Origin of the sequence: uncultured Anaerobiospirillum sp. (genome assembly GCF_902485895.1) — a bacterium.
GTDB classification, from domain to species: Bacteria; Pseudomonadota; Gammaproteobacteria; order Enterobacterales; family Succinivibrionaceae; genus Anaerobiospirillum; species Anaerobiospirillum succiniciproducens.
The window spans coordinates 1-57,671 of record NZ_CABTML010000028.1 but is presented as its reverse complement, the minus strand read 5'-3'; the positions used below and the strand labels follow the sequence as shown (position 1 = coordinate 57,671).

General features: G+C 43.7%; 37 protein-coding genes and 1 pseudogene. 21 read left to right on the top strand and 17 right to left on the bottom strand.

The features are described 5' to 3' along the window. Positions 1 to 981: 981 nt before the first annotated feature. The 7 genes from RDO37_RS02720 to RDO37_RS02690 all read left to right on the top strand — a co-directional run bounded on the left by RDO37_RS02720 (position 982) and on the right by RDO37_RS02690 (position 7,562). Positions 982 to 2,334 (top strand): Na(+)-translocating NADH-quinone reductase subunit A, encoded by a 1,353-nt coding sequence (locus RDO37_RS02720; protein ID WP_308498014.1) that lies wholly within the window; start codon positions 982 to 984, stop codon positions 2,332 to 2,334. 3 nt (positions 2,335 to 2,337) lie between these two features. After that, a complete protein-coding gene (locus RDO37_RS02715) occupies positions 2,338 to 3,582 on the top strand; it encodes an NADH:ubiquinone reductase (Na(+)-transporting) subunit B (RefSeq protein WP_273326068.1) in 1,245 nt (414 codons plus the stop codon). Continuing rightward, the gene (locus RDO37_RS02710; protein ID WP_027938883.1) at positions 3,575 to 4,357 is read left to right on the top strand and encodes a Na(+)-translocating NADH-quinone reductase subunit C; all 783 of its coding nucleotides are present in this window, start codon (positions 3,575 to 3,577) and stop codon (positions 4,355 to 4,357) included. Before RDO37_RS02715 ends, RDO37_RS02710 begins: the two co-directional genes overlap by 8 nt. A gap of 2 nt (positions 4,358 to 4,359) precedes the next feature. Then, positions 4,360 to 5,025: an NADH:ubiquinone reductase (Na(+)-transporting) subunit D gene (locus RDO37_RS02705; RefSeq protein ID WP_027938882.1), complete on the top strand. Its 666-nt coding sequence runs from the start codon at positions 4,360 to 4,362 to the stop codon at positions 5,023 to 5,025. Positions 5,026 to 5,027: 2 nt separating this feature from the next. Further along, positions 5,028 to 5,627, top strand: a complete 600-nt coding sequence (gene nqrE / locus RDO37_RS02700; protein ID WP_027938881.1) for an NADH:ubiquinone reductase (Na(+)-transporting) subunit E — start codon at positions 5,028 to 5,030, stop codon at positions 5,625 to 5,627. Between the two features lie 9 nt (positions 5,628 to 5,636). Then, positions 5,637 to 6,866 carry an NADH:ubiquinone reductase (Na(+)-transporting) subunit F gene (gene nqrF / locus RDO37_RS02695; RefSeq protein WP_027938880.1) on the top strand — a complete coding sequence of 410 codons (1,230 nt, stop codon included), beginning with the start codon at positions 5,637 to 5,639 and terminating at the stop codon, positions 6,864 to 6,866. Between the two features lie 240 nt (positions 6,867 to 7,106). Continuing rightward, on the top strand, positions 7,107 to 7,562 hold the full coding sequence (locus tag RDO37_RS02690) for a YhcH/YjgK/YiaL family protein (protein WP_027938879.1): 456 nt from the start codon (positions 7,107 to 7,109) through the stop codon (positions 7,560 to 7,562). A 244-nt stretch (positions 7,563 to 7,806) separates the two neighbouring features. Here the strand turns inward: RDO37_RS02690 and RDO37_RS02685 are convergent, their stop codons facing one another. From RDO37_RS02685 to RDO37_RS02660, 6 genes are all read right to left on the bottom strand, one after another. Continuing rightward, the gene (locus tag RDO37_RS02685) at positions 7,807 to 8,772 is read right to left on the bottom strand and encodes an ROK family protein (RefSeq protein ID WP_027938878.1); all 966 of its coding nucleotides are present in this window, start codon (positions 8,770 to 8,772) and stop codon (positions 7,807 to 7,809) included. A 143-nt stretch (positions 8,773 to 8,915) separates the two neighbouring features. Next, on the bottom strand, positions 8,916 to 10,445 hold the full coding sequence (locus RDO37_RS02680; protein ID WP_044121175.1) for a sodium:solute symporter: 1,530 nt from the start codon (positions 10,443 to 10,445) through the stop codon (positions 8,916 to 8,918). A 534-nt stretch (positions 10,446 to 10,979) separates the two neighbouring features. Continuing rightward, entirely contained in the window at positions 10,980 to 11,861 is an 882-nt protein-coding gene (locus RDO37_RS02675) for an N-acetylneuraminate lyase (RefSeq protein ID WP_027938876.1), read from the bottom strand. 150 nt (positions 11,862 to 12,011) lie between these two features. Then, a complete protein-coding gene (locus RDO37_RS02670) occupies positions 12,012 to 12,686 on the bottom strand; it encodes an N-acetylmannosamine-6-phosphate 2-epimerase (RefSeq protein WP_044121173.1) in 675 nt (224 codons plus the stop codon). 358 nt (positions 12,687 to 13,044) lie between these two features. After that, complete coding sequence (locus RDO37_RS02665) at positions 13,045 to 13,785, bottom strand: oligogalacturonate-specific porin KdgM family protein (protein ID WP_308498013.1); 741 nt, start codon at positions 13,783 to 13,785, stop codon at positions 13,045 to 13,047. Positions 13,786 to 13,879: 94 nt separating this feature from the next. Next, entirely contained in the window at positions 13,880 to 15,025 is a 1,146-nt protein-coding gene (locus RDO37_RS02660) for an N-acetylneuraminate epimerase (RefSeq protein ID WP_281710788.1), read from the bottom strand. 1,723 nt (positions 15,026 to 16,748) lie between these two features. Here RDO37_RS02660 and RDO37_RS02655 point away from each other — a divergent pair. The 4 genes and pseudogenes from RDO37_RS02655 (at position 16,749) to RDO37_RS02640 (ending at position 25,345) form a co-directional block, all read left to right on the top strand. After that, the gene (locus tag RDO37_RS02655) at positions 16,749 to 17,663 is read left to right on the top strand and encodes a MurR/RpiR family transcriptional regulator (protein WP_308498012.1); all 915 of its coding nucleotides are present in this window, start codon (positions 16,749 to 16,751) and stop codon (positions 17,661 to 17,663) included. Positions 17,664 to 18,185: 522 nt separating this feature from the next. Then, positions 18,186 to 20,540, top strand: coding sequence for a hypothetical protein (locus tag RDO37_RS02650; protein ID WP_308498011.1), 2,355 nt, complete (start codon positions 18,186 to 18,188; stop codon positions 20,538 to 20,540). Positions 20,541 to 21,950: 1,410 nt separating this feature from the next. Next, positions 21,951 to 23,798 (top strand): annotated as a pseudogene (locus RDO37_RS02645) (DEAD/DEAH box helicase); the annotation flags it as partial. Positions 23,799 to 24,562: 764 nt separating this feature from the next. Next, positions 24,563 to 25,345 (top strand): DUF4253 domain-containing protein, encoded by a 783-nt coding sequence (locus tag RDO37_RS02640; RefSeq protein ID WP_303073600.1) that lies wholly within the window; start codon positions 24,563 to 24,565, stop codon positions 25,343 to 25,345. A 181-nt stretch (positions 25,346 to 25,526) separates the two neighbouring features. On the opposite strand, the gene RDO37_RS02635 is transcribed toward RDO37_RS02640, so the two are convergent. Next, positions 25,527 to 26,705 (bottom strand): MFS transporter, encoded by a 1,179-nt coding sequence (locus tag RDO37_RS02635; protein WP_303073601.1) that lies wholly within the window; start codon positions 26,703 to 26,705, stop codon positions 25,527 to 25,529. A 934-nt stretch (positions 26,706 to 27,639) separates the two neighbouring features. Here RDO37_RS02635 and RDO37_RS02630 point away from each other — a divergent pair. After that, positions 27,640 to 28,527: an aldo/keto reductase gene (locus RDO37_RS02630; RefSeq protein WP_308498010.1), complete on the top strand. Its 888-nt coding sequence runs from the start codon at positions 27,640 to 27,642 to the stop codon at positions 28,525 to 28,527. A 106-nt stretch (positions 28,528 to 28,633) separates the two neighbouring features. On the opposite strand, the gene RDO37_RS02625 is transcribed toward RDO37_RS02630, so the two are convergent. Next, on the bottom strand, positions 28,634 to 30,538 hold the full coding sequence (locus tag RDO37_RS02625) for an RsmB/NOP family class I SAM-dependent RNA methyltransferase (protein ID WP_308498009.1): 1,905 nt from the start codon (positions 30,536 to 30,538) through the stop codon (positions 28,634 to 28,636). 1,455 nt (positions 30,539 to 31,993) lie between these two features. Here RDO37_RS02625 and RDO37_RS02620 point away from each other — a divergent pair. Beyond that, a complete protein-coding gene (locus RDO37_RS02620; protein ID WP_027939680.1) occupies positions 31,994 to 32,698 on the top strand; it encodes a FadR/GntR family transcriptional regulator in 705 nt (234 codons plus the stop codon). Positions 32,699 to 33,075: 377 nt separating this feature from the next. On the opposite strand, the gene RDO37_RS02615 is transcribed toward RDO37_RS02620, so the two are convergent. From RDO37_RS02615 to RDO37_RS02600, 4 genes are all read right to left on the bottom strand, one after another. Next, the gene (locus RDO37_RS02615) at positions 33,076 to 33,342 is read right to left on the bottom strand and encodes a hypothetical protein (protein ID WP_308498008.1); all 267 of its coding nucleotides are present in this window, start codon (positions 33,340 to 33,342) and stop codon (positions 33,076 to 33,078) included. Positions 33,343 to 33,516: 174 nt separating this feature from the next. Continuing rightward, a complete protein-coding gene (gene yfbR / locus RDO37_RS02610; RefSeq protein ID WP_281709954.1) occupies positions 33,517 to 34,164 on the bottom strand; it encodes a 5'-deoxynucleotidase in 648 nt (215 codons plus the stop codon). A 465-nt stretch (positions 34,165 to 34,629) separates the two neighbouring features. Next, positions 34,630 to 35,814, bottom strand: a complete 1,185-nt coding sequence (gene pheA / locus RDO37_RS02605) for a prephenate dehydratase (protein WP_308498007.1) — start codon at positions 35,812 to 35,814, stop codon at positions 34,630 to 34,632. Positions 35,815 to 36,350: 536 nt separating this feature from the next. Further along, complete coding sequence (locus tag RDO37_RS02600; RefSeq protein WP_308498006.1) at positions 36,351 to 37,097, bottom strand: Bax inhibitor-1/YccA family protein; 747 nt, start codon at positions 37,095 to 37,097, stop codon at positions 36,351 to 36,353. A 620-nt stretch (positions 37,098 to 37,717) separates the two neighbouring features. Here RDO37_RS02600 and RDO37_RS02595 point away from each other — a divergent pair. The 3 genes from RDO37_RS02595 (at position 37,718) to ung (ending at position 40,941) form a co-directional block, all read left to right on the top strand. Continuing rightward, a complete protein-coding gene (locus RDO37_RS02595; protein WP_027939677.1) occupies positions 37,718 to 38,674 on the top strand; it encodes a sugar kinase in 957 nt (318 codons plus the stop codon). A gap of 285 nt (positions 38,675 to 38,959) precedes the next feature. Then, positions 38,960 to 39,934 (top strand): bifunctional 4-hydroxy-2-oxoglutarate aldolase/2-dehydro-3-deoxy-phosphogluconate aldolase, encoded by a 975-nt coding sequence (eda, locus tag RDO37_RS02590; RefSeq protein WP_308498005.1) that lies wholly within the window; start codon positions 38,960 to 38,962, stop codon positions 39,932 to 39,934. A 320-nt stretch (positions 39,935 to 40,254) separates the two neighbouring features. Further along, positions 40,255 to 40,941 (top strand): uracil-DNA glycosylase, encoded by a 687-nt coding sequence (ung, locus tag RDO37_RS02585; protein WP_308498004.1) that lies wholly within the window; start codon positions 40,255 to 40,257, stop codon positions 40,939 to 40,941. Between the two features lie 234 nt (positions 40,942 to 41,175). On the opposite strand, the gene RDO37_RS02580 is transcribed toward ung, so the two are convergent. The 5 genes from RDO37_RS02580 to RDO37_RS02560 form a co-directional block, all read right to left on the bottom strand. Further along, complete coding sequence (locus tag RDO37_RS02580) at positions 41,176 to 42,393, bottom strand: hypothetical protein (RefSeq protein ID WP_308498003.1); 1,218 nt, start codon at positions 42,391 to 42,393, stop codon at positions 41,176 to 41,178. Between the two features lie 150 nt (positions 42,394 to 42,543). Beyond that, positions 42,544 to 43,281 (bottom strand): pseudaminic acid cytidylyltransferase, encoded by a 738-nt coding sequence (pseF, locus tag RDO37_RS02575; protein WP_281709950.1) that lies wholly within the window; start codon positions 43,279 to 43,281, stop codon positions 42,544 to 42,546. 197 nt (positions 43,282 to 43,478) lie between these two features. Next, entirely contained in the window at positions 43,479 to 44,633 is a 1,155-nt protein-coding gene (gene pseC / locus RDO37_RS02570) for a UDP-4-amino-4,6-dideoxy-N-acetyl-beta-L-altrosamine transaminase (protein WP_281709949.1), read from the bottom strand. 363 nt (positions 44,634 to 44,996) lie between these two features. Further along, positions 44,997 to 46,025, bottom strand: coding sequence for a UDP-N-acetylglucosamine 4,6-dehydratase (inverting) (gene pseB / locus RDO37_RS02565; protein ID WP_281709948.1), 1,029 nt, complete (start codon positions 46,023 to 46,025; stop codon positions 44,997 to 44,999). A gap of 211 nt (positions 46,026 to 46,236) precedes the next feature. Then, positions 46,237 to 47,787: a sigma-54 dependent transcriptional regulator gene (locus tag RDO37_RS02560; RefSeq protein WP_027939671.1), complete on the bottom strand. Its 1,551-nt coding sequence runs from the start codon at positions 47,785 to 47,787 to the stop codon at positions 46,237 to 46,239. Positions 47,788 to 49,685: 1,898 nt separating this feature from the next. Here RDO37_RS02560 and RDO37_RS02555 point away from each other — a divergent pair. From RDO37_RS02555 to fliS, 5 genes are all read left to right on the top strand, one after another. Continuing rightward, complete coding sequence (locus RDO37_RS02555) at positions 49,686 to 50,759, top strand: glucosaminidase domain-containing protein (protein ID WP_308498002.1); 1,074 nt, start codon at positions 49,686 to 49,688, stop codon at positions 50,757 to 50,759. A 66-nt stretch (positions 50,760 to 50,825) separates the two neighbouring features. Further along, positions 50,826 to 52,898, top strand: a complete 2,073-nt coding sequence (flgK, locus tag RDO37_RS02550) for a flagellar hook-associated protein FlgK (RefSeq protein ID WP_308498001.1) — start codon at positions 50,826 to 50,828, stop codon at positions 52,896 to 52,898. 11 nt (positions 52,899 to 52,909) lie between these two features. Beyond that, complete coding sequence (gene flgL / locus RDO37_RS02545) at positions 52,910 to 54,187, top strand: flagellar hook-associated protein FlgL (RefSeq protein WP_308498000.1); 1,278 nt, start codon at positions 52,910 to 52,912, stop codon at positions 54,185 to 54,187. Positions 54,188 to 55,756: 1,569 nt separating this feature from the next. Beyond that, positions 55,757 to 56,377 carry a flagellar protein FlaG gene (locus RDO37_RS02540; RefSeq protein ID WP_027939669.1) on the top strand — a complete coding sequence of 207 codons (621 nt, stop codon included), beginning with the start codon at positions 55,757 to 55,759 and terminating at the stop codon, positions 56,375 to 56,377. A 582-nt stretch (positions 56,378 to 56,959) separates the two neighbouring features. Further along, on the top strand, positions 56,960 to 57,433 hold the full coding sequence (gene fliS / locus RDO37_RS02535; RefSeq protein ID WP_044121673.1) for a flagellar export chaperone FliS: 474 nt from the start codon (positions 56,960 to 56,962) through the stop codon (positions 57,431 to 57,433). The last annotated feature ends 238 nt before the right edge of the window (positions 57,434 to 57,671 follow it).

The following is a 57,671-nucleotide window of genomic DNA, read 5'->3' as shown; positions in this document are numbered from 1 at the left end:
ATGGTGCGCATAAGAGTCAAGTTTGTAAAGGTCATCAAACATTATGTTGTTAATGTGATATCGATCGGTTTAGACCTTACAAAAGCGCATGAATTTCACGTTCTTAAACAAAGTGTAGCTTGCTTGTCATAAGACATTGGTATACAAGTAAGCTAAGGCGTACCCTCCTCTTCATGTTTAACTTTGCTTTAATCACGCCGTTTGGGAGTTGTTTAGTATCACAAGCTACGAGTAATTTGCCATATGCATGCGTGTCATAGTTTTTTCTAACTTTGTCACAATAGCCGCATAACGTGGCAGTTACGGGGGATAACGAGTACTTTTTGTGTTAAAATTTGGGACTTGATGCCTGCCTCTGATTTAGGGTTGCGGGTACCTTTGACACTCATATTTTCGAACGCTAGCTGAGGCGTAAACGCAAAATTAGCGCTCATTCAATGCTTTGAAATTCTCTTTGCAAGTGTATCTAGGCTTTGCAAGTAATAGTTTTATCAGCCCATTTGCGGTTGTCTAACTTATCAAATGCAGTGTAGATACTCTTTAGGGTCATATTTTCCCCAATCAGACTGTCGTATTGATAGTCTGAGTGCTGTCAACTGAAGTTGAACACCATCTGTGTGTTGCACTTAGCTAAAAGCGTGTAGCACAACAGCGTGCCGATGAGGATAGTAGGCTAAACCCACGATCCTGCATCATGGCACTAAGCAGATAGTGATCTCTCTTGGGACGGTAATCGGATGAAGAGAGAACTTCAGCTTGTGACAGCGAACCGTTTTCTTTGGGTGTAATGGTACTCAAGCTCAATTAAAGGTTTTGTGTCCTTGCTTGTGTCATTAGACTCGAGCAAGTCACGATGGCTTTGATATCAAAGTCGAGGATTCGAGCTTAAAAACAGTCTGTTTTAAGTAGGTCTGAGACGTTAGAGGTCAGTCTGAAGTACGTGGAGCATAGCTCCGAGTAAGTTTTGTATTGGAACCGCCTATGATTAACATCAAAAAAGGATTGGATCTGCCTTTAAGCGGCCAGCCTGAGCAGTCAATAGGTGCATGTCCTGAGGTTAAGCATACAGCTTTACTAGGCTGTGATTACCCTGGTCTGCGTCCTTCAATGTCTGTTGAAGTTGGTTCAGCTGTTAAAAAGGGTCAGGTACTGTTCGAGGACAAGAAAAATCCAGGAACACGTTTTACCGCACCTGCTTCCGGTACTGTTGTAGCAGTTAACCGTGGCGAGCGCAGAGCCTTCCAGTCAGTCGTTATCGAGATCGATGAGTCTGTTAAGGGTGTGGAGTTTAAGAAGACTCCTGCTGACAAGCTTTCTGACCTTACCGTTGAAGACGTTAAGAGCCAGTTAATCGAATCAGGTGCATGGACTGCATTCCGTACCCGTCCTTTTGACAAGGTACCTCGCGTAGACTCAATTCCTCACTCAATTTTCGTAACTGCAATGGATACCAATCCATTAGCTCCTTGCGCAAATGTAGTGATCGCTGAGCAAGCAGAAGCATTCAAGAATGGTTTAACTGTGTTAAGCCGCATTGGTGTTACTGTTTTCGTCTGCCATGGCGACAAGTCCATCCCAATGGTGAGTGCTCCTAACATCAAGGAAGAGATCTTCGTAGGTCCTCATCCTGCTGGTTTACCAGGCACCCACATCCACTTCCTCGATCCAGTTTCCGAGAGCAAGACTGTTTGGCACATTGGCTACCAGGACGTTATCGCAATTGGTCACCTCTTTGTAGATGGTGAGGTTTACAACAAGCGCGTTATCTCCATCGCTGGTCCAAATGCCAAGGAGCCACGTCTTGTTCGTACCATCGTTGGTGCTTCAGTTGCTGAACTGACCGCTAACGAGGTTATCCCATCTGAGATGGGCGTTCGTGTAATCTCTGGCTCAGTTCTGTGGGGCTACACCTCAGTAGGTGCTTTTGCTTACTTAGGCCGTTACCACCAGCAGATCTCTATTTTAGAGGAAGGCAGAGCAAACGACTTCATCATGAAGAGCTGGCTCGGTGCAGGCTTTAAGCGTCACACTGTAACTAACGCTTACATCTCTTCATTCATCAAGCCATCTGAGTACATCATCAATACCGCCGTTAATGGTGGTTCACGTACCATGGTTCCTATCGGCACCTATGAGAAGGTATTCCCATTAGATATGGAGCCTACCATGCTCATGCGTGCTATTGAGATTAACGACGTTGACCAGGCTAAGATGTTAGGCTGCTTAGAGCTTGCTGAAGAAGACGTAGCTTTATGTACCTATGTATGCCCTGGCAAGAATGACTATGGTCAGTACTTACGTCGTAGCCTCACCAAGATCGAGCTGGAGGGTTAAAACGTGTTGTTAGGACTCTTTAAGAAACTGGAGCCTATGTTCGAGAAGGGCGGCGTCTTTGAGAAGCTGTACCCTCTGTTCGAAGGCGCTTATACCTTCCTTTACACCAATGGTAAGGTAACCACTGGCAATACTCACGTGCGCGATTACATCGATTTAAAGCGCATCATGATTATTGTTTTCGTTGCAGCACTTCCTGCAATGTTCTGGGGCTGGTTCAACGTTGGTAGCCAGACCGTGATGGCTTTAGCCACAATGCCTAATGGCGCTGAAATCGCTGCTACTTCTTATGCACTTTTCAGCAACGACTACCACTTTGCTTTAGTGCAGATGTTAGGCGGTTCATTAGGTGCTGACGCTGGCGTATGCAGCAAGCTCTTAATCGGTGCTGTTTACTTCCTCCCAATCTACCTCGTTACTTTCGCTGTAGGTGCTTTCTGGGAAGTTTTATTCTGCATCGTTCGTCGCCACGAGATTAACGAAGGCTTCTTCGTTACCTCCATGCTCTACGCCCTCATCGTTCCTCCAACACTCCCACTGTGGCAGGCTGCCTTAGGTATTTCCTTCGGTGTTGTTATTGCCAAGGAAGTATTCGGTGGTACCGGTCGTAACTTCATGAACCCAGCTTTAGCTGGTCGTGCTTTCTTATTCTTCGCATACCCTGCATCAATGTCCGGCACCAACTGCTGGGTACCAGTTGATGGCTTCTCAGGCGCTACCCCACTTGCTCAGTGGGCAGAAGGCGGTGAGGCAGCTCTTGTCAACTTCGCAGGCGAGAAGATCACCTGGATGGACGCTTTCTTAGGTAACATCCCAGGCTCTATCGGCGAAGGCTCTACCTTAATGATCTTATTAGGTGCTGTAGTAATCATTGCTTTAGGTATCGCTTCATGGCGTATCATGGCCGGTATTGTTGTAGGCGCATTCATCTGCTCCTCATTATTCAATGCTATCGGCTCTGAGACCAACATGATGTTCTCCATGACCTTCATTTGGCACTTAGTATTAGGTGGTTTTGCATTCGGTGCTGTCTTTATGGCTACCGATCCAGTGTCTTCTTCCTTCACTACTGGTGGTAAGTGGGCATTCGGTATCTTAATCGGTGTTATGGTCGTTATGATTCGTACCGTAAACCCTGCTTACCCAGAAGGTATGATGCTTGCCATTCTGTTTGCTAACTGCTGGGCACCACTGTTCGACTACTTAGCAACCAACCGCAACATCAAGAGGAGACTTGCCCGTGCTTAAGCTCAATAAAGACTCCGTATTCGGCACTTTCGTTGTTATCATCGCATTCTGCTTAGTATGCTCTGTGGTGGTATCAAGTGCTGTGGTTGCCTTAGGACCATTCCAGCAGGCAGCTATTGCTAACGATCGTCAGATCAACATTCTGCGTGTTTCTGGCTTTGAGGTTGAAGGCTCTGTTGCTAAGACCTATGCAAAGCACATTGAGGCTCGTTTAGTTGATCTCGAGACTGGTAAGTATGTTGAGGACAGCGCTATCGCTCCTTCTGACTTCAACTTCCAGTCATTAGCAAAGAACCCAGACTTCAATGTTGCAATTCCTGCAGAAGAGGACGTTGCTAACATTCGTACTCGTACTAAGTTAATGCCAATCTACCTTTCTAAGGATGAGAACGGCAATACCGTACGTTACATTCTTCCTTTCTATGGCATGGCTCTGTGGTCAACTGTTTACGGTTACGTAGCACTTGATCCGGATGGCAACACCATTAAGGCTGTTACTTTCTACAGCCACGGTGAAACCCCAGGCTTAGGTGGTGAAATCGATAACCCACGTTGGCAGGCTTTATGGCTTGACAAGAAGCTCACCCGTGAGGATGGCTCCCGTGGTTTCAACATCACCAAGACCCCTGACCACAATGGTGAAGGCAAGGATTATGACGTTGACAGCCTCTCTGGTGCTACCTTAACCGCTCGCGGTGTAGATAACGCAGCCAACTACTGGTTCGAAAACGCATACAAGGCTTTCCTTGAGAACTTACGCAAGGGAGAAATGTAAAAATGTCTGATGCAGCAAAGGCTCCATCTTGGAAAGAGGTACTGCTCGATCCGCTCATCGCCAATAACCCGGTGATGATTCAGATTCTGGGTATCTGCTCTTCCTTAGCTGTTACTTCTTCCATGAAGACAGCATTCGTTATGGGTGTGTCCGTAGTTTGCGTTTGTGCTATTGCAAACACCTGCGTGTCTGTTACTCGTAACTATATTCCTAGCTCTGTGCGTATTATCGCTCAGATGACCATTATTGCCTCTCTGGTAATCCTGGTTGACCAGATCCTCAAGGCTTTTGCCTATGACCTGTCCAAGCAGTTATCAGTTTACGTAGGTCTGATCATTACCAACTGTATCGTTATGGGTCGTACTGAGGGCTTTGCTCTGAAGTATCCTCCATTACCTTCTTTATTAGACGGTATTGGTAACGGCTTAGGCTATATGCTCGTTTTATGCATTATCGCCACTGTTCGTGAGATCTTCGGTTCAGGTTCTTGGTTCGGTATTACCTTATTCGAAACCGTTAACAACGGTGGTTGGTATGTACCATGTGGCTTGCTCGTAATGCCACCTTGCGGCTTCTTCTTAGTTGGCCTCTTAATTTGGCTGACCAAGACCTTCCGTAAGGATCTGGTTGAGCAACCTGAGTATGACACCCATAAGCAGGATTACTAATCATGGTTGAACATTACCTTTCTCTTTTAGTAAAGAGTATCTTCATCGAGAACATGGCTCTGGCCTTCTTCTTAGGTATGTGTACTTTCTTGGCTGTGTCCAAGAAGGTTACCACCTCTGCAGGCTTAGGTGCTGCTGTTATCATGGTGCAGATGCTGGCTGTTCCAGTAAACAACCTGGTTAATGCTTACATCTTAAAGCCTGATGCTTTAGTTGTTGGTCTTGACCTTTCCTTCTTAAGCTTCATCACCTACATTGGTGTTATCGCAGCTTTAGTACAAGTACTCGAGATGTTCCTCGACAAGTTTGTACCTTCTCTTTACAGCGCCTTAGGTATTTTCTTACCTCTGATCACTGTAAACTGCGTTATCTTTGCAGGTGTTTCCTTCATGGTTCAGCGTGAGTACAACTTCACTGAGTCTGTAGTATATGCATTCGGTTCCGGTACCTCTTGGGCCATGGCACTGGTGCTCTTATCTGCAATTCGTGAGCGCTTAAAGTACTCTAACGCTCCTGATGGTATGCGTGGCTTGGGTCTGGTATTCATCACCTCTGGTCTGATGGCTATCGGCTTCATGTCATTCTCAGGCATTTCGCTCTAAGGGGGATACATGTTTACAATCGTATCGGGCGTTTTTATGTTCGTGGTTGTAGTTGCTATTCTCGTAGCACTCATCCTCGTAGCAAAGCGCTTCTTAGTGAACTCCGGTGACATCACCATTGGTGTTAACGGTGATCCATCTTTAGGCTTCAAGTGTCCTGCTGGTACCAAGCTGTTAAACGACTTATCCGACAAGGGTATCTTCGTTTCTTCAGCTTGCGGTGGCCGTGGTGCTTGCGGTCAGTGTAAGGTCAAGGTCGTTAAAGGCGGCGGTGACGTATTACCTATCGAGTATTCTCACTTCACCAAGCGTGAGATCCGTGAAGGCTGGCGTTTAGCTTGTCAGGTTACTGTTAAGGGTGACTGCGAGTTAGAGCTGCCTGCTGAGATCTTCGGCGTTAAGAAGTGGGAGTGTGAAGTTATCTCTAACGATAACGTAGCAACCTTTATTAAGGAGTTCCGTCTGAAGGTTCCTGAGGGCGAGGAAGTTCCATTCCGCGCTGGTGGTTACATTCAGATTGAAGCCCCTGCACACACTGTTTACTACAAGGATTTTGATATCCCAGAGCAGTACCGTGCAGATTGGGAGCACTTTGGTTTATTTGACCTGGTTTCAAAGGTTGATGAGCCTTCTATCCGTGCTTACTCCATGGCTAACTATCCTGACGAGAAGGGTCTCATTATGCTTAACGTGCGTATTGCTACCCCACCTCTCCGTCAGCTTAAGGAACTGCCACCTGGCATCATGTCTTCATACATTTGGAGCTTAAAGCCTGGTGATAAGGTTACTATCTCTGGTCCATTCGGTGAGTTCTTCGCTCGTGAGACCGACAATGAGATGGTATTCATCGGTGGTGGTGCCGGTATGGCCCCAATGCGTTCACACATCTTTGACCAGCTCAAGCGTCTTAACTCTAAGCGTCGCATTTCTTTCTGGTACGGTGCTCGTTCCATGAAGGAAGCTTTCTACGTAGACGAGTTCGATCAGCTGGCAAAGGAACATCCAAACTTCACCTGGCACTTAGCTTTATCTGAGCCTCTGCCAGAGGATAACTGGACTGGCTTAACTGGCTTTATTCACAATGTTCTCTATGAGAACTACTTAAAGAACCACAAGAGCCCTGAGGACTGTGAGTTCTACATGTGCGGCCCTCCAATGATGACCAAGTCTTGCGTAGACATGCTTCACTCATTAGGCGTTGAAGACGAGAACATCCTGTTCGATAACTTCGGCGGTTAATAACGCACTGTTAGCTTGATAGCTAACGATTAAAAAAGGCCCAGATGCTTTTGCACTGGGCCTTTTTTTTTATCCACACAATTAGATGTAAATTGCCTCACAAATCTAGATTTGATAAGGGATTTAAGCAAAAAAAAAGCTTGCCTCAAATGGGCCTAACGACAGCAATTAGTAGTACAATAACTAGTATGTCAGAGGGTGATTTTTCCCTCGTTACACACGCTGTCACAGGAGCATTTTATGTTAGCTACTTCCCTTGAGCTTGCTACTAAGTACAACTACCTTGAAGAGAAATTTGCCAAGAGCATCGAGTGGCTCAAGAACAACGACGCTACCAAGCTCGAGAACGGCCGTTACGACATTTGCGAGGGTGCTTTTGCTCTCGTTCAGCGTTACACCACCGTTCCTTTTGAGGCAATCCGCTTCGAGGCCCACAACGACTACTTCGACATTCAGTACTTAGCTCAGGGTGTTGAGTCTTTCAACGTATGCATGCGCAGCGACCTTCAGGTTACTGAAGAAGATCCAGCAAACGACATGGTCTACCTCTCAACTCCAGAGAAGTACACTTCTGTTACCTTACAGAAAGGCCAGTTCGCTATTGTTCCTCCTGAGGAGGCTCACCAGCCACGTATCGCTTACCAGGGCCAGCCTGTTGACGTGGTTAAGGTAGTGGTTAAGGTTGCTGTTAAGTAATTTTTGACTAATACATCCAACAATTAGCTAAAAGAAAATAACTTATCTAACATAAGTTTACTGCCTAACAAGGCCTTAATAATTAGTTAGATTGTGGATGTTTCGGTGTGTGGAATTAAAAAGGCGCTATCCAATGGGATGCGCCTTTTTTCTTGGCCACAGCATAGTTACAAAAAACAACAAAAAAGGCGCATCCCATTGGATAGCGCCTTTTGCTTGGGTATAAATTAAATGCTGTAGATGATTACATCAGGCCACGGCGTTGCTTGAAGTGGTAGAAGCCACCGAGCATACCAGCATCATTACGCAGCTTGGCAAACTCGATACGAGTAGCGCGGAATACGATCTCACGGAGCTTCTCTTTAAGTGCAGCCTCAATGCGTGGACGTAAGTAGTCTTCACGAGCCATGATGCCACCGCCTAAGATTACGGCCTGTGGGTTTTGTACGGAAACTACATTGGTAATACCATCAGTTAGGTGCTCGATAAGTTCATCGATAGCCTTGATGGCAACTTCATCACCAGATTCAGCCTCGTTGAAGATACGAATACCATTAACCTGATCGACACTCTCACCACGAAGCTGAGCGTAGTACTTAACTAAATAAGTAGTAGAGGCTAGGGAGTGTAACATGCCGCCTGGAACGCGCATGTAAGCAATTTCTCCAGCACTATTTGAAGCACCAGAAATTAGCTTACCATTGCAGATCATTGCGCCACCGATAGAGGTGCCAATGGTCATGCAAAATACGCTATGGCAGCCGCGACCAGCACCTAACCACATCTCGCCTAAAGCAGCGCAGTTAACATCATTTTCAACCTCGCAAGGCAGTGAGAACTCACCAGTTACGATTTCTTTGAAGTTAACGCCAGTGTAATCAGGGATAGCATCAGGCAGAGCATAAACAAGCTTACCTTGATCAGGGTCGACCATACCAGCTGTTGAGATACTTACACCCTTAATCTGAGCGCCATACTTTTCTAAAGCAGCAGCGGTAATCTTCTTTACTTTGCTGACAATGCCAGGACCACCAAACTTGCTTAAATCAATCTCGGTGCCACTTTGTTTAGCTGCCTCGAGCTGAGCCTCAGTTGGCTTTGCCTCAGTAGGCATTTCATTACGCTCAAGTAAAGTACCATCGAGGGTGGCAACGCCGCTCTTAATTGCTGTGCCGCCAATATCAATGAGCACATAGAGATCCTGTTGCATGAGTATTTCCTGTCTGAGTTTTAACTTATGTACCAACAAAAAAAGCAGGGCGAGGCCCTGCTTTTTAGGTTTTTTAACGGAGCCTGTGAGATTTGAGGCTTATTTAATGAGCCTCAAATCATGCTCAGTTTTGATCTTAAAGATTAGTTCTTAGCAGTTAAGTAGGTTGAACCTTCTGGAGCAACGAACTCTTTGCCAGTAGCCTTGGCCTGAATTACAGATACGATGATACCAACGATTAAGGTAACAGCCATGGCGATGAAAGCGTACATCCAGAATGAGATTGAAGGTACGTTGTACTTGCAGTAGAACACGATAGCGGTTGCTGCAACGAAGCCGATGAAAGCACCTAAAGCAGTGGTCTTGCGGGTGAAAGCGCCTAATACGAATACACCAGCTAATGCACCTAAGGCCTGACCTAAGAATGAGTTGAAGAGCTCATAAGCGGACTTCACATCAAGACGTGCTAAGTACATAGCAACTAAGATTGCGAAGATACCGATTGCCAGAGAGATGTACTGAGCAATCTTGGTCTGACGCTCGTAGGACATGTTAGGGGTAATCTTAGTCTGGATGTCCATAACCCAAGAGGTAGCAACAGAGTTAATACCAGTTGAAAGGGTTGACTGTGAAGCGGCATACAGAGCAGCTAAGATGATACCAGTGATACCTACTGGGAGCTCATAGGTTAAGAAGTAAGCGAATACCTTATCCTGTGAGTGACGGAACAGATCGGTGATCTCTTCTGGGTTCTGGTTGTAGTAGAGGTACAGAGCGGTACCAACCATGTAGAATACAGATGCGCAGAAGATAGAGAGAATACCGTTACCGATAGTCATCTTGTTGAGCTGCTTAACATCAGTAGTAGTGGTGAAACGCTGTACAACGTCCTGTGAAGAAACGTATGAACAGAATGTTGATAAACCACCACCAACTAAGGTTACGAGTACTGAGGTACCTAAGAGGTTTGACCAGTCAACCCACTTCTCACCGTCAGCTAAGAAACGACCACCAGTGGTTAAGGAAGCAGTTACGTCTGCAATGCCGTTGTCTAACTTGTAGATGATGTAGAAGAGAGTGAGGGTAATACCACCGATTAAGATAACGCCCTGGATGAAGTCAGTCCATAAAACTGCCTTAAGACCACCAGTGTATGAGTACACAATAGCGATAGCACCCATAGCGATAATCAGAACATCAACGTTGATGTCAGTTAAGCTTGCTAATGCAACGCATGGTAAGTACATAACGATGGACATACGGCCTAACTGGAAGAGAACGAACATCACAGCACCTAATACGCGCAGAGCTGGTGACTGGAAGCGGATCTCTAAATAGTGGTAAGCAGTATCGATGTCTAACTTAGCGTAAACAGGGAGGAAGAAGCGGATGGTCAGAGGGATAGCGATGATCATACCCAGCTGAGCGAACCACAGCATCCAAGTACCGCCGTAGGAGTTACCTGCTAAGGCTAAGAAGGAAATTGGGGAAAGTAAGGTTGCGAAGATGGATACGCAGGTTACCCACCAAGGTACTGAGCCGTCACCCTTAAAGAATTCCTTGCCTTTCATCTCTTTCTTAGAGAAGTAGATACCAGCGAGTAACACGCCAATCATATAGACGACGAGCACGGTGGTATCAATCCAGGTAAAACCGTGAAGCTCTTCTAACATAAACAAAACCTCAAATAATCTTCCAAGAAGACACTGATTATTCTAGAGCATGGAGGGAACTAGAGAGGCTTTGTGCTTCCCAATGTCCCTTTTAACATGAATTGAAAATAAAAAATCACAGACACAAAGGTGCTCCCCAAGTTCCTCAGTTTTATCTCATCTACAGTGCTAAGAGCACTATCATTTGCTAAAACGGAATCTTAAGGAGCTTTGGTGTGTGTGGTTCGGAATGCGTAATACCAACTTCATGGTAGGGTAGCCCCGTATGATTTGGTACTGTTCAAAAGAATAGTAGTGGTATCACACATGCGCTGTAGCTTGCGCTGCAGCTTTAAATCTGGAGCATTTAAGCTCTTAGGGAGTGTTAATCACTCATAGCATCAGACGTGCAACAATCAATGCTGTCGTATCTGATACCGTGTTTAATGGCTAAAATTTAACCATTAAAGTGGGGCAGGAAAGAAAGCTTGTGTTAGCTATCCGAAGCTACCCCATCATGGCAATAGACTTGCCTGCGCTTACTCTTTTATTCGCTTAGAAATACTTGTGGTAGATTTCCTTAGCGCGAGCAATCATCTCATCAGAGTAGTCGCCCATTGGCTTACGGCAGTAGCCAGCCTCAACACCAGCCTCCTGGAGACCAATCTTTAAGGTGCCGTATAAGCCGTTAGCTAATACGTCAGAGATGAAGTCGTTGGTTACGTGCTGAACTTCTAAAGCCTTAGCGATGTTGCCAGAACGTGCGGACTCGAAGATCTCACGAGCACGTACGCCGTTTAAGTTGAAGGTAGAACCGATAGCACCGTCAACACCTAAAACAGTAGCAGGTAACATCATCTCGTCGAAGCCAGCGAAGAGAACCTTATCTGGGAATGCCTTGCGGAAACGCTCTAATAAGTAGAAGTCGCCAGCGGTGAACTTAACACCAGTGATCTTCTCGTTCTCGAAGAGCTCCTTGAACTGATCTACAGAGATGTTTACACCAGTTAAGAAAGGAATGAAGTAAACAACCATCTGATTGTCAACATCCTTGGTAATGGTGTTGTAGTAGTCCTTGATCTCGTTGAAAGAGAACTTGTAGTAGAAAGGAGTTACGGCAGATAAAGAGTCGTAGCCTAAGTCGGTAGCCAGCTTAGCGAGCTCAACAGACTCCTTAATGTTTAAAGAGCCAACCTGAGCGATTAACTGGCACTGATCCTTGGCCTCGTCCTTAACGATCTTGAAGATCTGCTCTTTCTCAGCGGTGCTCAGTAAGAAGTTCTCACCAGTAGAACCGCCAACATATAAACCGTCAACCTTGCAAACGTCGATGTTGTGACGAACTAACTGACGAATGCCCTTCTCGTTGATGTCGCCGTTCTTGTCGAAAGAGGTTAAGAGAGCAGAGTAGATACCGCCAATCTTCTTGAATGCCATTTTAGATTCTCCGAATGTTAAATTCTTGTGTAAGCCTGCTCTGAGAGCCACTTACAGCAGAAACTGGATAAATTCGCGCTTAGGCCTTCACATTATCTTGTTGCTAGCTTATCTAGCTAAACGGCCTTGGGCGCGTAAGTGTAGTTCGTTTTAGCCTGCAGGAAGTGCATCGATGAACCACTTGCCAACAACCTGTGGGCGAGTGATAGCTGAACCAACGATAGCGCCGTAAGCACCAACTTCGTAAGCTCTGCGCAGGTCATCTGGAGTATTGATACGACCTTCTGCAAAAACTGGAATCTTAGTATCAGCAACTAAGCGAGCAACCAAGCCTAAATCTGGGCCGACTAACTTAGGAGTGTATGGGGTGTAGCCTGAGAGAGTAGTGGAGATAGCGTCAAAGCCAATCTTCTCTGCGTTGATACCCTCTTCGTAGCTGGAGATGTCAGCAAGGCTTAATGCGCCGCCGTCACGAATCATCTTAACGAGATCTTCAAGCTTCTCGTCGTGTGGGCGCTTACGTAAAGTTGCGTCTAAGGCGATAACCTCACAGCCAATGTCTAACAGAGCCTGAACTTCGTCCTTAGTTGGGGTGATGTAAATATCTGAATCGTCGTAGTTCTGCTTGATTAAGCCGATAACTGGAAGACCAGTAACTTTCTTAATCTCAACAATGTCATCTACTGACTGGCATCTGATGGCAACAGCTCCGACCTGCTTTGCAGCAAGAGCCATACGACCCATGATGAATGGGCTGTGCAGAGGCTCGTCTGGTAAAGCTTGACAAGAAATGATGAGTTTGTTCTTGAATTGTTCGAAAAGCATGATTAAACCTCAGATTTCTAGCGTACTGACATTCGCTTTAAGTACGCAAAGGACCTTCGCTTTAAGTCCTTGATATGTAGTCTTAACTGTCACTGCCAGCGCTCAAAGTAAACAAGAATGGATTTCCATGTACTTGCACTAAAAGCTCAGCTGCTTCAGTGTCTTTGAACAGTTAAAAAGATGTTCACCAGGGGATCGGTGTATCTTTGCGATACGGGTGAACATGTTTTTAACCACTCTAAGCCCTGCAGGATTGCTCCTGCAGGTTAAAGCGATATCTAAATTAGTAAGCTTTAAACATCGCTTTGGTGTGTTGTGTTTATCCCTAAAAAAGGAGAAGTAGTCTTCTGAAGTAATCTTAGAAGGTGTACTGGATACCAGCACGAACACGGAGCTGACGGTCGTCAGTGGTGCCAGATACAGCCATATCACCGAACTCGATGTATGGATTCCACTGACCCATACGGTAGTTCATAGCGATGTTCTGCTCGTAGTTGTTCCAGTCGTTGTCGAACATAGGGCCACGACCGTTGTTCTTATCGCTTGAAGCAGCCTTCATGTAGGTGTAGTTGTAGTTGATGCCGAAGTTGCCATGGTTGTAGCCAACCCATGCATCAATACGGTAGGTGTGGAAATCACCTTTGGTGTCGTCGTTACGTGCATAGTCGTAACGTGGACGAACAGCAAACCATAAACCGAAGTCAGTGTTGTACTGTAAACGTAAGTATGGCTTGTAAGCGGTCTGGTTGCTTACAGACTCAGTGATGATACCTGGGGTGATGGTAAAGCCAGTACCAGCAACCTTGTAGCCCCACCATAAGGACATCTCAGTAGCGTTAGTTACGAAGTCGCCCCACTGACCCTCTTCGTACTCTGGGTTGCCTGGACGCTCAGAGCCAGACTTGAAAGAAGAATCAACATAGAAGCCAACGCCGTTCTCGAAAGCACCGATTAAGCAGATACGATCGAAGTTCTCGGAGTACTCGCTGCGGAGCTCATGACGGTAGTCGATGGTGAACTTTGCAGCAGAAGCAGTGTTAGCAACAGTAGCAGCGGCTAAGGCAAAACCTAAACCTAAAGCAATTTTAGATAAGCGCATATTAAGTCCTAAACGTTTAAGGATTAAGTCAGGCTCTAAACAGAAAAATGAGCCTGACTTTGGCGAGCTTTACAGCTCATTAAAGAAAACAGAATTATTCGGTAACTACCTTGCCGTCCTTTACGGATACGGTAATAACATCAGAGGTAGCAACGCCACCGGAGGTCTCACCACCGATTAAGATGATTTCGTCGCCGTTCTGAATGGTTACGCCGTAAGCTAATGGAGTAGCTAAATCGCCTGCATAGCTCCACTTGCCGTCAGCAAAGGTGTAGATGTCGTCACGCCAAGTCTTGGTGCAGCCTTCGTGAGAGAAGAACTTGCCCTTAGCGTAGTTCTCAGTTGCGCCTGGGAAGTTAGCGCCACCAACAACAACTAAAGTACCGTTGGAGTAACCAGCAAATGCACCAGCAACACCCTCTTGAACCTTGTCACCAGCAGCTGGGACTAAGTCAGGGGCTCTTTCAGCCTTCATGGTGCGGCCGTCTAAGGTGAACTTGGTGTTGTTTGCAGTACGTAAACCAGGCTTCTTCTCACCGGATACAACCATTACGCTCTTGTCCTTAGGATCAACAGCTACTGCAGAACCTGCGGTACCGAAGCTTGGCAGATCGCCTAATACGTACCACTGATTCTCAGCTGGGTTGTACTGTAAAACGGTGTTGTTGAAGAGGTAGTCCTCAACTGGCTTGCTGATGTAATCCTTGTTAACCTTAGCGTTAAGAGCAGGATCCTTAGCAGCAACTGACAGGTCATAGAAGAAACCGTCAAAGATTTCCTTGTTTACGGAACCAACAACTAAAGCAGTCTTGCCGTCGTTAGTTACAACAGTGTGGCCAGTCAGACCGATTGGGGAACGGGTTAATACCTTGGTCCAGGTGTTCTTCTTTGGATCGTATTCAAAAACTTCGTTTGATACTGAGGTAAGGTCAGACTTGATCTTACCTACACCACCGAGCACGTAGATCTTTCCGTTTAAAGCAACGGCTTGAGCCTGATCACGAGCAGCCTCAGGGAACTTAGCGATAGCTTCCCACTTAGGTGACTTAGCCTTGGTGTCGAGCTTGAACCAGTCCTGACCAGCAGTACCTAAACCAATGTAGATAACGCCATCGTTCATTGCGCCAGCGCCAGACTTGAATGGAACTGGGGTGTCAGGAAGAGCAGCTGCGAAAGCTGAAGAGGAAACCATGGTACCTAATGCTGCAGCAACAGCTAATTGCTTCAAATTAAAAGACATAAACAATAACTCCTAAAGAATTTTTTGACTCCGACTAAGCTTTCCTCAGTATCTTGCACATTGACCAGAAGTTTGGGATAGATAAGTGGGCTTTGTGTAAGCTACGTCAAAAGTACTCATGTGGAGTAAAATTTCACATTCAATGATAAACAAAGAATTTTTTTTCACAAATGGATCTTCATGAAATTGAGATCTACATCACGCAGTGAAAAATATTCGCATATATATGCTATTTGGATCAGAGTTTTACACAAAACTTGTACGCTACCGTGTAAAGCCTTTGAGTGTACAGATGAGGTCTTATTTCATCTTGATTCCATAAAAAGTCTACATATCTATGTAAAGCAAGATGTTTAATTTTGTAAAGCTCACCCGTTTTTTCATAGATATGGATTGGTGAACTTTTACTCGCCGAACCACGCTTGTATAACAATTGACAGAGTAACAGGCAAGGATAAGGCCCCTTGTCGCTAACTCAAGCCATTGAACTTCCTTTGCCGTATCAAAAAGCCGTTTTTATCGTTATGCTCTGATGGTTATAAGGTCAGCTTTGGGCATAGTTAAAATTGTGAAGCTGCTGAAAATTTCCTCCACAATTCTGAAAATTTCCTCCACATTTATGAAAATTGCACTTTTGATTATTGAGTCGCAAAAGTTTTGCAGTTAACATGTATGTAAAGATGAAAGTTTTCTCCATATTTACAGATATGTTTTGTGTACAACTTTACATTTGTATTGCCTTAGAGCCATGTGCAAACGGTTAGTAGAAAGTGGAGTTATGTCATCCCCACTTTTGCAGTTTTGTACATGTAGATTATGGCGAAGACTTAGGATAATTCTTTCGCATCTTTATAGTAAATAGTGCTGTGTAGAAATATAGACTCTAGTGCAACTTTGCTATACTGAATACGGATAGTTTGTTATCTCAAGATATTGTCTTGAGATTAAAACTGCTTTTATACAAGCTCTCGTGTTATCTGTTCAGGCCAGTTATCAACTAATGGATGATTTAACTGTTAATGCCTATATAGAGCTTGCAAGTAACAATGAGATGGGCTTAGTTAGAACTTTTATTGGTTTTTAAGATGGCTTGTCTCAGCGTAAATAAGAATTCATACACACATATAGCAAGCTTCAGCTCGTTACTCTTTATATAAGCAACGCTTTTAGCTCCTACTTGCATTTGGTCATTACAATTCTTCTTTACCATAACACTGTACTCATCCACTTATACCTTCGCAAAAGCGTGCTGTTATAAGTTAAGCCGTGGCATATTTACTAAAGTCAAATGCACTTTTTATTCATGGCTATAAGGATACTTATATACTTTTGGCACGAGCTCATGCTCCTTTGCACATATCCATGCACAGAGCGATTTAAAGGTAGAGTTTGTTTTTTGATGGCAAAGGCGCTAGCTGTACTTTGCTATTTTCTATATTGCTTAAAACTCAAGATGTTACAGGATGTTTTGTGGGTGTCGTGTGAGCTTTATAAGTACAGATGTCTTATCTGTCATTGTGATTAAGTATTGGCCGCACGTACAAGTAGCTATTTGATCTTACTTCCTTTAAGACCAATAACAGTAGCTAAGTAAGAGCATTCAGCATGAAGTGAATGTGTTTGTAAAACCTATCTAAATGCATGTCATTAGATGGGGATAGCTTGATAACTAATTATTACAAGCTCAGAACATATACTTAGCTAATGTGTTGACGAATGCGTTATGAATAAGGTCAACATTATGGGCAAACTTAATATCCCTAGTTGCGTAAGTGGCAAGATCCTCATCACTTTAAGAGCCATTGAAAATGATCTGCCATTAGCATTACGACGTCTAACTACATATATCCTCAATAGCCCAGATGAGATCATCGTAAAGAGTATTACCGAGATCGCTACTGCTGCAGAAGTAGGAGAGGCTACAGTAGTGCGTCTTGCCAAGACACTCAAATACCCTGGCTTTAAAGAGTTTCAATTAGAACTCGTCAAAGAGATCGCAGGTAAAGGTCAGCAAGAAGAAGAGCAGATTCTTGACTCTAACATTGTTGATGGCGATGACGCAGTTGTAATGGCTAAGAAACTTAAGTTAGCTATGCAGCGTTCTCTTGGTGAAAACATTCACAATATCGATGAGAAAGTACTCCATAAAGTCGCTGAGGCTGTGTTTAAAGCACGTAAAGTCTTTATCGTTGGCGTAGGTAACTCTAGTCTGAGCGCCTTATTCTTAAAGAATAAACTCTGCCGTATTGGTATTGATGCTAACTCAGAGCTCATGAGTCACTTTATGTATACATCATTAGCCATGCTAGGTCCTAGTGATGTTGTTATTGCAGTGTCTCAGCGTGGTAGCAGTTATGAGACTGTGCATGCTTTTAAAATTGCTAAGGCCACTGGTGCTCTGTGTGTAGCTGTGACTAATAATCCAGTGAGCAAGATCGTTGAGTATGCTGACTACGTAATCTTCAATGGTAACGAAGAAGGCTCATTACAAGGTGATAGTGCTGCAACTATTGCTGCTCAAATCCATGTCTGTGAGCTTTTATACTCCATCGTAGTTTCATTTGACAGAGCTAAGGCCACAAAGACTAAGCAAGTAACTCTGCAAGCATTAGCAGCTTCACTCAACAAGCTAGATTAATCAAAGACCATTTATCTTGCCAAAGCTTGCGGCGCTCTAAATACATTTAAGCTTATTTTGTTCGCGTCGCAATCTTGGCGTTAACTTGCTGTTAACTGCTCCTCTCAATATTCCCTCAAAATAACTCTTTATTGCTGCTAACTGCTCCTTTCAATATTCCCACCAAATAACGCTTTATTGTTGTTGATTGCTCCTGCTAGGCATTTTAAACAATCATTCTAGATTTATAAGTGCGCTCCAAAATGCTGCATCTCATGCGATTTTAGCGCTTATTCTGATTAAAGCATGTACTTGGTATCTTAGGTGCATGAAGCTCTGCGTATGTTGCTAAGTGACGGCTATTTGTCGTGATGCATAATGTTATGTGTACGAGATAGTCCTTCTTGTAATATGCTTAGCTAAATGAAAAGAGCGGTTAATTAAGTTGTTATGATGCGCTTACACAAGTCCTTAAATACACTTGTTCGCGGCAGATGGGCAGCCTATTTAGCAGCGCAAGTTGCACATTGTGCAGCTAGCGTTGTGACTTATAAAAAAGGCTGTGCTATTGGTGCTGCTCTTTTATCATGCGCACTGATTAGCCCTCATGCAATTGCAGCTGTGTCCGCCTGGCCTGCAAACAGCTGGGAAGCTGGACGACTTGATTATGCTCACGGTGGATCAGAAGTAGCAGCTTTTGTTAACGCTCAAGAAAAGATTCAGCTACAGGTAGTGCTGTGCTCTCAAAATCAGCCTACTCCATATCGAATGAGCGTACTTATTCCTAATACCAACAAGGCATCGGGAATAATTCCAGTAAAGCTAAATGTAGATGGCACTTCTACTAATGTGTACGCTGAGATCATTGGTAACTCCATGGAGTTTCAAGTAGGTACATCATTTTTGATTACACTACCTGATAGTCCCACCTTTACCATGAGCTTCAAAGAGGATGATGCAAAGTATCTGAGCATCCCACAAGAGTTAGTATTTCCTATGGATAGAGCCAATGTGGTTCTATCCGAGATCGCTAAATCATGTGCAATTTTAGAAGAGCAACAAAACTTCACCATAAGTCGCCCTCTCATCTCTGGCATTCTTTGGCCTCGTGGTGGCTTTAACCACAAAGATCTTCATTCTTCAGATAGCTCACTAGATAGACTAAGCCTCATTGAGCAGGCCAAGAAAAACGGTCTAAACGTTATAGAGCAAAGTGATTCAGATCGCCGCTGGGTAGATCCTAATTGGAATCCTGATATTGTTCCTAGCGCCCCAGAGATTAAGGCACGCTATATCGATGTAGACAGTGTGTGCCTAAAGCATCCACATTCAAATTTAAACGCAGTTAACCGCAGCGCACGCCGCTCAGATGCCACTACCTCAATTGCTACCTCATCAAGCACTGGTGCCAACTCTACAAGCGCTAACTCTACAAGCGCTAGTTCTGCAGGTGCTAATTCCGCAAGTGCCAAGTCAGCAAGCGCTAGTTCTACAAGCGCTAACTCTGCAAATGCTAATTCTGCAGGCGCAAGTTCTAATGGTGTAAAGAGAGCTGGGCATGTAGACAATATGGTCAACGGTTTAGTTAGCACCATACATATGCAAGATGATATGCCGTCATTTGTCTTAAGTGACAAGTGCAAGCATGCTCTGGACACTGTTTATGAAGAGCAGGGTAAGGATGCACTTTCATTCTTACCAAGCTTATTTAGAGATCCTACTGGACCATATCAGCGTTATTTGATGCTGTGGAATACAGTTTTGTCAGATACCGCTCGCATGGATTTTAAGAGCCCTGATATCACTATTGATGAATATGATTATTACTTGACCTTATTCTCTTTGTTTAGTGATACCAAGATTACACAGTATCCTCAGAGCTATTACGACATTCTTAAGTTAAGTGATGATCCATCGACCTTCATCTACGCTATGGATAATCGCTATGAGCTTGAGACCATCAAGTACTCATCGGTGCTTAATCGCCGTTTAACCGGTTTTGTATCTCCAAAGCGTAATGCTAAAGAGGCTTTAAGATCGTGGAATCAGTTCTACCAAGATCTCTCTTTAGCGCTACCGCCGATCTCAAAGGCCCAAGCACTGCGACCTGTGCTCTATCGTCAGATGTTAATGCGTTTTTGGCGTTTAGCAGGATATCCAGACTCATTACACCTGCGTCCTGAGTACTCCTTTGTACAAGGTAGCAAAGGCAAGACTACTACCCATGAGCCGCTTGAGAAAAAGTGCGCCATATTTGAAGGTTCAGATGGTGATGAGTTCTTTTACGCTAGCGATGACTGCATTAGAGGCATTTCCTCTGATTTGCGCAGCATTGGCTATGTAAACGAAGACTATCAACAAGTATTAAGCACTTGGGAGTCTTTTTCTAAAGCTTGGACGAGCTCGAAGTTCTATCATCAAAGCGAGCAATACACTACAGGTGAGCATATTAGAACTGGTATTGGTATCACCATGCTTTCCATGTTCAAAAACTACGGCTTTGGTGACTACTTCTTACTTAGAAAGTGTATCTCTAGTCGCGACAGTGATATCTGTGCCTACGAGGCGGATAAGTACTTCGATAGCTATGATAGTGACTTTAGAAAAACTGTTGCTACCGTAGCCGAGGTATCAGGTGAAGATGCACGTTCCTTAAAGCGCTTAAATGAATTGTGGCTAAGCTACTACGATAGTCTGTCAACATATGCATCAAACTTAGTTAAGCGTGGCCGTATGGAGTCTTGGCGAGCTGAGTTTGTAAAAGGCGTGGCGGTTACTGCACAGGCTGAATCACTCATTAGTACTCTTTTCTACAGTCGTGGCGAGTCTGACGAGATCGGTGAGTTCTATGAAGATGACTTCCAGGATTCCGATGTTGCCATGACGAGTGCCAACTAAGATCTCTATTTGGTCTTTTGCTAATAGTGCTTTGGACTTTTATCTGTTAATTGCTCTGCTATATCTTCAAAGCTTAAGCATGGCTGAAGTGTGATGGTTTGGCGCTGCATTTTGCCATGTCTTCAAAGCTTAAGCATGGCTGAAGTGTGATGGTTTGGCGCTGCATTTTGCCATGTCTTCAAAGCTTAAGCATTGCTGCAGTGTGATGGTTTGGCGCTGCATTTAGCCTTGGTGCAAACTAAACAATATAGTGCAAAAGGCTAAACAATCCTGATTTTATGGAGCTTGAGGCGCTATCTGTGGTCAGATGTAAGAAAAATGTTGCAAAAAGCTAAAATCTTGATTTCTTGTATGTATAATACAAGCACACAATTATGTGCGCTTAAGTGCGCTTTTCCGATAGTGAGTGCTTCACAAGAATAAGCACGTGATTTAGATAGTTTTCGGGAAGATAGCAGTTACAAACCAAACAACGTTAATGGCAAGTAAGCTGCTCGATAGTTGGGCCTATTGGCTGGTGCAATTGAGTTTTAAAGAGCCTTTTGGTTCTTAAAAGATTAGGGGGCACGCAATAGGCTGGTGAAAATCTACCCTCGGTGTGGGAAGTAAGAGTCGGGTCATTAAAATCAAAAGCAATTTTAAAGCAGCGCAGAATGAGCGCGGTAGGTTCGTTTGCGCATGGTATTTGGCAGCTTTATGCTGTTCATAGTGTTGTGAGCTTTAATGTTTGTCTTATTGTTATCTTGTTAGATAGTTTCAAGTGTGTTCCCAGATTCATTAAGTTACTCTTCATTGAGGTAGATCTAGGTATGTGATGTGCGTTAGTACTGCTATTTGTTTAGTGCTTGCGTACTTTCAAGGGTAAAAATCATGTCTGATTTACACAATAATCTCGTTGATGATGACCGCGAAATTGAAGGCGCAGAAAATCAAGAAGCCGTTGAGCAAACTGATTCTCATGACGGTGATGTAGAGATCAAGGTTTACACTAAGCACAAGTCTGCTGTAGCTGTATCCAATGGTGCTGATACTTCATTACTTCTTGATGGCGACGAGGGTGATGACAACGAATATACAGAGTTAGAGGATGAGGATAATGCAGCCCCTAGCTCTAAGAGCATCCCACAGCCATGGGCTTCTGCTTTAGGCAATACCTCTTATGATGAAGAGGAGACAAGCCAAGAAGACTCTGAGTATGACACCGAGTATGACTCTGATGAGTCAGATGAGTACTCAAATGAGTCAGCTCAGGCAGATGATTACTACGATGAGGGTACTCAGAGCGATGAGTATGCTCAAAATGATGAGTCAGTTTCTGAAGATGACTTATCTGATGAAGCTGCTCAGGAAGCTAACGAGTCTGTAGATGCAGATGCTACTGAGAGTACTGACGAGGACTCTGCCTTTAAGATCTCAGATGAAGAAGAGCCAATCATCACTTTTGATAGCCTTGAGTTAAGCGAAGAAGTACTCAAGGCCATTAAGCACGAAGGCTTTGAGCAGCCAACTCCAATTCAGCTGCGCTCTATTCCTGTAGTTATGAATGGCCGTGACATGATCGGCCAGGCTCAGACTGGTACAGGTAAGACTGCTGCTTTTGCTCTGCCAATTTTATCCAAGTTACCTAAGCGTCAAAAGAATATCTTTGCGCTGATCTTAGAGCCTACTCGTGAGCTTGCTCTGCAGGTTGCAGAGTCATTCTCTCGTTTTGCCCACTTTATTGATGGTTTCCGTGTTGCTCCAATTTATGGTGGCGCTTCATATGAAAACCAGATCCGCTCACTGCGTCACGGTGCACAAGTTGTTGTTGCTACCCCAGGTCGTTTAATTGATCTCATTGAAAAGGGCCGCTTAGACTTTAGCGAGCTGCGCTATGTGGTGATCGATGAAGCTGACGAAATGCTGCGCATGGGTTTTATTGATGATGTTGATTGGATCTTAGATCAGGTTCCAAGCGATCATCAGACTGCCTTATTCTCAGCTACCATGCCTCCTGTAATCCGTCGTATTGCTAAGGCTCACTTAGTAGACCCTGAGGAGGTTCGTATTGAGTCTCACACCACCACAGCAACTACTGTTCGTCAGCGTTACTGGGTAGTATCTGGTGTTCACAAGATCGATGCTATGACTCGTATGCTCGAGGTTGAGCCATATGAGGCAGTACTGGTATTTGTGCGCACTAAGACCGATGCTGAAGATGTGGCTAACAAGCTTGCTGGCCGTGGCTTAGCTTGTGCAGCTTTACACGGTGATATCCCTCAACGTCAGCGTGAGAAGATTGTTGAGCGCTTAAAGAAGGGCTCTTTAGACATCATCATTGCAACTGACGTGGCTGCTCGTGGTCTGGATGTTGATCGTATTACCCACGTATTCAACTATGACATTCCATACGATGCTGAGTCTTATGTACACCGTATTGGCCGTACCGGCCGTGCTGGTCGTACCGGTGAGGCTATCTTATTCGTCTCCCCACGTGAGCGTCGTGCTCTGCGTCAGATCGAGCGTGTTACCCGTCAGCGCATTGAGCCAATGCGTATGCCTACTGTGGCCGATGTTAACAAGCGTCGTTTAGAGAACTTCCGCAATCAGATCTTAGAGACCATCGATGCAGGTGGTTTAGAGGATTACTTAGAGGTTATTTCTGACTTACTCACTGATGATGCAATTGAGCCAGAAATCTTAGCTGCAGCTTTAGCTAAGCTTGCTCAGCGTGACGGCTCTTTACTCTTAGATGAGTCTGCTCCAGAGCCTAAGATGAGAAGCTTTGATGAGCACGGTGAGCGTGGCCCACGTGAGCGTCGTCATGGCGGTCCATCTGCAGAGCCTCTGCCATTACGTGACTTCCCAGAGCTTAAGATGGTGCGCTATCGTTTAGCTGTAGGTCGTCGTGACTCAGTTAAGCCAGGTCAGATTGTTGGTGCTATTGCTAATGAGGCAAATCTCGAGAGCAAGTTTATCGGCGATATTTCTATCTTCGACTCTTTCTCAACTGTAGATCTGCCAAGCGGCATGCCTAATGAGACTATGGAAATCTTAGCTCATGCTATCGTTTGCGGTCGTCGTTTAGATCTACGTGAGTACACTGCTGAGCCACCTGCACGTCCAGAGCGTCGTCCTCGTCCAGAGCGTGACCGTTTTGAGCGTCGTGATCGTTTTGATCGTGAGGATCGTTTCGAGCGTCGCGAGCGTCACCCACGTTCTGAACACGATCGTCACCCACGCCCAGAGCGTGATCGCTTCGACCGTCGTGATCGTTTTGATCGCGATGACCGCTTTGAGCGTCGCGAGCGTCATGATCGCTTTGATCGCCGTCGTCCACCTCATGACAAGTTCAATGATGACCGTTTCAATCGTGCCGAAAACAGCTTAAATATTGATGCTGATTTCTCCTACATGGATGAAGGCGAGTATCGTCATGAGAAGGGTGATATCAACGGTAACTCCATCAATTACCGTCCAGGTCGTTCAGCTGATGATCACAGAGGCTCAGACCGTCGCTTCGGTCCACGTGACTCACGTCGTCCACGCCCACGTCCTAACTTCGGTGGCCCACGTCGTCATTTCTAGGACTGTGTAGCTTTTGCAGTATGAAAAGCTGCTAGAGCTTTAAACATATTTCTGCGCTTTAGATTGATAGTCTAAGCCTACAAAAAGCCCAGATGCTCACATGCATGCTGGGCTTTTTAACTTTTATGCCACACAAAAAAAAACAGTATCTGTTGTCTTGCCCTCTTGTGTGTATGCTATTACCTTGCAAAAGGGTTTTAGATCACACTTAGAGCCACTAAGTAGGGTTCTTTATAATTTTATTTGGGATAAAGACGGATATGTCTCACATATTCGTGAAAAACATGGTGTAAGCTAGTTTCAATCATCAATAATGCATATAAGTATGTATCAATGTCCTTGCTAATAAGAGAGTGGGCAGTAAGCTCTTTTTTGCATTGACGTTGTAAAAGTACGTGCATTATGCGCTAAGCTTTAAGGCTTTGGTGTTTTGGCAAAGCTAAGAGAGGTGTTCAATGTCAGACGAGAAAATGAGAGCATTGGTAAGTGGTTTGGTTAACTACCTTGATTGTCCTTGTACTTATTTTGCGCCAATGATCGATGATGACCCTCTTATGGAAGCTTACGAAAAGGCACGAGAGGAAAGCGCTCAGAGCAAGGATTTTGTACCTGTATTTGTAGTGCCTTCAGATACTTTGCTTGAGACCTTAGTTATGAACTCTGATCCTACTAATGAGGGTCGTGTTTATGACTTTGACAAAGACGAGATAGCTGAATACCGTCGCGGTATTTTAGAGACTGATCCTAATAATGGTGAAGAGGCTATTCAAAATCTGCTCTCCATCACTCAAGAGGTGCTCGGTGATCCTTCTGTCTTTGAAGATATGATTAATCAAAGCGGTGGCAATACCGAGGCTGAAGATCGCATCATGACATGGTGGGATTTTGATAGCACCATGACTAACCACATTATCTTGGCCCGCATCCCTGTTGAGAAGGTCTACGAGATCTTTGCATGGCTGCCTATGGGTGGTTGGAATGCTTGTCCAAACAATGAAGATCTTAAGGTGATCTCAAAGCTGTGGTTTGAAAAATATGGTGCTCGCCCAGTGGTAGTTAGCGCCGATGGTATCGACTTTATGCTCGATGAGCCAGTAGCTGCATCCGAGGCTAAAGATCTTGCTATCAAGCACTATGCTTTCTGCCCTGATCTGCTTGAAGATCGTGAAGGCGTTACTATCTCTTCATATGCAGAGATTCTTGCTAAATCCAAGATTTGGAACTTCTGGTGGGATTAGTTGATGGGATTAGTAATCCCATTCACAAGAAATCATTCTTGAGTAAGCCTCAAGAAAAAAAGGAGCCACTTGGCTCCTTTTTTCTTGGGGCGATCAAATGCTAGATGAGCATCTTGCTGGTAGTCATATTCAAGATACTTTTGTATGACTAGCACTCACACACAAGATGCATCTACTCAGCTTATGAGTAGCTTACTGAATCTGGCTTCTTAACAAAGAAGAGTAGCAAGATGCCGACAGTACAAACAGCTGCGCCGACCATATAGACGATAGTGTAAGAGCCAGACTCAGCAAGTGAGATAAGGCCACCACCTGCGATCTGACCTGAAACCGAGGCGTTGATGTATAAGGATGTAGCCTGGCCTGGGATGGCTGGAAGCAGTTCTTGGAAGAACACCATGCCCATGGTGGCAACGAATGCAATATACAAGGCTGCAAAGAAAGTAATGAGGAGGTAATAGTTAGTATCCCCAGGATGTAACAGCAGCACTAAGAAAATAACTAGCGCGATACCACCAACTAAGATCACGTACTTAATACCAAAGGTCTTGGTAATACGTGCAGCTAAGAACATTAAAGGAATTTCGATAAAAGCTGCTAGGCCTAGCATGTAGCCAGGTAAGTCCTTATCTAACTTGAGCTCTTGAGTAAAGTAGAGCGGCATGGTGTTGATATAGGATGAAAAGGCAGTAAACATTAAGCCGATTGAGGCAAACAGCACTAGTACAGAGCGATTGGTCCACCACTTAATGTGACGGGATTTATCTACTGCAGCCTTATCTAAGACACTTGGCAGGAAGAAAAATGAGGTTACGCAAATAAGTGCAAAAGAAATAGCTGTAACTAAGAACAGGGTGTTAAAGCTATAACCCATAGCAATACCATAGGCAACTGGTGGTCCTACTACCCAAGAGACTGAGGCCAAAGATCTCATGAAGGTTGCAAACATTAACGAGCCACCTAAGTATTTAACTGCATACTCACGAGCTGAGGCGTAGATCTGTGGGAAAGAAACAGTGTAAGAACCAAGTAGCAGCAGACCAATGGTGCACAGCACGATAAAGCTTGGTCGCATATACAGCATATATGACGAGGCTACACCAAAGAGCGATGCAATACAGATAATAGCAGGACGCTGCAGTCCAATATCTGAAAAACGAGCCACAGTCTGTACGATTAAGATTGTGGCAATAGGCAGCAGCATAAAGAAGATGGAGATCTGCAGTGGAGAGAAATTGAGCTCTGTATTAAAAAATAGTGACAGCACAGGGTTGAACATGGAGTTGGCCGCAGAAACCAACAGACACATGGCAACGTAGATAGTGGTATTACCTCTTGTGTTGGCGCCGAATGTTTGCATTTAGATTCTCTCAGTGCTGCAGGGCGAAATTCTCAGTGCTCAGTGGATGGACTGAGCGATGGTTAAACACAGCAAAACAAGCAAAAAGCCCCATAACTAACATCTTGGCGATGCCATGAACATGCGTGAACACAGTCTCATGCATATGGGTACGCACAATCTCATAAACCGCACATGCGTGCACACGGTATGATGCACAATCTCATAAACCGTACTTGCGTGAATACAGTATCATGCACAATCTCATATACCGCACATGCGTGCACAAAGTCTTATGAGTCGACCATCTAGTGGCAGTACTCATGCACTTGCATATGCATATAATCGTGAAGCTTTAACTCGTGTTTGCTATTGTTTAGGCCGTATATTGTATGACTTGTCAAAGTAGAAATGGTTACACTAAATGGCACAAGTCAAGTCGGATATTATCCACCGTTCACAAGAGCTTGCAATAGTTTTTTGTGACAAATATCACATAAGATTTTACAGCTTATCTTGGATCCTAGTTGCAGCTTAGATTTGACGCTAATGCTCAATAATCATGCATTGTTTGCACTTGTATGGAAGTATATTTTTACGTGTAAGACTAGATGAGTACAACGTCTCACTCACATAAGCGTAGCTTTAATAAATTTCAATGCAAATTATAAAAAGCCAGCGCATTTTGCCTTGGCAAGCAAGTATATAGCATGGCATTGAGTACTCAGATTTCACGATAAAAAAGCTCCACAGATACTGCATCTGATTACATTATGGACGCGATTAATCCTTGCAAGCCGTAGGCATTTTGAGGTCTGCTGCTATTGAGCATATGTTGCACTTTATGAGCGCTCATAACGTTTATAGCTATGTCTTAAGCTATCATGAGGAAACAAAAGTAGTTTTCATAAGATAGGATCGGTTGACTTAGTCATCTGACGAGGCGAGCGTAGTTATGAGTACACAAATTTCACAAGAGTCCATTAATGCAGCACAGCTTTTAAATGACAATGGCTTTGAGCTTAAAGGCCGTGGCGTCTTACCAGCTATTGGCTTTGGTACTTGGGCATTAGCTGGCGGCGATGAGTGCGTCAAGTTGGTCAGAGATGCCATTTTATGCGGCTATCGCCTAATCGACGGCGCAGCATTATATGGTAATGAAGTTGAGGTGGGTAAGGGTATTGCTGTCTCTGGCATCGATCGTGAAGAGCTCTTTATCACCTCTAAGGTCAAAGAGGACGATATGGGATATCAGTCCACTAAGGATGCTTTCTTTAAAACTTTAAATGATTTAGATCTTGAGTATCTTGACCTGTATCTGATTCACTGGCCAGCAAGTGAAAGCAACAATCCTAAGGCTCATGAGCTCAATTTGGCAACTTGGAAAGCCATGACAGAGCTGTACGAAGAAGGCTACATCATGAACATTGGTGTCTCCAACTTCAAAGAGCATCATCTTATGCCGCTGATGGAGACCAAGGTTAAGCCAATGGTAAATCAGTTAGAGATTCACCCAGGATTTACTCAGCTTGAGTTAGTGCGTTTCTGTCAGGCCAATGAAATTGTACCTGAGGCTTGGAGCCCAATGGGTCGTCAACGTGTCTTTGACAATGACGTATTAAAGGCCATTGCATCAGAGTGCAATCGTACTGTAGCTCAAGTATGTCTGCGCTTTGTTAATCAGCTTGGCATTCCATCCATTCCAAAGTCTTCTACGATTGAGCGTATGAAGCAAAACATGGATATCTTTGACTTTGAGCTTTCTGATGAGCAGATGGAGCGAATCTTAGTTTTAGATGAGCAAAACTTAGGCTTCTCTGGTCTTGATCCAGACAAGAAGTAGTTTGCCATTAGCACTCTTTATCCAAGAAAAAAGCCCCATAGTTCATCACTACGGGGCTTTTTTCATGTCCTACGAGCTAACTTAGCTTACTTAAGCAAGCTGAGCTCTAGTCCTGCTTGCCAATCTCTGCACTGTCAGCAGTGCCTGCATTTTCAGTGCTGTTAGCAGTGCCTGCATTATCAGCTTGTGTAGCTGCATCTGCCGGCTCGGTTACAGTGTCATTAGCTCTGGCAGCATCTGCCTGAGTGTTATCAGGATTTACTGCTGCGGTAGCTACATTATCTGACTCTTCTAAGCTTGGTGCACTTGAGGTAGTGTCGTTAGCGTCATTTGCCTCAGCTGTTGCATCGAAGGTCTCAAGACGACGCAGACGGGCCATATAGAAGCCATCAAAGCCAGAAGATGGCCAAATGTGCTCTTCAGCCTCAAGAACGAACTCACCTGGGTGATTGGCTAAGAATGCCTTAACTTGCTTTTCGTTCTCGCTTGGCAGGATTGAGCAAGTAGAGTAAACCACCTTACCGCCAACCTTGACCATGCGGCTGTAGCGCTCAAGAATGTCAGCTTGAATCTTCTTAAGCTCAATTAAACGTGGCTGAATATCGGCCCACTTAGAGTCAGCGGTACGACGTAGCACGCCTAAACCTGAGCAAGGAGCATCGATAATCACACGATCGGCATGACCATACAGACGCTTAATGACTTTAGTTGAGTCGATGACGCGAGTTTCGATGTTAAAAGCACCAGCACGACGTGCACGAGCCTTAAGCTCATCTAACTTCCAGCCCTCAATATCCATGGCAATTAAAGAGCCCTTGCCATTCATTAAGGCAGCTAAGTGCAGAGTTTTACCACCAGAGCCAGCGCAGGTATCGATAACACGCATACCTGGAGCTACCTCTAAGAATGGGGCGATTAACTGAGAGCCAGCATCTTGCTGCTCAAACTTACCCTCGCGGAAAGCTAGGGTACGGAATAAGGCAGCATTAGAAGTAACTTCAAGTGCAGTGTGAACACCTTTAACTGACTTAGTTACTACGCCTTCTTCTGATAAAGCTGCAGCAAGCTCGTCACGAGTGGTCTTAAGGGTATTAACACGGATAAAACGTGGAGCGGCCTCGCCTAAAGCCTTACGCTCAGCTGGCCACTTGTCCTTAAGCTCACGGGAGCAGAGCTCTTCAAGATAGAAAGGACAGCCCTCATTGTAAAGTGGGTGTGCAATCGCCTCTTCAATACGCTTTTTAAGGCCAGTACGGTCAAAGCCTTCGGCATTAAGCTCAGGCAGTGGCCAGCCTTCAGTTGCGTAATAAGAGAGAATGAGGCGGTTTACGTGACGCTCAAAGTCAGATGGACGCTTTAAGCCTGCAACGTGTGCATAAAAAGACAGGCGGCGGAACATGGCGTTGATGTGACGAATCACAAAGCCTTGTTCTACTGCAGGGATCTTTACCTTAGCAAACCACATGGCATAAGACTTATCGAGCGGCTTCTTATCTACTAAAGCAGAGTTAAGAATGCTCTGTACTAAGCGCATCTGGAAAGTAGTAAAGCCTGGCTTTCTTGGAATCTTATCGTTGATTATCTCTTTGCGACGAGGCACTACGATCTTCTTGCCATCTTTACCCTTGTTAAGACCTTCACGACGGTTAGAAAAGGAACGCTCGCTACGTCCTTGCTTGTCAACACCGTCGTTAAAAGAGCGCTTGGAGCGATCTTTATTGAATGAGCGAGTGCCATGCTCTGCATGAGTATTGTCAGAGTGACGCTTGTCGTGATCGGTAAAGTGAGGCTTAAAGTGTACTTGCTCGCCACTTGGAGCATCTTCTCTAAATACTTTCGCTCCCTTGTTGAAGTTTGTAGAAGAAGTCTTCTTTACAAACTTGCTGTTAAATGACTTAGGGCGATCAGAGCGATTTTTCGGAGTGTTAGAGCGTTCTGTTTTGTTAAAGGTGGAAGTACGTGACTTGCTTGAGCGCTTATCACGCTGAGAAGTACCGGCATCAAATGGCATGGTGGCTTGTTTATCCTGTTCTAACTTACTTGAGAACGCGCCTGAGCGCTCTTAATCTAGCTTCATTTAAGAATGTGCCGCCAAATTGAAACACTAATCGTTCAGCGCAATAAGACGAGACGCTGAGTACAGGCGAGCGGCAAAGAGAGCTACTTTTTAATAGAAAGTAATGAGATACGCAAACTACCCTAGGTAGCTAACGTATTTTGTTTGTGCAAACGTTAATTATAGCATCTTTTGATCACACATAGTCACAAAGACTTAAGTGATGATCTAAGATCTTTTGCCAAGCGCTAGGCTACATGGTCAAAAGACAAAGCTTGAAAGTAGCATTTACCTTATGAGCGCAAATTAGTAAGAACAATGAAATACAGACTCAAGTACGAATAATGTAATACAAGATCTTGAGCTTTTAATGGCTTTTAGGCCTTTATTTGGGTGGGCAAAACGTGATCTTAGATGGAATAAAAGCTTTGAGGCATCAAAGATGGCCTCGATATGTCGATTAAATCACATACCCCTTAATGAAAATCAAGCATACTGTGCAAATCTTTGGCTAATGCCTTAGTACTATTAAATCTTTGGCAAAGGTATTGGCACTATCAAGTCTTTTGCAAAGGTATTGGCACTATCAAGTCTTTTGCAAAGGTATTGGCGCTATCAAGTCTTTTGCAAAGGTATTGGCGCTATCAAGTCTTTTGCAAAGGTATTGGCGCTATCAAGTCTTTGGCAAAGGTATTGGCGCTATCAAGTCTTTTGCAAAGGTATTGGCACTATCAAATCTTTAGCAAAGGCAACAGCTCTAAAAATGTTAGCCAAGCTACAGTTCTTTGAGCAGCTAAAGTGTAGTTAGCTAATCTACGCAAGGGCGCTAAATAAGGCGAAGATTTAAGCGCTTTGTTGGCGCAAAACGCTCCATACGAACAAGAAAATACCTTGTTGCAAGATAATTTTGCATCTTAGTGCTGATGCATGCTGTATTTGCCTAGTTTTTTGGATAGAATGCCATATCTTTTACTAAAGCACAGACATTATCTAGCACTTGTAGATAAGTTTAGGTGCTTGTAAATTTGCTGCCATATTTATGCGCAAAGGCGTGATGGCATGGCTTAAGATCTTTTAGGTGTGTGCTACCAAACATACATAAGTGGTTACATGCTTATTAAAAGTGAGCATGAGGACTAGTTAGCTTGGCACTAGTTGTAGTCAGACTAGCAGTTAACTTCCATCCTTGCTGCTGTATGGTTGTCATGGTGGACACGATGCTAAGCATCATTGACCATTGTTTGACATTAAAAGCAGTGGTGCGATGGCTTAATCATTTAGCAGCATCGGTGTTGGATTAGATTGCAAATTTGATGTTGAGCTTGCAAAAGTAATTGCTTTTAAAAGCATCGAAGCTCATCTTATTTGCTAAACGATTGCCTGTACTGACTATCAGGCGTGGAGAGTTATATGTCAGAGCGCGTGCGCCAAGATGCGGTTTCAAGCGAAATTGTAAGCTACATTAAACGCATGATCAGCACCGGCAAATGGCCTGTAGGCAGTAAGATTCCATCAGAGAATATGCTGCGTGATCGTCTTAACGTGTCACGTACTTCTCTGCGCAGCGCCATTATGCAGTTATCAGCTCTGAATGTGCTCAAGGCCAAGCAGGGTGTTGGCACTTTTGTTATCTCTGAGTTACACGAAGATGCAATCTTCGAAGGCACTGGTAAGAACTTAGCTGTCAAAAAGGAAATCGTGCAGATTCTTGAGTTTCTCAAGATCGTAGCTCCAACAGCTATCTTCATTGAGATGAAGAAGTTCAATAAGTGCTTTTCAGGTATGGACAAGCAATTAGCTGCCGCTGTAGAAAATCAGCGTGCTTTAGCAGCTACTAATCAAGCTGAGTTCTTAGTAGCTTGCTTTGAGTTCCACACCATGATCTTTAACAATATCGTTAATGAGTTTGTTAAGAAGACCGTAACAGAGGGTATTGCACGTCTGCAAAATGCAGTTTCATCACTGCAGCCTACCATCTCCACTCAGGTTATTCTGACCCTCCACAATAAGCTCATCCAAGCTATTATTGAAGAGGATGCTAAGAGAGCATCTCACGTACTCAAGAAGCTCTACACTTACCTCACAGCTCACGATTATTTGCGCTCATTAGCCTAGTGCACCTAGCCTAGCCTGAGTAGCCTAATACTCATGGCCCAATGCTAACAGTTGAATGCCTCAAGCATCCATTGCTAATAAGGCAACCTCTGGCATTGGCATCTACTGTAAGTATCATTGAGCTAGTAGTGCGCAAACAAAAAAGACCCTGCCGTGTCGTCCTAAATGCAGGAAAAACAACAAAACTCTTGAAATAGAGGCTACTATCTAGCTCAAGCTGATATCCAGTAACTAGAGCTATAGCAGATGCACACGGCATCATTAACTGTAATGTGGCAATGGAAAGATGATTGTCCGTTTTAGAGGCTGAATCGAATGAGTCTCTTCAGGCACGAAAGAATGTTTTAGGTAATATCTTTGATGTCTTTGTCCGAAATTTATAAAACTTCAGGGTCATCATCTTGGAATTTATCAGGGAACTCTTCGGCTAATTTGTTGTAAAGCTCCATATCGCATAGAACTCTTACAGTTTCCCTATCATTTGGGTCGCACTCAATAATTTGAGGCAACCCGATGACGCCAACATATTCAGTATATTCAAGTACGTAATACAAACGCCCGTTCATTTCCCCAATAAATATAATTATGCCTTTGTCAGGGGCTTTTTCTTGTAGCTTTATTCTGAAGTAGTTGATTGCATCCATATAGCACCATGATTATTTTTTAATAGAAAACTGCTTTGTCTTAATCAAAACACTCTTAGCTACTTTATCATCAAACTCACAGTCATCGTACGCCATGAATCGTCTTCATAGTTTGGATGGATCTCAACATCGTAGCCCATTAAGCGCATTGCAAGAGTATGTGTTCAATAGTGCTTATTGCTGATCAGTGGATTGAGCTTGATTGTCTGAGTCCATACCAGCAAGCTGATCTACAGTAGCCCAGCATTGAGCAACAAACTTATCCATAAAGTACTGTACTTCTGGCATACGCTGACAGTAGTCAGCTAGCACTTTATCTAAGCCTTCTTTTACGTGGGTAAACTCAGTATTGTTAAAGCGTAGCTCATCGTTGGCCTTGATATAGGCTGAGAGAATATCTGCAGCCTTTACGATTTCTTTGAGCTCATGATCAGCTTCGTTTTGCACGATCAGATGATGAAAATCCTCTCTTAGCTCTTCTGGCAAGGTATTCACACACTCAAGCTCTGCACGATGTTCAATCATCTTGTATTGCTTAGTAAACTCAGGATTGAGGTATTTAGTTTTGGAGTTGAGATCTTGCAGCTTGGTCTCAGATACCTCATGGTACAGGGCAAGTACTGCTACGCGCTCAGCATTGACGTTGCCGTTAAACAGGCGATTTTTAATGATCGCGAGCATATGGGCAATGACAGCAGTTTGATGGCTGTGCTCAGAGACATTTTCAGAACGAAAGCAATGCATGAGAGCCCAGCGTTTGATGAGCGACATGCGAACAATCCAAGCTAAAAAGGTCGATCCTTTCTTGAAGATTTTGCCCATCACATCCTCCTAATGATCTCGATGTTCAAAAGACTCATCATTAGCATAACACCCTTACAAGTATTTTCACCTTAAGTGCAAATAAACTCCTAAAACACGATATAAATCGTGTTTGGCTAAGCTAAAGATGTTGAGCGGCTAAGTCTTAAACAACGTTTAGTGATGCTAACTAAGATTACTTTTGAGGTGGTGAGGCTTACGATATCTATCTGATGTATGCCTGTCTGATACCCAACTGTATGGTGTTGATGCTTATTAGCTACGTATTTCTTTGTTTGGAGCTACGGTTTGCGTTGCGAGGCTAAATCTTTGAAGATGCCGTCTATCTCCATGGGCTATGGTATGGAGGCTGGACAGGATACTATGCGCGGGCGATTACGGGGATGAGGATTGAGCAAGATGATTAAAGATATGACCAAGGCTAAAGGACAGATCGTGCCTTTAGCCATGGTTTGTAAAATTAGTTTAGATCTGCTCGTGCTCGGCAGAGAGGTAGCAACCTAAGACCTTGAGGTTGCCAGTTAAGTCCTTGAGCTTTTGCATGATGTTTTGCATAGCGGTGGTGTTGAGGTTGGCCTCAACATCGGCAAAGAAGATCTCTTCCCAAGCATCACGATTCTTAGCCTCTAAAGGACGAGAGTAGAGTTTGGTTAAGTTAATCTTGGCATCGTTAAACTCATTGAGCACTGCGATTAAAGAACCTGGAGTGTACTTCTTGGTGCTAAAGAGAATGGAGGTCTTAGCTGCCATAGTTGATGGAATATCAACAGGAGTCTTGCTAAGAATAATAAAGCGAGTGTAGTTATTCTTGTTATTTGCAATATCACTAATTAAAGAATTGAGTGAGTAATAGCAGGCAGCATGCTTAGAACCAAGAGCTACTGCAGATGGATCGTTTTGCTGCTTAACAATGCTCATAGCCTCAGATGAGGAGTCAGTATAGACGATGTTAGCGTGGCTTAAATGCTCCTTGATGAATTTAGAACATTGAGCTACTGGCTGAGGATGAGAGTAAATGGTCTTGATGGTCTTAAAGTCAAAGGCATCATTTTCGCCATTTGGAGGAGGCACTACTGACAGCAAGGAGTGATCAATTGGATAGAAGATCTCACCGGTGATGAAGGCATTCATGGACTGCATCGTGTCCACTGCCTCATTGATAGAGCCTGAGTTGGAGTTTTCAATTGGCAGCACACCGTACTCGCAAGCACCGCTCTCAACCTTGTAGACAATTTCGTCAAAAGAGGAGCAAGAGTGCTCTTCCATACGCGATGAGTAGTTTGCAAAGTAGTGCTGTGTAGCTAAATGGGAGTAAGTACCCTTGGTGCCTAAATAGGCAACAGAGGTCGAGCGGGTGATGTCTTTGCCGTTGATCTTATCTACGATATAGCTTTGCTCATAAGATACAGTATGAGCCATGATCTTTTCATAGATTTCACGGATCATGACTGGAGATATGCCGCTTTGAGTTGCTCTATCCATTAAAGTGGCGATCTTTTGGGCCTCTCGCTGCTTATCGACAATGCGCTGATCGTGATGGAGCTTGTAGATTGCTACATCGGTAGCAACGGCCTGTCGCTCCTGCAGTAACTTAATGATTTTGCTATCAATCTCATCAATCGCGTCACGACAATCAAGTAAATCGCGCATGTACTCTCCTCGTACTAATACTATTGGTACTTACTATAGTGCATTAATCTTAGGTGAAAGACTGCATCATTACAATGAAACAGCCCTAATTGGCACTATTTTAGGCAACGTATGAACCTTTTTGCATCGCTAGCACCATCTTAGAACCCATTATTAGCAACAAATGACGCCGCATCTTACTCATATGCATACCGTGCTCATATGCATGTGTTTTGCTGCATCGTGCTTATATGCATACCATGCGCATGTGCATGTGTTTCACGGTATCTTAGTTATATGCATGCGTTGCGATGCATCGTGCTCATATGTAGCGGAGTGGCATTGCACGGTTGAGGCTATGAGCTGTTACTGGACCTTGTCTAGCTTATGTGGTTTATGGGGAGCTTGGATTTTTTTTCTTTATGTGTATGTGCGTACTTTAGCTTTGAGGCGGGCAAACAAAAGCCCCCAAAGGATGGCCAGTGGGGGCTTTTGAGAATTAAAACATTCTTGTAAAGCTAGGCACTCTTGTTAGTGTGCTGAGCTTTTTGTAACTACTACTCGCGCTTGGATAAGAGCTTTAAGATCTCAAGGTAGAGCCAGCAGATAGTTACGAGTAATGAGAAGGCGCAGTAAGACTCGAAGTACTTAGGCAGCTCATGCTCTTCAACGCAAGAACCAATCATTTCAAAATCAAGTACTAAACTGAAAGCAGCAATGGTGCAAACAATTAAGGAAATGATAATGGAGATTGGGCCGCTATCTGGCAGCAGCCTGAAGCCAAAGAGGCTTAATAAGATGTTGAGGGTGTATAAAATAGCAACACCAACAACAGCGCCAGTAATAACAGCACGGAAGCGAGCAGTTGGAACAATTACCTTGAACTTCCACAGAGCTAACATGCTTAATACCACTACGAAAGTGGACATAACAGCAGTAGATACGATGCCTGGGTACTTGAGTTCAAAAGTAGCACTGATGCAGCCTAAAGCAACACCTTCTGCAACAGCATAAGCTGGAGCAGTGAAGTTAGAGTACTGTGGCTTGAAGATAGTGACAAAGGCAATGATTACAGAAACAATGACTGAACCAATTAACAGAGCTTTTGGAGTAGCTCCGTTTTGGAACATGTAGCCAAAGCTGTAGAGCATGCTGAAGTAACCGACAACAAAGGTCAGTGCAACAAGCAAAATGGCCTTAGTGGTAGCGCCTCTAACGGTAGCGACTTCGCCGACACCGCCAAAGTTATAAGCACCGGAGGCGGCTTTATCAAGCACACCCATTGCCGGATTTGAAGTGTTCATCCAAGGGCTCCTGAATTATGAACGTTTTGATCGCAAAGCACATGCTTTGAGAACACATAAATGGTGAAAGTTAGAAAGATGTGTACCAAACGAAATGCTTAAAGTATGAGCATTCATTAAGTACAACGGATCAGTTGTTTCTAACTGTGTTGAGCTAGATAGTCTAGCATCAATTAGTCTGAGATTTTACCAAAGTTATACAGCTGCTCAATTCTTTAAGTTCATTTTTTGGCGTTAGCTCATGCAAAAGTACACTTATTCATACTCAAGGTTGTCCTTATGGATCCATAAAGGTGCATTTTTTACTTATGCTTCTAAACGAAATGGCATAAATATGTGCTTTTAAGCTGCCAATAACTAGTGGTAAGCGAGCGGCCTTTAGTAGCTTGAAGACATACGCTTTTTCGCTTATATATCAGCATTGGATTAAAAAATGTGAGATTGGTTTCGTTTCACTTGTATACTAGTTTACAAGTGTTATTATGCAGCGTAATCTAAACTCGAGCACATTAGATATATGTGCCGTTTTTAAGGTGCCGTAGCATGACAATATGCTTTACAAAGAGCACTTTTATACGTAAAGATAACGACTAGTATTAGAGCAAAGTACAGGAGTCATTATGGCAAAGGGCTTATTGCTTGCTGGCGAGCCAATGGGTTTGTTAATAGCTCAAAGCGAGGGATCTCTAGATAGCGTTGCAGGTTTTACGCTTGCTGTGGCTGGTGCAGAGTTTAACGTAGCTACAGGCGCTGCTCGTTTAGGTCATTTTGTTTCCTACTTAACTAAGCTAGGTAACGATCCTTTTGGCACTCGTATCACCAATACATTAACTGCCAATAAGATTGATAGCTCCAATGTACTGACCTCAGATACTAACACCACTGGCTTCATGCTTAAAAGCAAGGTAAGCAAGGGTGATCCTGAGATCTTCTATTTCCGTAAAGGATCTGCCGCCTCTACCTTAGATGCATCTGATGTTGAGAAGATCGACTTTAGCAAGTTTGATTATGTACATCTAACCGGCATTTTCCCAGCGCTGACTGATTCAACTCGCGCAGCCATGATGGCTCTCATTAAAAAAGCTAAAGAGCTTGGTTTGTTTATTTCCTTTGACCCTAACTTACGTCCGCAGTTATGGCCATCTCAAGAGGTTATGGTTAAGACCTTAAACGAACTGGCCTCTTATGCTGACTTAGTACTGCCAGGTTGTGGTGAGGGTAAGATCTTATGCGGTAGCGAAGACCCATCTAAGATCAATGACTTCTACCGCTCATTAGGCGCACGTATGGTCGTCACCAAGCTAGGTCCTGATGGTGCCTTAGTGCGTGAAGGTGATAATGAGTACAAGGTACCTGGCTTTATTATTGATAAGGTCGTAGATACTGTAGGCGCGGGCGATGGCTTTGCTTGCGGTGTTATCACCGGTCTTATGGAAGGTTTAAGCCTTGAAAAGGCTGTGGAGCGTGGTGCGGCTATTGGTGCTATTCAATGCACCTTTGCTGGCGATAACGAGGGATTGCCAACTCAAGAGCAACTTAAAGAGTTTATGCAAAGCCACAAGCGCGTTGCTCTTTAAGCATTAATTCTTCTTATCACAGTCAATAAGAACCATGTAAGTTTGTGTGCGTATCTACTCTAATGAGAGATATTTTGCACCAAACTCTCATAGCACTGCTTAATCAATGCTTTAAATTGGGGTGATACACTCATGGTTGTGTTGCATTGATCCAATAGTTGCATTCTGCTTTGTTGCTAGACCTCAAAGTTGTATTAAACTTAGGTAGATTGCAGAACAATGCTGTTTTGTGCGTGTTGCTAGCTCACGGAGCAGTTATTAAGAATAGACAGCAGAGGAATAATCATGTCTGAAATTTTTGAGCGCATTAGTGAGTACGGTATCGTTCCACTCGTAACTTTAGACAGTGCTGATGATGCAGTACCTTTAGCTCGTGCGTTAGTTGAAGGCGGTATCCCAGTTGCCGAGGTTACTTTCCGTACTGCTGCAGGTGCTGAGTCTATCAAGCGTATTGCAGCTGAAGTTCCTGAGATTATGGTAGGTGCTGGTACCGTTCATACTGTTGATCAGGCTAAAGAGACCTTAGACAATGGCGGTCAGTTCATTATCACCCCAGGCTTTAACGAGAAGGTAGTTGACTGGTGTGTTAAGAACGAAATTCCAGTATGCCCTGGTACTGTAGCTCCTTCTGATATTGAAGCAGCTATGAACTATGGTCTTAAGGTTGTTAAGTTCTTCCCTGCTGAGGCCTATGGTGGCATCAACACCTTAAAGAATCTTGCTGCTCCATTTAGCGGTATCAAGTTTGTACCAACTGGCGGCATCGGTATGCACAACTTAACCGAGTACCTCGACCTGCCTAATGTAGCTGCTGTTGGTGGTTCTTTTGTTCCTCCTGCAAAGTTAGTTAAGGAAAAGGATTGGGAAGGTGTTAAGGCAACCTGCCGTGAGATCATGAGCAAGGTATTTGATTTCACCGTTGGTCACGTTGGTATCAATGCTGGTACCGAAGAGAATGCTAACGCTGTTCACAAGCGTATCGATGAGCTCTTTGAGTCAGGCCGTTTCGAGACCCCACTTGCTATCTTCTCAGGCAATCTCGTTGAGATCATGAAGCGTCCATTCGTAGGTCAAAATGGTCACATCTGTGTTGATACTCGCGATCTTACTCGTGCTTTAGCTATGCTTAGCCGTAAGGGTGTTGAGTTCGATCCAGAGCTATTCATGTACGATGCTAAGGGCAATCTGGTTACTGCCTACATGAAAGAAGAGATTGGTGGCTTTGCATTCCACGTACGCCAGCGTCCTAAGAAGAAGTAATCAACACAATACTGCATCTTAAAGCAAAGAAGTACTAGCTTTGCTTCATGGCCTAAGGATTAGGCATTAAAGACAGCTTCAGGTTAAAACTTGAGGCTGTTTTTGTTTGTGCTGAGTCCATCTAAAGATCTGTATAATCTTTTGCCATGAGCACGTAGCTAGCTGCCAGAGCAAATACATTGCTTATGCACCACAAGAACTCTAGCTCCTGTATTAAAAGAGCCAAAGTGCATGGCAAAGATAGCTGCAATGCACTAAATACAGCAAACGGCTGGCAATACTCACAGCACTATCTTATGGATTAATAAGGACGTGATTAAATGGCATTAACCTGGCATGACATAATTGGTGATCTTAAAGAGACTGATTACTTTAAGAATGCTTTAAATGCATATGACGCTGATGTCCAAGCAGGCATTGCTTGCTATCCTCCAAGAAAGGAGATCTTCAATGCCTTTAAGCTCACAGCCTTTGAAGATCTTAAGGTAGTCATTATTGGACAAGACCCATATCATCAAATGGGACAAGCCATGGGATTGTCATTTTCGGTAAAGCCAGGTATCAAAGTCCCACCATCTTTGCAGAATATCTATAAGGAACTGCAATCTGACATTCCAGGATTTGTGATTCCCCAGCATGGCTGCTTAACCCCATGGGCAACGCAAGGTGTGCTCTTATTAAATGCTATCTTATCGGTTCAAGATAGTAAGCCACTCTCTCATGCTAAACGTGGCTGGGAGTTGTTTACCGATGAGGTGATCTCACGCATCAATCAGCATAGCTCTAATGTGGTCTATCTTCTGTGGGGCGCTAAGGCCAAAGCTAAATGCATGAGCGTCGATAGAAACAATAACCTCATCTTAGAAAGCGCTCACCCATCTCCACTCTCTGCCTACAATGGTTTCTTTGGTTGCCGCCACTTTTCTCAGGCCAATGCTTATTTGCTCTCCCACGGCAAGACGCCTATCAATTGGCAGTTGCCGCTCACTATGGACACACAAGGCTAAAGCCATTTACGCATGGCCAAACGTGCCTATAGCCATTAACGCATGGCCAGGCACGGCTAAAGCCATTTAAGCCATGGATGGGGGCGGCTAAAGCCGTTAACGCATGGCTAAGCACGGCTAAAGCCGATAATGCATGGCTAGGCACGCCTATAGCCATTAACTCATGGCTAAGCACAGCTACAACCCATTAGTTATGTTGGTTTGTGCTAAGACAAGTAAGTTTAGCTAGATAAGCTAAGCGTTAAGTAAGGAGAGGACTTTCTCTTCAATGCGCTTAAGTCCTTTGCCATCGTAGATCTTAAGGCAGTTGTTAGTGAACTCTTGAGAGCGGCTAGAGAGCTTCTTGAGTGCCTTAGATACGGCAGTAATATCGTTGAGCTCATCAAGGCTCAGGGTTAGGCCAATATCATTTTGTTCGACTACGACATCAGCGCCTTTTTGATTGTCGGCAATCATTACTCCAGCTGTTGGAATAGCTGAGGCAATACGTTCACGGAACATGCCGCCATATGCGCCAATAGCCGCATCGTGCTTAAAGAGTAAATCAGCAACATCAGAGCAATGGTGCAGCAGTATAAAGTGTTGTTGATATTGCTTAGGTATGCCTACGCGTACACGCTCCACTATGGTGTCATAGTCTTTATTGGCAGCACCGGCAAGCAGGGTAAAGCAGTATTGTTCGTAGAGCTTTCCTTTGATGATAGTGTCAGTAAGATGTAAACAGGCACTAACAGGATCAGCACCACCAAAGCTAATGAAGATACGCTCAAAAGGAAGCGCCTGACCATCTGAACAGCTGCAGTGTTTAGCAAGCGATGAAATCGAAGATGCATCCTTACCTAAGAGTGCACGGTAGTTAAGTTGTAACTGATGGGCTCCACAAGTACATGGGCTTTGATAGTTAAGATCGTAAAACTCTGGATAGAAACGCTCTTGGGTTAAAGAGTATTGAGAGCCAAGCAAAAGCTCACAGTCGCTATGGCACAGCTTTTGATACTCACGTTCATGAGTGATTAAAGTCTGATCTAAGAGCATATGGCATTGATGATGTCTATCATAGAGATCATCAACTACAAAGATCTTGCAGTGCTCATAAAGCAATGACTCAAGCGAGCTATCAATTGCATAATCATCAATGATCACTACCTTAGGCAAGTTGCCAATGTCACTTTTGCCAATAAGGTAGTCTGGATGAATCGTTGCTGCAGATGCGCCTGTATAAGATTCAGCTAGATAGCTAAAGATGTCTTCTTTGCACTTAAACTCCAGCACCTCGTCATAATCATTACACATAGGTAAGAGTGCTTTATCAAAAGCATAGACGTACAGACGTAGATAGGCCTTACTCTTGATCTTTGGTAAGAGGCTGCGAATACGCATGAGATGGCCAGTTCCAATTGAGGAGTTAGCACGTAAGATAACGCCAATGACGGGCAAGGTATCTCTCTCCATACAAATGGATCTCCTAAAAAATACTAATGTGCAAGAGTAGGGTGAAGTCTAAGTTTTGGCGCGATATCAGCACCTGCCAGAGCAAGAGTAATCAGTGCTACAGATAGTAATTTGCTCTAGAGCGGGCGCTGGAATGATAGGTAACGCTATTTAGTCGTAATTGAGCTTCTTAATAGCCTCAGCCAGGATCAGGGCGTATTCCCAATCCTCTGGAGTGTCGATATCAATAACGCGGTAGCGAGGCATTTCGTACAGACGGCAGACAAAGTCTTTGTAAGGATCGCGCTTAGCACGCTCAGCTTCGTCTAGGCCTTCATACAAGGTGTACTCAATAGACTTAAAATAGAACTGACCAGCGTCTTGGTAGGCCTTAGGCAAATCCTGAGAGCGCATTGGGATGCACTCAGGCATAACTGGATCAGGAGCACCAGCTTCAGTTTTGTAAAAGCCTCGTTGGAATGGGAAAGGGAACTCGCAGCATGAGAAGAGGTAGTCGACATGATCTTTATTGAAGATCTCATAGGCCTCTTTTAAATGCTTAGCTGTTAGTAAAGGTGCAGTAGCGTAGATAGTGCAAATAGCATCATAGTCTTTGCCTTGGGCTTTCATCTTGAGATAGGCATCACTAGCTACAGGACCGGTGCCAGTAAAGTCATTGGACAGTACCGCATCACGTAAGAAAGGCACAGAGGCACCATACTCACGAGCAACTGATGCTATTGCCTCATCATCAGTAGAGACAATGATGTCAGTAAAGATGCCAGACTCTTTTGCCGCCTCAATGGTATAGGCAATAAGTGGCTTACCTAAGAAATCTTTGATGTTCTTATGTGGAATACGCTTTGAACCACCACGTGCTGGAATAACTGCAAGTAATTTCTTATCCATAAGGTCAACCTTAACGACTCATGTCATACGCCTAAGCGCAGACAATTTCTAACTGTTAATTGCTCTCAATCACTATGAGAATACTGCCAGATCATAAGAACTAGTAATCAAAGTGCCTAGATCTAATAGGGCATAAATACACAAAGCCCTAGATTGGATCTAGGGCCTAACAAGTTTTTGAATGCCTAAGCTATTTTTTAGGAGCCAATCTTATCTAAAGCAGCTGCAATGATAGAGCTAATCATGCTCTGATCTACTCGATTGATCTTAGGATGGAGCGGGATGGTTAAGGTATGCTGATAGAAGTACTCGGCACCTTCAAGTAATTCGTTGTACTTGAGCTTTTGATAGTAAGGATGACGATAGATTGGCAGATAGTGAATCTGTGCGCCTACACCCTTTGAGCGGAGGGTATTGTAGATCTCATCACGGTGAGGTACTTGTACCTGATATAAGTGCCAAGAGCTCTCGTAACCCTCAGTATCAGCAACAGGTAGAGTAATGATGGACTTGTCGAGTAATTCTTCATAGTCCTTAGCTAATTGACGACGCTTAGCAAGGAAGCTGTCGATGCGAGCAAGCTGTGATACGCCAAGAGCAGCTTGCAGATCTGACATACGGTAGTTGTAGCCAAGATCAATTTGCTCATAGTACCAAGCTGGCATATTTGGTCGCTCCATGAGTGCAGTATCGTGAGTGATACCATGAGCATGGAGTAAGCGTACGCGCTCAGCAATTTTGCGATTGTCAGTTAAAACCGCGCCACCTTCTGCAGTGGTGATGATCTTAACTGGATGGAAAGAGAAGATAACTGCATCAGAGAAGATGGCCTTACCAATGATGTTGCCCTCATAGGTTGCACCAATTGCATGGGAGGCATCTTCAACTAAGTAGAAGTCATAACGCTGCTTAAGGTTTTGCAGAGCACGTAACTCACAAGGACGGCCAGAGAGGTGCACTGCAACTACAGCCTTTGGTAGTGGCTTATTGTTTTGCTCTGCATCTTTGAGCATCTGAGCTAACTTGTTTACGTCAAGATTGCCAGTGTGCTTATCTACATCGATAAAACGCACAGTAGCACCACAGTAGCGGGCGCAGTTAGCTGAAGCGGCAAAGCTGATGGCTGATACCCATACTTCATCTTCAGGACCAACGTCCATAGCCATCATGGTAACGTGCAAAGCTGCAGTAGCACTTGAGGTGGCAATAGCATAGTCTGAGTCAGTGTAGTTGCACAGACTATCTTCAAACTCGGCAACCTTTGGGCCGCAAGTTAAAAAGTCAGAGCATAAGACTCGTTCAACAGCCTTGATGTCCTCATCATTGATGCATTGGGTGCTGTAAGGGATCATAGACTCTCCTAGAAGTCAGCTTTGATACTAGTAGTACATAGCTTGTGCGCATATAAGCAATGAGACAAATGCTGATCGCTTGTACGCGCAGATAAAGGGTGGTGTGACCACAACGAAAAGTGTTCAGCACTGTTGCCACGTAATAATCTCATAGCAAAAGCAAAGTGTTTAGCACTGATGCCACGTAATAATCTCATAGCAAAAGCAAAGTGTTTAGCACTGTTGCCACGTAATAATCACATTGCATTAAGAGATTTGCTTTTAGCGCTATGGAAGATTATTAGTGCTGAAAATGCGGTCGTACAAAAGTAAAAAGGGCCCGCATCTAGGATGCTGACCCTTTATAAGAACAAGGCGTCTAAATTAGACGTGCTTGTTTAGCTCAATGAGCTCATCAACTGTCAGATAGTGAGGGTTGTTGAATGAGTTGTATTCAAAGTTGGCCTCAACAGGAGCGCCCTTCTCACCGAGCTTAGTTTCTAAATAGTCAACATCACTATCACCAAAGCGGATGGATGGTTTGATGATAAAGAAGTTATCAAACTCAACAGTGTGCTGGAAGTCATCACGAGGACACATAACCTCATGGATCTTCTCGCCTGGACGAATACCAATGATCTTCTGCTTGATATCTGGACCCATAGCAGTAGCAAGGTCAGTAATGCGAATAGATGGGATCTTTGGTACGAATACTTCACCGCCGTGCATACGTACTAAGTTAGTAAGCACGAATTGAACACCTTGCTCTAAGGTAATCCAGAAGCGGGTCATATTCTCATCGGTAATTGGTAACTCAGTAGCACCATTAGCAATGAGATTACGGAAGAAAGGAACAACAGAGCCACGTGAGCCAGCTACGTTACCGTATCTAACTACAGCAAAGCGCAGATCGCGGTTACCAACTAAGTTGTTACCAGCAACGAAGATCTTGTCGGAGCAAAGCTTGGTTGCGCCGTACAGATTGATTGGGTTAGCAGCCTTATCGGTAGATAAAGCGATAACACGCTGAACTTTAGTGTATAAAGCAGCTTCGATAATGTTCTCAGCACCACCAATGTTAGTCTTGATGCACTCCATTGGGTTGTACTCAGCGGCAGGAACTTGCTTAATAGCTGCAGCATGAATAACCACATCAACATCGCGGAAAGCTAAGTACAGACGCTCCTTATCACGAACATCACCGATGAAGAAACGCAGACGGCTTTCATCGCGGTACATCTGCTGCATTTCGAACTGCTTGAGTTCATCACGTGAGTAAACAATGACTTTCTTGACAGGATAACGATCAAGAACGGTACGGATAAACTTCTTGCCAAAAGATCCAGTACCACCAGTTACCAAGATGGTCTTGTCCTTAAGAAATTCCGTGATCTTGGATTCAATGTCTAACATCTTTCTTCCTAACAGTTCAGTTGTATACGTTTATGCAGTCGTGCAATGAGTATGTGCATTTCATGGCCGCTGCGACAATTAAAACGCAATTACGGCCGCATGATGTGCATATTAAACCTGGCATGTGCTTATTAAGCCAGGCATGTACATATTAAACCTGGCATGTGCTTATTAAGCCAGGCATGTACATATTAAACCTGGCATGTGCTTATTAAGCCTGGGCGCTGATGCCGTATTTCTTCATCTTTTCAATGAGAGTGGTTCGACGGAGGCCTAAGGTCTCTGCTGCTTTAGCCACTACGCCATTGGTTTGCTCTAAGGCTTGCTTAATCATGGAGATCTCGATGTCCATGATCATATCCTTGAGGTTGACACCATCAGAGCTTAAGCGAGGAATGAAGGCCTGAGCCATGTCTTCTTCATCACGAATAACTGGGAGATCAGGGAGCTCAGCACGCTTTTGTGCAGCTTGCTCACTATCTAAGTCACTTGCAACTAAGGACTCGTCGAAGTCCATGTCGAAATTATCATCAACGCTGTCAAATTCGTCAGTGCAAGTAAATGCCTCAAGCAGAGCCTCACGCTCAGCTACTGGATCATCCTGGATTTGATCGCCACGATACTTGGCTGGGAGATCGCTAATATCGATTACTTCATTTGGATGGAGAATCAGCAAGCGCTCAACTAAATTGGACAGCTCACGCACATTACCCTTCCACTCGTCCTGCATTAAGGTAAGCATAGCGCGTTGAGTGAAACGAATAGTGGTGTGCTGCTCCTTGCCATGACGGTTAACTAATTCTTGGATAAGAATTGGAATGTCGTCAGTACGCTCACGCAGAGGTGGTGTTTCAATTGGGAAAACGTTAAGTCGATAGAACAAGTCCTGACGGAAACGCTTCTCCTCAACCATGGTCTCTAAGTTTTGGTGAGTAGCTGCAATAACACGTACGTTGGCATTGATGATCTTGTTAGAGCCTACACGGGTAAACTTGCGTTCTTGAAGTACACGCAGCAGTTTTACCTGCATAGCAAACGGCATATCACCAATTTCGTCTAAGAAAAGGGTACCGCCCTCAGCAAGCTCGAAACGACCTTCACGAGTAGCAAATGCACCGGTAAATGCGCCCTTCTCGTGACCAAATAACTCAGACTCTAAGAGCTCGCCTGGAATCGCACCGCAGTTTACAGGTACGAAAGGCTTCTTAGAGCGGTTTGACATGTCGTGAATTGCACGAGCAACTACTTCTTTACCAGTACCTGACTCACCTAAAATCAGAACGTTGGCATCAGTAGGCGCTACTTGCTCAATGAGACGACGAACAAGACAGATAGCATCGCCACGACCAACCAGTCGCTTAATGAGAGCGCCGCGACGACCATCGGAGCGGCCTGATAGACGGCTCATGGTCTTAAATGACTGGCTATAGTGCAGCAGCTGAACTAATTCATCATAGGTAGGTTCTTCGGTAAGACGACCAATGTAGTTTGCGTCTTCCTTACCAGTTGGGACGAACTCAGCATCGCAAATGATGAAAGCAGTACGGTTGTACTTAGGTATGATGCGGCTAATAGTGGCCTTGCCATCTAAATCACCTAAGATACATGCATCCACAGACTCAGAGGATGAGTCGAGGTAAGACAGACAGTCTTCGACTTCACCTGTTTGAGTTGCTGCACCGAGGAAACTGAAGATAGTTTCTAAAGCCTGACGCTTATCTTGGTTATGCTCGATGATAAGAACGTTGCCTGAAAACTGCATATTCCCGCCTTATGTTAGGCACTAAATGAAGCGACCAAAGTAGTGGACAAATACGTCATATCACATGTGAAAAAGGATATGGAATATAAGAGCACTACTTTTAAGTCGGCTACAATCGTTAAGATCTCAAAAAAGAGGCACTAATTTGCCAGATCAAATGATGAGATCTATACACAATAGTCCAAAGCTCAATACGAGTTATCTGCCTTATTACAAAGGGCCATAAAGTCTTTTGACTCTCTTAAAGACTTTATGACTCTCAATCCAATATTCACACTTATCAAGAGATGATAAAGGTGCTAGTTGGTGTGTTCATGTATCGAGTCATGCTTAAGGACTTAAGTTAAGCATGGCTGCCTCTCCAAACGCTTGTTGACTATAAAGTAGATAAGTCGGCGTTAAAGCAATCTGCAGACTACAAATAAGATCCGTAAACCCTAGATCTTGAAGACGAACAATAAACTCTCGCACAAGAGCTCAATTGATATATCAGCACTATACATAAGAGAAAAAGTTCGCATGGAACTAAGTAGCTGCAAAAACTCGATCTCAAACGTTAGTCCTAGCTAATAAAAACTATGGAACTACTCGTTTAAGGCAGAATTTTTACAAGTGCCTATGATACGCCATTTTGAGATGAATTTGGCAGTATTTTGACGGACTGTCAAAAAATCTGTTGGCGCTAAAACACCTGAAAATAGCTCGATCATTATTAAATGATCTCCACTAAAGGTCGTGTTATTTGCATAACAAATGCGTTGAAATTCGGATCTTAACTAGATATGCCTGGTATACAAGTAATATCTAGGATGAATCAACTTCGTAACCATAATCGTTCAAAAATTTTTACCCTATGCATCATTGTGAAACGATAGATCTCTGATCAATCTCACACTTTGTTTTACATTCAATGTAAATTAGAACATGTAACTGCACCAAACCCGCCCGATCTTAGCTCTACCTAACTACTAAACCACATTCTCAAAGCGCAACTCCATGATCCTCTCTCCACAAATTTTTAACAGTTTCGCTCTACAAACGCAGCCAATTATCGACATGTCTGATCTCACGATCCGCCTGCACTGCTCTCTACATATATATAAGTAGAAATAGCCAACTCAAGATCTCACGATCCCTAAGAAGCGAGCTCTACAAATGTAAGTAGAAGGTAGCAGCTCAAGATCTCATGATCTCTCAGTAGCGAGCTCTGCATATATAAGTAGAAGGTAGCAACTCAAGATCTCATGATCTTGAAGCACCGCGATCTTAAGATCTTTAAGCTATAAGATCGCAAGATCTTTGAGGTCGTAAAACTGGCGATCGCTGATCCTATATAAAAGAAAAAGCATTGATGCTTCTACATAAGATCAGAAGGATGTCGCATATAAATAAGGTTATATAGCGATCGTCAAAAAGCATACACCAAGATCGCACTATGGGTTATGCGATTACTGAGATCGTAAGATCTCACAATCGCGGATCATGACTTGAAAGAGAGATACATAAATGTGGATCGCAGAATTTGTGGCGATCTTAAGTGGCAAAATCTTGAGATCGCACCGTACGGCTATTGTGGGCTGCGATCCTTGGCGATGATCTCTGATCCTTTGTCAAATGATCTTTAGCATCAAATCATGGGTGAAATAGGGGTGTAAAAAGGCTGTCATGCCTAGCTCATAAATGCGATATTTATGCGGTTTAAAAGCGTCAAAAAGCCTATGGCATATAGGTTGCACAAACACTAAAAAATGTCCTAAATCGTGTCTCGCAAATGGCTTATTTATAAGCTTTTATAAAGATTTGACACAAGGGTTTTGTGCATGGGTTTGAAAAAACAGCACAAAAACCTTTAGGACTTCAAGATTTTTATGTTAGTGAAGTAATAGACGGTAGACGTTATGGATGCTGGTTTACAAAAAGCTAAGGCTGATTTAGGCCTGCTCGCAGATACACGTGGCTTAAACAAGCTGCGCTCTTTGGGCAACGGTACTAATAAACAAAAGGCCGAAGCCCTGTACATGGCTGCCCAACAGTTTGAATCACTCTTGATGCAATACTGGGTTGATGGCATGCGTTCTACCAATGAGGAAATCAACCCTGATTCTCCTCTGCGTAGTAAGTACTCTGGATTCTTCGATGACATGCTTGCTCAGCAGCAAGTTGGTGCCATGGTTCAGGGTAACGCATCTGGCGGCGCATCAATTAACAAATCTTCTATTACTTATCTCATCACTAAGCAGTTTGCTAGAACTCTGGGTGATGAGGGTAAAGCCCTCATGGCAGAACTTGAAGGTCGTCCATATGAACCTACTAAGGTTACTAGGATGCCAGGCGACATGATGCCAATTAATGGCCCTGATGCCAAGTTCTACAACTACTCAGAGGACTCATTGCGTCCTATTGTCAAACGTCCATCAGAAATGTTTGCCGCCGCTAAAGGCAAATCTGCTGAGCAGGCAACAGTTAACAACCTCAATCAGGTTTATGCATCACTTACTGATCAAAGTGAAATGCGTAACTTCAACTCTCCAGAGGATTTTGTGGAGAAGATGATGCCTTATGCAGTTAAGGCAGTTGAGGGAATTGGCATGAACCCATTAGTTTTAGTAGCTCAAGCAGCACTTGAGACTGGATGGGGCAAACATGTGCCGTCTGGCAATAATTACTACGGCATTAAGGCTGGCCGCTCATGGACAGGAATGACTCAGGATCTTGATTCTGACGAGTTTGAAAACGGCGCAATGGTTAAGCGTAACTCCCGATTTAGAGCCTATCCTTCGGTGCTTGAGAGCATGAAGGACTATGTTGCCTTAATCACTGGCAATGATCGTTACTCAAAAGCTGCCGGCAAGAGTTTCGATCCTGACAAATATTTTGATGAGATTCAGGCGGCTGGATACGCTACGGATCCGCATTATTCCGCCAAACTCAAAAATATTTCACGCCAAATCGCATTTATGGCATACAAATAGCATTAAGGTTTATCAAGAGAATTTAATCTCGGCTTGAACAGGGCCGCAGTTGAAGGAATTAGGTCTATGCTCGATTTGTTACAGACTGGTAAGTATGGTGTACTTACCCAACAGAAGCTTTTAAACACCACCTCTAACAACATCAATAACGTCAATACTCAGGGCTATACTCGTCAAGAGACCCATGTCTATACAAGCACTATTGATTGGGGTGTAGGCAGCACTGTAACACGCCGTATGTACGACAAGTACGTACAGCGCGAGATGTTCCGTGATCAAGGCAATGTAGGTTTCTATGATGCTTTTGCTACTGGCTTAAGCACAGTTGATAGCATGCTGTCCAACAAGGACACATCTATTAACAGCAAGCTCGACTCCCTGTTCGCCTCAATGGAAGCTGCAGTACAGAATACTGGCTCCGTTGCAAATCGTCGTGAGCTTCTTGCAGAGTTCCAGACTCTCGTAGACCGTTACAACACCCTCAACTACAATATCCGCAATCAGATCACTGACATCAACAATAAGGTTGATGATACTGCTGCTGAGATTAATAACCTCGTTAAGGGTTTATACGAAGTTAACAAGCAGGTTGCAAAGTTAGGCTCAGCAGGTCTGCAGTCTGATATCGGCATGCAGTTAGTCGATGAGCGTGACCGTTTAGTTGACGCAATTTCTAACTTAGTAGACGTTCAGGTTACTACTGAGGATGACGGTTCATTCAGCCTTTATTTAGGTAATGGCCAGTTACTCGTTAACCACGATACTTACGGTACTTTACAGGTCAACCAGCACCCTGCTGATCCTACTCGTAAAGAGGTAGGTTTATACTTCAATACTCCTTCTAAGACAAAGATTGAAGTAAGCCATGCTCAGTGGGGCGGCAAGTTAGGTGGCTATTTAGCAGCATCTGATCAGATGCGTCAGTCCATGCGTGAGCTTGGTCAGAATGCCTTAGCTTTTGCTGATGCAATGAACGAGCAGAACCGTGGTGGTCTAACCATGAGCGGTGTTGCAGGTGCTGACTTAATTACCATCCCTAAAGTTCCTGCTTGGTCAAGCAATGATGCTTTTGCAATGACTGTGTCATTTGATCGTGGTGCAGGCGATAAGATTCATGCAGCTGATTACCGTGTAACTTGGGATAACACCACAAATCCACCTAACCCTCAGTTATGGATGACGGATGCATCTGGAGTAGAGACTCAGGTTCAACTCGATGCAGGCGATATCACTGCAGATGCTCAAGGCAATATGGTTATTAAGCCAAAGGGGCATGGTGTAACTTTCAGCTTTAACCGCTCTCGTAATGACATAGCTGCTGCTGATGTTGAGTTCCGTGTTCAGCCTACTTTCGATGCTGCATTCCAAATCAAGTGCAACATAACTAAGCCTGAAGACTTTGCTTTTGCATCTGCTATTCGTACCAATGTAGTTCCTCATAAGGGCAATGCGACACCAACATTAAATGGTGTTTTCCAGATGGGTACTGGTCCTAATGTGCAGGGCGAAGAGGCTATGGGCCTGTACATTGATGTCGCTGGTAAGCCTGTAATGAAGAATGATGCGCCAGCATCAGTTATTTATGAGGCACAGCCAAACGGTACAGGTTTATACGTAATTTATTCAAAGGGCGGCCAAAAGATTGGTACCGCACCTGCTTCGTGTAATGGCCAAAACATCTTTAGTCACGCAACATGGTTAAATGGTAACCAGCAAGTTACAAAACCTGATGGTTATCCTGGTTATGAGGTAAGTTTTACAGGTACTGTTGAAAACGGTTCAAAATTTGAAATCCAAATCAACACTAATGCACAAAACGATAACTCAAACGGTAACCTATTAGCAGGCTTAAAGAAAGAAGAGCTTGTATATAGCTCAGACAAGGTAAAGGTTTCATTTACCGAAGACTACGCCGATATGACTTCTGCAGTAGGTTCTGCAGTGATGTCAGCTTCCACTGACCTGAAGGCTTCTCAGGCTAAGTGCGAGCAAAGCCAGAATTTATACTACTCAGTGGCTGGTGTTAACCTCGATGAAGAGGCTGCCAACCTGATTCGTTTCCAGCAATCATATAGTGCTTGTGCACGCATTATTAGCGCTTCACAAACCATTTTTGATGCTCTGATTAATGCTGTTTAAGGAGAATTGAGATGCGTGTTTCAACTACTATGCAGTATAGGAACCATCTAGGCTACTTACAGGGACACAACTCCCGCTTAGATCAGGCTTCCCAAGTTTACAACACCGGTAAGAAGTTCCAGACCGCAGGTCAAGATCCAGGCGGTATGTCTGCCCACATGAAGTATGAGGCAGATATTGCTTCATACCTTCAGTACACTCAGAACTCAAAGATTGTTGCTGATAATTTCGCCCAGGAAGAAACTGCATTAGGTCAGATCTATGATGCTTTAAGTTCTGTTCAGACTCGTCTTGTTCAGGCAATTAACGGCACATTAGATGATGGTTCACGTGCAGCTTTAGCTGAGGATATTAAGCAGGTTCGTGATCAGTTATTTAATCTGATGAACACCAAGAATGCAGAAGGTGAGTTCATTTTCTCAGGTGCACGTAGCCAGGTTCCTACCTTCTCAAAGACAGCTTCAGGTCATTATGTTTGTAATGCTGATGGTTCAAATAAGTATGTGAATGTATCACCTACTTTAACTATTCAAGCCAATGATAGCGGTCTCAATATCTTTGAGAATACAAATCTTGCTAACACTTTTGACTTTACTGCAGCAGCAGGTGGTCAGCCAGTGCAATATATTGGCAGTGTTAAAGACTATGATGAATTTAACACTTTCTTTAAGGATCACTTCCACTTTGGTGTAAATGGTGCTCCAGCTCCTGCTCCAACAAATCAGTTTAAGATTGAAGTGCTGGCAGACAATAAGTTCCAGTTAAAAACTGCCAATGGCACAGATATTGGACCTCAAGGCGAAATTAAAGACGGCAAGATCGTTGTTGCTGGAATGCAGTTTGAGCTTCCTGATGGAGCTATGCCTCAAGCTGGCCATGAGATTACTATTACTCTTAAAGAGCCAGAGCAAGATAACATTCTTAATCAGTTAACTCAGATTTCTGAAGCGCTGCAGTTACCTTCAGATGAGTATGGTCCTAATGCTATTGTAAATAGCAGCTATGATCTGACTCGTCAGGTTGCTCGTATGCAGGAAAACGTCAACATTGCTAAGAAGCAGGTTGATACTTTCCGTGGTATGGTTGGTGCTCGTGGTGCTAACATCGATGCCATCATTAAGTCCAACGAGTCTATCCATGACATCAAGAAGGAAGCTGATGCTAACGTAGTTGAAGCTGATGCTTTCACTGCAGTATCTGATCTCTTGCAGGCACAGGCTGCGCTGCAAGTAGCACAGCAGTCATACCAGGTTGTTCACTCAGCAACCCTGTTTGACTTCATGAGATAAGAACTAAAAGTTTCTATCTAAACAGAGGCGAGCCATAGTGCTCGCCTTTGTCGTTTTAGGCGATCAAACTTGTTTAAAACGACCTAGCGTCCTATCTGAATCTTCTGTGATCTTCTGAATAGCAGATCTGATTTATTCGGTGATGTGATCCTGTGATCTTTGGGAATAGTGATCTGCTTTAGTCAGTACTGAGAACCAGTGATCTTTGGGGCTGGTGATCTGTTTTATTCGGTGATGCGAGCCTGTGATCTTTTTGACGCTATGATCCTTGTGGAGTGAGGGCTGCGTGGTGTGGTCGTGTGTTGCTGTGTAAATGTTGCTGTGTTTATTATTGAGATAAATCAGAAACGAAAGGTGTAATGTTTCATAAGATTTGATGAACATGTCAAAATGTTTTGATAATGATAAGTAGATCAACTTTTTGGCATGATATTGTTGAATGATTGGGCAGATGATGTGCGCTTCTCATAAATCAGATAATTATGAGAAAGCGTTGGGGGTATATTGGCTTAAGTGTCGGGAAAATGCTTGCACTAGTTGGATTCTTTCTTGCAATTAAAGAAGTGCTATTGCAGTGCATAACAAACAAATCTGTGTTGTATCGAGCAAAAGTGTAAGGTCGATCATGTATAATCGCTCAACAATTTTTACGGCGATTTGCTGGAAAGCTAAGTAAGTTTTCAAGATCATCACTGTACATATGCCAACTTTTGTAAGTCCTTGGTTTGATATTGACCAAATATCTATGACTAAAGAACTTAGTGGCTATTACTTAGATACAGCGCTGACGTGATCTTTGTGGCTCATAGAAACAAGCAAGGTATATTTCTTACTAAGAGAGCTTGAAGTATCGATGCCATGAAACATAACCGACATAAGGTTTATACACGCCGTACTCATGTTATGCAGATCACAATGATGCATAAACAATCAAGTTAATACGTGATGGTTTTCAATAAATAGCATTGTAAACCGATATAGAATTATGAAAGGGTATTACTCTTTATAAACGACTTGTTTATCTTGTTAGAACAAGGTGAGTAACATTCTTTCTATTGCGTTAAACGTAGACACCTACTGTAGTTATTTATGCTACATGCCTATATGAAGATACTGCTTAATTCTTGGCAGCGGTCTACATATAGCTTATACGCATACACTAGTTACTGCCGCTAATTTTTAAAACGGCAAGACTTGTTTCTCTTATGTTTGAAACTTCAATTATGGTGTTCTCACATAAGACCTTTAAGGTGAATCACTGTAGGTTCAATGACATATCGTCATCATGTATTTACACGGTTAAAAGCCGACTCTTAGATGTTTTCAATTCCTAAGTCCGAAAGCATCTAGAGTAACGATCAGTAGATTAAATCTGAGCAGATACAGAAGTGGAGAGTAGTTGCTTTAGCAACTAGCAGCCTTTGTTGCACTGATCCCTTAACTGATATCTCTTATCGATACTATGATCGCTTTCGGCCTGTTTAAGGTTTGCTAAGCAGAGATTCATGCAGTTTCACTAACTAAGGAACTTCATGCTGCATGAACGGTATTAGGATAGAGGACTCAAAAATGGATTTTTCAAGTGTAGTAAAAACTGACCTTAGTGTCAGGAACACCCTGGATGCCAAACGTAAAAGCCTTCCATCAGCTCCTGAGGCATCTAAAGTACATGACAGCAAAGATGCTCCTGTAAATGAAGCTAAGAAGGTTGATGTTTCTTCAGCTCTCTCAGCTCTCAACAAGACTAATGCTTGGAAGCAAGAATCTGTATCCGATAAGGCTGCAGAGCGTAGCACTCTGCGTGCTAATGAAAGTGAGCAGCAATCTCGTATCCGTCAAATGCGCGAAGAGGCCGCTCTTGAAGACAGAGAAGAGCAGATTGAAGAGGCAAGAGACAAGGCTAAAGAAGTCATTGACTCACTGAACATGAAGCAGGTAGCACTGCGCTTTGATACTGCTGAAGATTATGACAATGCACGCGTAATTAACGTAGTTGATGCTAAGTCCAATGAAGTCATTCGTCAGATCCCATCAGAGGAGTTCTTACGCGTCTCAGCAGCTATTGCAAAGTATGAACAGCGTATTGCGCACGACGAAATGACCCAAGATCCTTCTCTCAAGGCCTATGGTGTTGACAGCAAGAACGTAAATGAGTCCCTACGTGGTGCTGTATTAGAGACTACTGCCTAAAGAGTATAGATCTACAAAGTCTAACTACCGTTTGTGTAATAACTACATTAGGTGTAAAGAGGCCTTGGTATCAACCTGGGCCTTTTTTGTTTTTTGGCCATATTGCTTATAAAGGTTGTAGCTAGTACGTTAGTATGAGTAAGAGGTTGTATTGTCGATAACGAGCAAAGATAAGATCACAAGTGAATTTGTCGTGATCTAACCTCAATTTAAGCAGTTTGGCAAAGCTGTTGCTAGAAGATAGCAAGATTTTGTATCAATAAAGAGCTTGGCCGTAGCATTAAAAGTCGCTAACTTTCCCGTATAATAAGGCGCGAACGAGTGTGACTAAGCAATCATTTTGGCTCAAGTTCGTAGTCTTTGCATAGCCTACACTAGATGTGTATGTTAAAATCATTCAGTTGAGTGATACCGCAATTGCCGCAGTAACATAGGCGTGGCAGATAGGTATACGAAGATAGAAGATCTCGTATCAGTTGCGGTTTTGAATGCACTGACTGTGTTTATAACTGTTTCTCTCGCAGATAGGTGTGCCGTCATGTGCATCAAAGATTTTGCGGACGAATAATATAGGAGAATGAAATGTACGGACGTAACCTTAAAGCTTACAATCGTACAAAGCTTGAAGCTGAGCTCCTCGTAGCCTCCCCTCACCGCGTTACTCAGATGCTGTTTGAGGGTCTTATCGAGCGTTTAAATCAGGCTAAGGGCCATATTGAGACCCGTGATCCTGCAAAGAAAGCAGAGTTCATCGGCAAGGCTATGGGTATTCTCAATGGTCTTCAAGGTGCTGTAGATCCAAGCTATGATCCTGAGCTCGGTAACCGCATTATTGGTTTATATGATTACATGAAAGATCGTCTCAACGATGCCAACATCAACGATGATATTGGTGCTATTGATGAGATCATCCGTCTGATCACTCCAATCAAAGAGGCTTGGGATAACATTCCTGACGACATCAAGGAAGAGCAGAACAAGGCTATTACCGAGAAGTTTGAAAGCATCGACGAGCAGCAGCGTGAGCGTAACCGTAAGGGCTATGCATACGACTAAGCCATTCGTTAATGGACTTCATGAAAAAAGGGAAGACTTCGGTCTTCCTTTTTTGTTTGTGGGGCAGCAATTGATGTTATCTGTGGCTACAGAAATTAATGGTATCTGTAGCTGCAGTAATTGTACATGGCACTCATAGATTAACTAAGGATCTTTTATAGTCATAATAATCATTTATAGATTATCAAATTATTGAACGGCATAAAGGCATAAATAAGCTTTTATGCCGTTTTTTATT

Coding starts and splice junctions, on each gene's coding strand:
- RDO37_RS02705 (WP_027938882.1), top strand. CDS start 4,360: ATGTCTGATGCAGCAAAGGCTCCATCTTGGAAAGAGGTACTGCTCGAT.
- RDO37_RS02620 (WP_027939680.1), top strand. CDS start 31,994: ATGTCAGAGCGCGTGCGCCAAGATGCGGTTTCAAGCGAAATTGTAAGC.
- flgL (WP_308498000.1), top strand. CDS start 52,910: ATGCGTGTTTCAACTACTATGCAGTATAGGAACCATCTAGGCTACTTA.
- nqrF (WP_027938880.1), top strand. CDS start 5,637: ATGTTTACAATCGTATCGGGCGTTTTTATGTTCGTGGTTGTAGTTGCT.
- eda (WP_308498005.1), top strand. CDS start 38,960: ATGTCTGAAATTTTTGAGCGCATTAGTGAGTACGGTATCGTTCCACTC.
- RDO37_RS02630 (WP_308498010.1), top strand. CDS start 27,640: ATGAGTACACAAATTTCACAAGAGTCCATTAATGCAGCACAGCTTTTA.
- RDO37_RS02625 (WP_308498009.1), bottom strand. CDS start 30,538: ATGCCATTTGATGCCGGTACTTCTCAGCGTGATAAGCGCTCAAGCAAG.
- RDO37_RS02720 (WP_308498014.1), top strand. CDS start 982: ATGATTAACATCAAAAAAGGATTGGATCTGCCTTTAAGCGGCCAGCCT.
- RDO37_RS02595 (WP_027939677.1), top strand. CDS start 37,718: ATGGCAAAGGGCTTATTGCTTGCTGGCGAGCCAATGGGTTTGTTAATA.
- RDO37_RS02640 (WP_303073600.1), top strand. CDS start 24,563: ATGTCAGACGAGAAAATGAGAGCATTGGTAAGTGGTTTGGTTAACTAC.
- RDO37_RS02540 (WP_027939669.1), top strand. CDS start 55,757: ATGGATTTTTCAAGTGTAGTAAAAACTGACCTTAGTGTCAGGAACACC.
- yfbR (WP_281709954.1), bottom strand. CDS start 34,164: ATGGGCAAAATCTTCAAGAAAGGATCGACCTTTTTAGCTTGGATTGTT.
- RDO37_RS02690 (WP_027938879.1), top strand. CDS start 7,107: ATGTTAGCTACTTCCCTTGAGCTTGCTACTAAGTACAACTACCTTGAA.
- flgK (WP_308498001.1), top strand. CDS start 50,826: ATGCTCGATTTGTTACAGACTGGTAAGTATGGTGTACTTACCCAACAG.
- RDO37_RS02680 (WP_044121175.1), bottom strand. CDS start 10,445: ATGTTAGAAGAGCTTCACGGTTTTACCTGGATTGATACCACCGTGCTC.
- RDO37_RS02580 (WP_308498003.1), bottom strand. CDS start 42,393: ATGGAGAGAGATACCTTGCCCGTCATTGGCGTTATCTTACGTGCTAAC.
- pseB (WP_281709948.1), bottom strand. CDS start 46,025: ATGTTAGACATTGAATCCAAGATCACGGAATTTCTTAAGGACAAGACC.
- RDO37_RS02685 (WP_027938878.1), bottom strand. CDS start 8,772: ATGCAACAGGATCTCTATGTGCTCATTGATATTGGCGGCACAGCAATT.
- pseC (WP_281709949.1), bottom strand. CDS start 44,633: ATGATCCCTTACAGCACCCAATGCATCAATGATGAGGACATCAAGGCT.
- RDO37_RS02655 (WP_308498012.1), top strand. CDS start 16,749: ATGAATAAGGTCAACATTATGGGCAAACTTAATATCCCTAGTTGCGTA.
- RDO37_RS02675 (WP_027938876.1), bottom strand. CDS start 11,861: ATGGCATTCAAGAAGATTGGCGGTATCTACTCTGCTCTCTTAACCTCT.
- RDO37_RS02555 (WP_308498002.1), top strand. CDS start 49,686: ATGGATGCTGGTTTACAAAAAGCTAAGGCTGATTTAGGCCTGCTCGCA.
- fliS (WP_044121673.1), top strand. CDS start 56,960: ATGTACGGACGTAACCTTAAAGCTTACAATCGTACAAAGCTTGAAGCT.
- nqrE (WP_027938881.1), top strand. CDS start 5,028: ATGGTTGAACATTACCTTTCTCTTTTAGTAAAGAGTATCTTCATCGAG.
- RDO37_RS02665 (WP_308498013.1), bottom strand. CDS start 13,785: ATGCGCTTATCTAAAATTGCTTTAGGTTTAGGTTTTGCCTTAGCCGCT.
- pseF (WP_281709950.1), bottom strand. CDS start 43,281: ATGGATAAGAAATTACTTGCAGTTATTCCAGCACGTGGTGGTTCAAAG.
- RDO37_RS02600 (WP_308498006.1), bottom strand. CDS start 37,097: ATGAACACTTCAAATCCGGCAATGGGTGTGCTTGATAAAGCCGCCTCC.
- RDO37_RS02635 (WP_303073601.1), bottom strand. CDS start 26,705: ATGCAAACATTCGGCGCCAACACAAGAGGTAATACCACTATCTACGTT.
- pheA (WP_308498007.1), bottom strand. CDS start 35,814: ATGCGCGATTTACTTGATTGTCGTGACGCGATTGATGAGATTGATAGC.
- RDO37_RS02615 (WP_308498008.1), bottom strand. CDS start 33,342: ATGGATGCAATCAACTACTTCAGAATAAAGCTACAAGAAAAAGCCCCT.
- RDO37_RS02670 (WP_044121173.1), bottom strand. CDS start 12,686: ATGCTTTTCGAACAATTCAAGAACAAACTCATCATTTCTTGTCAAGCT.
- RDO37_RS02660 (WP_281710788.1), bottom strand. CDS start 15,025: ATGTCTTTTAATTTGAAGCAATTAGCTGTTGCTGCAGCATTAGGTACC.
- RDO37_RS02560 (WP_027939671.1), bottom strand. CDS start 47,787: ATGCAGTTTTCAGGCAACGTTCTTATCATCGAGCATAACCAAGATAAG.
- ung (WP_308498004.1), top strand. CDS start 40,255: ATGGCATTAACCTGGCATGACATAATTGGTGATCTTAAAGAGACTGAT.